56 protein-coding genes and 4 tRNA genes are annotated in these 45,962 nt (G+C 45.7%); 8 read left to right on the forward strand and 52 right to left on the reverse strand.

All coding sequences use genetic code 11. The annotated features are described in order from the left end of the window. Positions 1–202 precede the first annotated feature (202 nt). Genes KO537_RS21995 through KO537_RS22010 form a run of 4 tightly spaced genes read right to left on the reverse strand, consistent with a single transcriptional unit; the run spans position 203 to position 3,808 of the window. On the reverse strand, positions 203–790 hold the full coding sequence (locus KO537_RS21995) for a TlpA disulfide reductase family protein (protein ID WP_173242631.1): 588 nt from the start codon (positions 788–790) through the stop codon (positions 203–205). Continuing rightward, complete coding sequence (nrfF, locus tag KO537_RS22000) at positions 787–1,266, reverse strand: heme lyase NrfEFG subunit NrfF (protein WP_173242627.1); 480 nt, start codon at positions 1,264–1,266, stop codon at positions 787–789. Before nrfF ends, KO537_RS21995 begins: the two co-directional genes overlap by 4 nt. Further along, complete coding sequence (locus tag KO537_RS22005; RefSeq protein ID WP_105251044.1) at positions 1,263–1,817, reverse strand: DsbE family thiol:disulfide interchange protein; 555 nt, start codon at positions 1,815–1,817, stop codon at positions 1,263–1,265. Before KO537_RS22005 ends, nrfF begins: the two co-directional genes overlap by 4 nt. An 11-nt stretch (positions 1,818–1,828) precedes the next feature. Next, positions 1,829–3,808, reverse strand: a complete 1,980-nt coding sequence (locus KO537_RS22010) for a heme lyase CcmF/NrfE family subunit (protein WP_173242625.1) — start codon at positions 3,806–3,808, stop codon at positions 1,829–1,831. Positions 3,809–4,208: 400 nt separating this feature from the next. On the opposite strand from KO537_RS22010, the gene ccmI reads away from it, so the two are divergent. Then, the gene (ccmI, locus tag KO537_RS22015) at positions 4,209–5,459 is read left to right on the forward strand and encodes a c-type cytochrome biogenesis protein CcmI (RefSeq protein WP_219235827.1); all 1,251 of its coding nucleotides are present in this window, start codon (positions 4,209–4,211) and stop codon (positions 5,457–5,459) included. 61 nt (positions 5,460–5,520) lie between these two features. Here ccmI and KO537_RS22020 read toward each other — a convergent pair whose 3' ends face one another. After that, entirely contained in the window at positions 5,521–5,820 is a 300-nt protein-coding gene (locus tag KO537_RS22020; RefSeq protein WP_105251041.1) for a c-type cytochrome, read from the reverse strand. Positions 5,821–6,138: 318 nt separating this feature from the next. Between KO537_RS22020 and ccmA the strand changes: the two genes are divergently transcribed. The 6 genes from ccmA (at position 6,139) to KO537_RS22050 (ending at position 10,067) form a co-directional block, all read left to right on the forward strand. Beyond that, positions 6,139–6,789: a cytochrome c biogenesis heme-transporting ATPase CcmA gene (ccmA, locus tag KO537_RS22025; protein WP_131525727.1), complete on the forward strand. Its 651-nt coding sequence runs from the start codon at positions 6,139–6,141 to the stop codon at positions 6,787–6,789. Positions 6,790–6,800: 11 nt separating this feature from the next. Continuing rightward, complete coding sequence (gene ccmB, locus KO537_RS22030; RefSeq protein ID WP_006079706.1) at positions 6,801–7,487, forward strand: heme exporter protein CcmB; 687 nt, start codon at positions 6,801–6,803, stop codon at positions 7,485–7,487. A gap of 1 nt (position 7,488) precedes the next feature. Continuing rightward, positions 7,489–8,235 carry a heme ABC transporter permease gene (locus KO537_RS22035; protein WP_105251039.1) on the forward strand — a complete coding sequence of 249 codons (747 nt, stop codon included), beginning with the start codon at positions 7,489–7,491 and terminating at the stop codon, positions 8,233–8,235. Next, the gene (gene ccmD, locus KO537_RS22040; protein ID WP_105253042.1) at positions 8,235–8,435 is read left to right on the forward strand and encodes a heme exporter protein CcmD; all 201 of its coding nucleotides are present in this window, start codon (positions 8,235–8,237) and stop codon (positions 8,433–8,435) included. Before KO537_RS22035 ends, ccmD begins: the two co-directional genes overlap by 1 nt. After that, entirely contained in the window at positions 8,432–8,920 is a 489-nt protein-coding gene (gene ccmE, locus KO537_RS22045; RefSeq protein WP_105251038.1) for a cytochrome c maturation protein CcmE, read from the forward strand. Before ccmD ends, ccmE begins: the two co-directional genes overlap by 4 nt. 196 nt (positions 8,921–9,116) lie before the next feature. Beyond that, positions 9,117–10,067, forward strand: a complete 951-nt coding sequence (locus KO537_RS22050; RefSeq protein WP_251071186.1) for an ABC transporter substrate-binding protein — start codon at positions 9,117–9,119, stop codon at positions 10,065–10,067. Positions 10,068–10,124: 57 nt separating this feature from the next. On the opposite strand, the gene rplQ is transcribed toward KO537_RS22050, so the two are convergent. The 45 genes from rplQ to KO537_RS22275 form a co-directional block, all read right to left on the reverse strand. Continuing rightward, the gene (gene rplQ, locus KO537_RS22055) at positions 10,125–10,520 is read right to left on the reverse strand and encodes a 50S ribosomal protein L17 (protein ID WP_006083573.1); all 396 of its coding nucleotides are present in this window, start codon (positions 10,518–10,520) and stop codon (positions 10,125–10,127) included. Between the two features lie 40 nt (positions 10,521–10,560). Further along, a complete protein-coding gene (gene rpoA, locus KO537_RS22060; protein WP_006083574.1) occupies positions 10,561–11,550 on the reverse strand; it encodes a DNA-directed RNA polymerase subunit alpha in 990 nt (329 codons plus the stop codon). A gap of 24 nt (positions 11,551–11,574) precedes the next feature. Continuing rightward, positions 11,575–12,195: a 30S ribosomal protein S4 gene (rpsD, locus tag KO537_RS22065; RefSeq protein ID WP_006083575.1), complete on the reverse strand. Its 621-nt coding sequence runs from the start codon at positions 12,193–12,195 to the stop codon at positions 11,575–11,577. Positions 12,196–12,227: 32 nt separating this feature from the next. Continuing rightward, entirely contained in the window at positions 12,228–12,620 is a 393-nt protein-coding gene (rpsK, locus tag KO537_RS22070; RefSeq protein WP_006083577.1) for a 30S ribosomal protein S11, read from the reverse strand. A 15-nt stretch (positions 12,621–12,635) separates the two neighbouring features. Next, a complete protein-coding gene (gene rpsM, locus KO537_RS22075; RefSeq protein ID WP_011787581.1) occupies positions 12,636–12,992 on the reverse strand; it encodes a 30S ribosomal protein S13 in 357 nt (118 codons plus the stop codon). Between the two features lie 117 nt (positions 12,993–13,109). After that, positions 13,110–13,223, reverse strand: coding sequence for a 50S ribosomal protein L36 (gene rpmJ, locus KO537_RS22080; RefSeq protein WP_006083579.1), 114 nt, complete (start codon positions 13,221–13,223; stop codon positions 13,110–13,112). A gap of 21 nt (positions 13,224–13,244) precedes the next feature. Next, the gene (secY, locus tag KO537_RS22085) at positions 13,245–14,585 is read right to left on the reverse strand and encodes a preprotein translocase subunit SecY (RefSeq protein WP_007644459.1); all 1,341 of its coding nucleotides are present in this window, start codon (positions 14,583–14,585) and stop codon (positions 13,245–13,247) included. 7 nt (positions 14,586–14,592) lie between these two features. Next, positions 14,593–15,027 (reverse strand): 50S ribosomal protein L15, encoded by a 435-nt coding sequence (gene rplO / locus KO537_RS22090; protein ID WP_006083581.1) that lies wholly within the window; start codon positions 15,025–15,027, stop codon positions 14,593–14,595. Between the two features lie 3 nt (positions 15,028–15,030). Continuing rightward, positions 15,031–15,213 carry a 50S ribosomal protein L30 gene (gene rpmD, locus KO537_RS22095; protein WP_006083582.1) on the reverse strand — a complete coding sequence of 61 codons (183 nt, stop codon included), beginning with the start codon at positions 15,211–15,213 and terminating at the stop codon, positions 15,031–15,033. Positions 15,214–15,219: 6 nt separating this feature from the next. After that, on the reverse strand, positions 15,220–15,723 hold the full coding sequence (gene rpsE / locus KO537_RS22100; RefSeq protein ID WP_006083583.1) for a 30S ribosomal protein S5: 504 nt from the start codon (positions 15,721–15,723) through the stop codon (positions 15,220–15,222). An 11-nt stretch (positions 15,724–15,734) separates the two neighbouring features. After that, entirely contained in the window at positions 15,735–16,085 is a 351-nt protein-coding gene (gene rplR, locus KO537_RS22105; RefSeq protein WP_006083584.1) for a 50S ribosomal protein L18, read from the reverse strand. Between the two features lie 10 nt (positions 16,086–16,095). Further along, a complete protein-coding gene (gene rplF / locus KO537_RS22110) occupies positions 16,096–16,629 on the reverse strand; it encodes a 50S ribosomal protein L6 (RefSeq protein ID WP_105251036.1) in 534 nt (177 codons plus the stop codon). 10 nt (positions 16,630–16,639) lie between these two features. Further along, the gene (gene rpsH / locus KO537_RS22115) at positions 16,640–17,032 is read right to left on the reverse strand and encodes a 30S ribosomal protein S8 (protein WP_006083586.1); all 393 of its coding nucleotides are present in this window, start codon (positions 17,030–17,032) and stop codon (positions 16,640–16,642) included. 24 nt (positions 17,033–17,056) lie between these two features. Beyond that, entirely contained in the window at positions 17,057–17,362 is a 306-nt protein-coding gene (gene rpsN / locus KO537_RS22120; protein ID WP_006083587.1) for a 30S ribosomal protein S14, read from the reverse strand. A gap of 10 nt (positions 17,363–17,372) precedes the next feature. Then, positions 17,373–17,912, reverse strand: coding sequence for a 50S ribosomal protein L5 (gene rplE / locus KO537_RS22125; RefSeq protein ID WP_006083588.1), 540 nt, complete (start codon positions 17,910–17,912; stop codon positions 17,373–17,375). 12 nt (positions 17,913–17,924) lie between these two features. Beyond that, positions 17,925–18,239, reverse strand: a complete 315-nt coding sequence (gene rplX / locus KO537_RS22130; RefSeq protein ID WP_006083589.1) for a 50S ribosomal protein L24 — start codon at positions 18,237–18,239, stop codon at positions 17,925–17,927. 11 nt (positions 18,240–18,250) lie between these two features. After that, positions 18,251–18,619, reverse strand: a complete 369-nt coding sequence (rplN, locus tag KO537_RS22135; protein ID WP_006083590.1) for a 50S ribosomal protein L14 — start codon at positions 18,617–18,619, stop codon at positions 18,251–18,253. Between the two features lie 180 nt (positions 18,620–18,799). After that, positions 18,800–19,048 carry a 30S ribosomal protein S17 gene (rpsQ, locus tag KO537_RS22140; RefSeq protein WP_006083591.1) on the reverse strand — a complete coding sequence of 83 codons (249 nt, stop codon included), beginning with the start codon at positions 19,046–19,048 and terminating at the stop codon, positions 18,800–18,802. Further along, positions 19,048–19,239, reverse strand: coding sequence for a 50S ribosomal protein L29 (gene rpmC / locus KO537_RS22145; protein WP_006083592.1), 192 nt, complete (start codon positions 19,237–19,239; stop codon positions 19,048–19,050). The genes rpsQ and rpmC overlap by 1 nt, the downstream gene beginning before the upstream one ends. Beyond that, positions 19,239–19,649: a 50S ribosomal protein L16 gene (gene rplP, locus KO537_RS22150; protein WP_006083593.1), complete on the reverse strand. Its 411-nt coding sequence runs from the start codon at positions 19,647–19,649 to the stop codon at positions 19,239–19,241. The genes rpmC and rplP overlap by 1 nt, the downstream gene beginning before the upstream one ends. 11 nt (positions 19,650–19,660) lie before the next feature. After that, complete coding sequence (gene rpsC, locus KO537_RS22155) at positions 19,661–20,353, reverse strand: 30S ribosomal protein S3 (protein WP_006083594.1); 693 nt, start codon at positions 20,351–20,353, stop codon at positions 19,661–19,663. A 9-nt stretch (positions 20,354–20,362) separates the two neighbouring features. After that, entirely contained in the window at positions 20,363–20,695 is a 333-nt protein-coding gene (gene rplV, locus KO537_RS22160; RefSeq protein ID WP_006083595.1) for a 50S ribosomal protein L22, read from the reverse strand. A 15-nt stretch (positions 20,696–20,710) separates the two neighbouring features. Further along, the gene (rpsS, locus tag KO537_RS22165; RefSeq protein WP_006083596.1) at positions 20,711–20,989 is read right to left on the reverse strand and encodes a 30S ribosomal protein S19; all 279 of its coding nucleotides are present in this window, start codon (positions 20,987–20,989) and stop codon (positions 20,711–20,713) included. A gap of 14 nt (positions 20,990–21,003) precedes the next feature. Beyond that, positions 21,004–21,828 carry a 50S ribosomal protein L2 gene (gene rplB / locus KO537_RS22170; RefSeq protein WP_006083597.1) on the reverse strand — a complete coding sequence of 275 codons (825 nt, stop codon included), beginning with the start codon at positions 21,826–21,828 and terminating at the stop codon, positions 21,004–21,006. A gap of 16 nt (positions 21,829–21,844) precedes the next feature. Continuing rightward, positions 21,845–22,147, reverse strand: coding sequence for a 50S ribosomal protein L23 (gene rplW, locus KO537_RS22175; RefSeq protein WP_025008843.1), 303 nt, complete (start codon positions 22,145–22,147; stop codon positions 21,845–21,847). Further along, a complete protein-coding gene (gene rplD, locus KO537_RS22180) occupies positions 22,147–22,752 on the reverse strand; it encodes a 50S ribosomal protein L4 (protein WP_113941598.1) in 606 nt (201 codons plus the stop codon). The genes rplW and rplD overlap by 1 nt, the downstream gene beginning before the upstream one ends. A gap of 17 nt (positions 22,753–22,769) precedes the next feature. Next, entirely contained in the window at positions 22,770–23,408 is a 639-nt protein-coding gene (rplC, locus tag KO537_RS22185; protein ID WP_006083600.1) for a 50S ribosomal protein L3, read from the reverse strand. Positions 23,409–23,438: 30 nt separating this feature from the next. Further along, entirely contained in the window at positions 23,439–23,750 is a 312-nt protein-coding gene (gene rpsJ, locus KO537_RS22190) for a 30S ribosomal protein S10 (protein WP_006083601.1), read from the reverse strand. Positions 23,751–24,084: 334 nt separating this feature from the next. Next, positions 24,085–25,269 (reverse strand): elongation factor Tu, encoded by a 1,185-nt coding sequence (tuf, locus tag KO537_RS22195; RefSeq protein WP_105251028.1) that lies wholly within the window; start codon positions 25,267–25,269, stop codon positions 24,085–24,087. Positions 25,270–25,341: 72 nt separating this feature from the next. After that, the gene (gene fusA, locus KO537_RS22200; RefSeq protein WP_006083603.1) at positions 25,342–27,438 is read right to left on the reverse strand and encodes an elongation factor G; all 2,097 of its coding nucleotides are present in this window, start codon (positions 27,436–27,438) and stop codon (positions 25,342–25,344) included. 78 nt (positions 27,439–27,516) lie between these two features. After that, positions 27,517–27,987: a 30S ribosomal protein S7 gene (rpsG, locus tag KO537_RS22205; RefSeq protein ID WP_011787570.1), complete on the reverse strand. Its 471-nt coding sequence runs from the start codon at positions 27,985–27,987 to the stop codon at positions 27,517–27,519. Positions 27,988–28,068: 81 nt separating this feature from the next. Next, positions 28,069–28,443 carry a 30S ribosomal protein S12 gene (gene rpsL, locus KO537_RS22210; RefSeq protein ID WP_006083605.1) on the reverse strand — a complete coding sequence of 125 codons (375 nt, stop codon included), beginning with the start codon at positions 28,441–28,443 and terminating at the stop codon, positions 28,069–28,071. Between the two features lie 179 nt (positions 28,444–28,622). Further along, positions 28,623–32,840, reverse strand: coding sequence for a DNA-directed RNA polymerase subunit beta' (gene rpoC, locus KO537_RS22215; protein WP_105251033.1), 4,218 nt, complete (start codon positions 32,838–32,840; stop codon positions 28,623–28,625). A gap of 84 nt (positions 32,841–32,924) precedes the next feature. Then, complete coding sequence (gene rpoB, locus KO537_RS22220) at positions 32,925–36,956, reverse strand: DNA-directed RNA polymerase subunit beta (RefSeq protein ID WP_105251032.1); 4,032 nt, start codon at positions 36,954–36,956, stop codon at positions 32,925–32,927. Positions 36,957–37,199: 243 nt separating this feature from the next. Beyond that, positions 37,200–37,565 carry a 50S ribosomal protein L7/L12 gene (gene rplL, locus KO537_RS22225; protein ID WP_105251031.1) on the reverse strand — a complete coding sequence of 122 codons (366 nt, stop codon included), beginning with the start codon at positions 37,563–37,565 and terminating at the stop codon, positions 37,200–37,202. A 54-nt stretch (positions 37,566–37,619) separates the two neighbouring features. Further along, on the reverse strand, positions 37,620–38,120 hold the full coding sequence (gene rplJ / locus KO537_RS22230) for a 50S ribosomal protein L10 (protein WP_006083609.1): 501 nt from the start codon (positions 38,118–38,120) through the stop codon (positions 37,620–37,622). A gap of 268 nt (positions 38,121–38,388) precedes the next feature. Continuing rightward, positions 38,389–39,090 carry a 50S ribosomal protein L1 gene (gene rplA / locus KO537_RS22235; protein ID WP_105251030.1) on the reverse strand — a complete coding sequence of 234 codons (702 nt, stop codon included), beginning with the start codon at positions 39,088–39,090 and terminating at the stop codon, positions 38,389–38,391. Between the two features lie 4 nt (positions 39,091–39,094). Further along, complete coding sequence (gene rplK / locus KO537_RS22240) at positions 39,095–39,523, reverse strand: 50S ribosomal protein L11 (protein WP_006083611.1); 429 nt, start codon at positions 39,521–39,523, stop codon at positions 39,095–39,097. 127 nt (positions 39,524–39,650) lie between these two features. Next, on the reverse strand, positions 39,651–40,202 hold the full coding sequence (nusG, locus tag KO537_RS22245) for a transcription termination/antitermination protein NusG (protein WP_105251029.1): 552 nt from the start codon (positions 40,200–40,202) through the stop codon (positions 39,651–39,653). Positions 40,203–40,211: 9 nt separating this feature from the next. Then, positions 40,212–40,583 (reverse strand): preprotein translocase subunit SecE, encoded by a 372-nt coding sequence (gene secE, locus KO537_RS22250; protein ID WP_006083613.1) that lies wholly within the window; start codon positions 40,581–40,583, stop codon positions 40,212–40,214. 261 nt (positions 40,584–40,844) lie between these two features. After that, entirely contained in the window at positions 40,845–42,029 is a 1,185-nt protein-coding gene (gene tuf, locus KO537_RS22255) for an elongation factor Tu (protein ID WP_105251028.1), read from the reverse strand. A 117-nt stretch (positions 42,030–42,146) separates the two neighbouring features. After that, a tRNA-Thr gene (locus KO537_RS22260) sits at positions 42,147–42,222 on the reverse strand. Positions 42,223–42,230: 8 nt separating this feature from the next. After that, positions 42,231–42,304 (reverse strand) — tRNA-Gly (locus tag KO537_RS22265). A gap of 38 nt (positions 42,305–42,342) precedes the next feature. Further along, positions 42,343–42,427 (reverse strand) — tRNA-Tyr (locus KO537_RS22270). An 8-nt stretch (positions 42,428–42,435) separates the two neighbouring features. After that, positions 42,436–42,511: transfer RNA gene (locus tag KO537_RS22275), tRNA-Thr, on the reverse strand. 235 nt (positions 42,512–42,746) lie between these two features. Between KO537_RS22275 and coaA the strand changes: the two genes are divergently transcribed. Continuing rightward, entirely contained in the window at positions 42,747–43,697 is a 951-nt protein-coding gene (coaA, locus tag KO537_RS22280; protein ID WP_105251027.1) for a type I pantothenate kinase, read from the forward strand. A gap of 27 nt (positions 43,698–43,724) precedes the next feature. On the opposite strand, the gene birA is transcribed toward coaA, so the two are convergent. Together birA and murB are read right to left on the reverse strand one after the other, a co-directional pair. Further along, entirely contained in the window at positions 43,725–44,684 is a 960-nt protein-coding gene (gene birA, locus KO537_RS22285; protein WP_219235821.1) for a bifunctional biotin--[acetyl-CoA-carboxylase] ligase/biotin operon repressor BirA, read from the reverse strand. Continuing rightward, entirely contained in the window at positions 44,677–45,702 is a 1,026-nt protein-coding gene (murB, locus tag KO537_RS22290) for a UDP-N-acetylmuramate dehydrogenase (RefSeq protein WP_219235825.1), read from the reverse strand. Before murB ends, birA begins: the two co-directional genes overlap by 8 nt. Between the last annotated feature and the right edge of the window lie 260 nt (positions 45,703–45,962).

Here is a 45,962-nt window from a genome sequence, read left to right on the forward strand (position 1 = left end):
GAGTTTTTACAAACTTTCTCAACACTCATCAATCAGTAAACTCATCAATGAACTGTCACACCAGGCTGCTTAACGCTGTCTGCCGTGTCAGTGGATGCGCATTATAGGCAGTGAAACTTTTTGTGCAAGGGCTTTTTAAATGAAAAAAGATCGCATGGCGATCTTTTAAACAGCGGCGATTGTTTTACATGCAAAGTGCCCATTAATTGGGCTTTTTGCTGCCTTTATCGATAAAACCTTGGATTAGCGAGACGGCTTTTACGTCATCCCAATCAACATAGGATCGAACAAAGGCAATTAATTGACCCTGTTGATCAAGAATAAAGGTCGCAGGAATCGTGTCGAGCGGAAAAACGTTCCCAAGACTTTGTGGTTGATCGTAGTAAGAGTTGAAATTCGCCATACCTAATGAACTTAAGAACGGCTGAACCTGCTGCTTACCTTCTGCATCAATAGAGATAGGCAGCACGACAAAATCTTCAGTCTTGAACTTAGTTGCTAACCTTTCGATTGCAGGCAACTCTCTGACACATGGCGGACACCAAGTCGCCCACATGTTAACCATAATGATCTTGCCTTTAAATTGGCTGAAGTCGATAGCTTTACCATCGACATCATTAAAGGCAACAGGCTCAATAGGAAAAGTCTTTGGCAGTACATTGATCAAATCAACCGTTGATTCCATCGGTTTAGCCGTTTGCTGCATACCAGGGTACGAATGCGCGACCCCAGCAACAAATACCGAAAGAATGGATGACAACATGAATGCCGTTATGACTTTATGCTTCATTTTGTATTGCGCTTTAGCAAGGTATCTAACTCGCGCTGATCTTCTGCGCTAATTTCGTTCGGCACATTACCGCCAATACGTTGCTTACGAATGAAGATGAATCCAATCACTAGACCCAGAAGTAATAAACCAATAGGACCTAACCAGAGAATGTAGGTCTTGGTTTCCATCTTAGGTTTATAGAGAACAAACTCACCGTAACGACTAGTCATAAACTCGATGATCTCATCATCCCCTTTTCCTTCGTCAACCATCTTGAATACCTCAAGACGCAGATCTCGAGCAACGGGTGAATTGGAGTCGATCAAATTTTGGTTTTGACACTGTGGACAACGTAGTTCATGGGCCAAAGACAAACCGCGCTTTTGATTTTCAGGTGACTTGAATTCGTAAGTATCAACTGGTGTTGCCATGACAGCGGTCGTCATGCTGAACATCAGCACTAGACTACCTATGATTTTTATCAGTGTTCTCATGCTGCGCCATCCTTCGCTGCTTCAGCTTGTAATTGTTGGATCATAGGGTAAAGGGTTTCACTCCATACGCGTTGGTCTATTGGACCTGCATAACGGAAACGGATAATACCGTTGTGATCAACAATAAAACTCTCTGGTGCACCATAAACGCCAAGATCTAATCCTAAACGGCCATCTTTATCATAAATATTAACGTTGTAGGGATCGCCCTGACGTTTTAACTCTTCTAACGCAGGAACACGCTCATCACGATAGTTGATCCCGTAAATTGGCAAAAGATTTTTACGTTTTAGCATCACTAAGAAAGGATGCTCATATTTACAAGATGGACACCACGTCGCCCATACGTTAAGTAATGATACCTTACCTTTTAATTGCTCATTCGTTATTATCTCAGCCGGTGTTTCTAGGCGTTCCAGTTGGAAAGCCGGAATAGGCTTCCCTTCCAGTGCTGAATCCAATTGCTGCGGATTCAGAAATAACCCTTTATATAGAAACACCCCCATGGCGAGAAATATGACCAATGGGATAAACAGAACCAACTTCTTCATACATTCCCCAATTATTGAGCCGTTGCCAATTTTGCCTTTTCGGACAAAGGCGCGACGGCTGCAGTGACTTTCGCACGGTAACGTTTATCCGATGCAGCGAAGAATCCACCTATCATCATGAAAATTGCCCCAAACCATAACCAACGCACGAACGGCTTATAGTTTAAACGAACCGCAAATTCAGTGCTGGTAATAGGGTCACCCATAGTCACGTACAAGTCACGGAATAGACCCCAGTCAATACCGGCTTCTGTCATATCCATAGTTCGCACATTATATTGACGACGATCTGGTTTTAGTAATGTCAGTAGCTCATCGCCCTTGTAGATCTCTATCTGTCCCTGCTGTGCAGTGTAGTTAGGACCTACTACGTTTTTGGTCTCGAGATACTTAAAAGTATAACCGGCGAGTTCTTGGCTTACACCAGGTCCCATACGAACACTTTTCTCAATCGAGTAATTTGACACCATAGTGGCACCAATCACAGAAACAGCAATACCGAGATGCGCGAAGATCATACCAAGCTGACTACGGCCCATGCGGCTAATGCTGATATCACCTTCTTTCGACTTGACCATGTTATAGGCCGCTCTTGCGGTAGCCAGAATAATCCAAGCCGCGGCTGCAATACCAAAGGTAACCCAAATATTGAATACACCATCGACGATAAAAGGCGTCACAATACCGATAGCAGCAGCAATCATTGCTGGGATCAATAGCTGACGCTTAAGCTCGCCCGCTTTCGACTTTTTCCAACGAATAATTGGACCAATACCCATAAAGCCAAATAGCACTAATACGATAGGCACGAACACCGCATTAAAGTATGGAGGTCCAACAGAGATCTTACCCATGCCAAGTGCATCGATGAGCAATGGATATAATGTACCCAATAGTACCGTACCTGCGGCAACCGTCAGTAGCACGTTACACACTAAGAGCATAGTTTCTTTAGACTTAAGCTCGAAACGGGCTGGACTACTCATTTCACTGGCACGTAAAGCAAACAGTGTTAATGAACCGCCAACAGCTAAACCAAGTAACAACAGGATGAACATACCGCGGCTTGGATCGGCTGCAAATGAATGCACTGAGGTTAATACACCTGAGCGAACAATAAAGGTACCAAGCAAACTTAAAGAGAAAGCAAAAATAGACAGTAATACAGTCCAGTTACGGAAGGCGCCGCGTTTCTCAGTCACAATCAAAGAGTGAACAAGCGCAGTACCCACTAACCAAGGCATAAAAGAGGCGTTCTCAACAGGATCCCAGAACCACCAACCGCCCCAGCCTAATTCATAATAAGCCCACCAAGATCCTAGTGCGATACCGCCCGTAAGGAAGGTCCAAGCAGCCAATGTCCATGGACGAGTCCAACGAGCCCATGCAGAATCGAGACGGCCGCTCATCAGCGCAGCAATCGCAAATGCAAAGCTTACAGAGAAGCCCACATAACCCAAGTACAACATAGGAGGATGGAAGATTAATCCCACGTCCTGCAGCATTGGATTTAAGTCACGACCTTCGGCAGGGATCGGGAATAAACGTTCAAATGGGCTAGATGTGAGTAGCATAAACAAACTAAAGCCAATCACAATAAGAGCCAATACTGCCAGCACACGGGCAGTAAACACTTCTTCTAAACCTTTGCTAAACAAGGCAACCGCAGCCGCCCAAGTTGATAAAGCAAACACCCAAAATAACAGTGACCCTTCATGACCGCCCCATACGGCCGAGATCTTAAAGAAGATAGGTAACTGAGAATTTGAATGATGTGCCACATAGGCGACCGAGAAATCATCGACGGCAAAACTATAAGCCAGCACGACAACAGATAAGGTAATAAAAAAGAACATTCCGTACGTTAATGGCCAAGCGTACCTAACAAGGTATTGGTCTTTTCTGGCAACACCTATTAGGGGGACGCTGATTAATAAGAAGGCAAAAGCCACCCCTATTATCAACGCAAAGTGTCCAAGTTCTGGGATCATGGGTTTTCCTCAGTCTTCAATAATATGTTGATTTAGAAAGACTCTATCTCAACGCACAACATGCTATTCACGCAAATGCACGAAATTTTGCTCATTTTAGTATTTGCTATTGTTCCTGTCTGCCTCTTTCGTACAAAACTGGGTTACTTGTCTCATTCTCAATTTTAGAGGTCGATGAAAGTCACGGAAGAGGCTCAGTTCTGCATGTGACCGACAAATGACACTTAAGTTTCATACAAAATTTACAAGAAGAATTAATTTGTGAACCAGTGCCCAACTATAAGCTTTCAGCACTGGGATTACCTTATATTACTGTTCAATGAACAATCTTTACGTATAATCTTGCTTCCAAGCCTAGCGGTTACTCCGCTTTCTGCAAACTAAAGTGAATATAGAAACAATGACGACATTTTGGATTTTTATTGCGCTTGTTATGTTAGTCGGCCTGATGCTGATTTGGATCCCGCACTTCAGACAGCAAAAATTGCTGAAAACGGAAGAAGCTGGAGTTCGTAAACAAACGAACCTTGAATTGTTCAATGAGCGCTTAGGCGTTCTTGAAAAAGAATTAAGTGAAGAGCTACTCGATCAAGCCGAATTTGATGCATTGAAGAAAGAACTGGAAATCAGTCTACTCCAAGACATCAAACAAGCGAACGACGATTCACTGGTCAACCAAATAAAGCCAAAGACGATTCTGTGGCCGTCGATCATGTCAGTTTGTTTGATTGTTATCTCAGGCTATCTCTATCTACACTTAGGCGCCTTCGAGAATATTGATAGTGCTCAACAACCTGCGAATCCACATGCAGGAATGGATACTGCTCAAATCATGATGCAACGCGTGCAGATGATGGAAGCTCAAGTTAAAGCCGAGCCAGAAAACAGCCAACTGTGGTTTAGCTTAGGTCATGCTTATGTATCAGCAAACCAATACGATAAAGCGATTGCGGCTTTCGATAAAGTAATCGAATTAGTCGGAAAGCATGCAGAATTGCTCGGTCCAAAAGCAACGGCGATGTATTACAAAGCGGGTCAACAAATGACACCGCAAATCCAAGCTCTTATCAATGAGTCCTTAGCTATGGATGCCCAAGATCCTTCAACGCTACTGCTCGTGGGTATGGATGCTTTCTTTACTGCTGACTACAAGAAAGCCATCACCTCTTGGCAAACGATTTTAGATAGCGGTCGTGCCGACGTTGATCGTGCAGCTCTTATGAATGCAATCGAAACCGCTAACTTACGCATGCAGTCGGAAACCGCTGGCATGCCAAATGATGATGCACATAAGCAAGTCAAAGCGAGTGCTAAATCGGTCAATGTCACTATATCTATCTCTGCAGAACTTGCGGCTAAAGCCAGTCCAGAAGACACCATTTTCATCTTTGCCCGTGCAACTGAAGGACCTAAAGTTCCATTAGCTGCAACCAAAGTCAGTGCGAAGTCTTTCCCGATTACAGTGACATTAGATGACAGTAGCGGTATGGGTGGTGATGTGAAGTTAAGCGATGCAGCCAATGTGGAAGTGATTGCAGTGCTGTCTAAACAAGGTAATATCAAACCGCAAACGGGTGATATTCAAGGCAAGATCAGTAAAGTCGCCGTAGGCGATACAGCGAACCTAGTACTTGATACTCAAGTGCAATAAATCGCAGTTAATTGCAGATATAAAAAAACCGGCTTTCGCCGGTTTTTTTATATCTGAAGAATTACTTAGCTGTAGACATAAATTTGATAGCAGCTTTGTAATCATCATCAGTACAATCAGTACACATACCGCCTGGTGGCATAGCATTCAGACCGGTTTTCACACTCTTCACTAGAGCGTCAACACCCTTAGCTAAGCGTGGTTCCCATTCTGCAGCGTTGTGTACTTTTGGAGCACCAGCAACACCCATACTGTGGCATACGGTACATGCCTTATTATAAATAGCCTCAGCATCTTGAGCTGAAGCGTTAACTGACATAGTCAAAGCAGCGACAGCAGTCATTGCTAACAGTTTTTTCATGTTCAATGTTCCTAATGCAAATACGTACAAAGCTCGGCGCCGCCCTTACTTAGGCAGACTCATTATAGCCGACTAAGATTACTACAAACTTCAAGAAATCTCATCTTTTTGTGATTAGAATCTCAACACAAAATGAATCAGGCGACAAGGATGACAAATTCGTTAATATATTAGCAAGTCGTAAAAAAGTTCGATAAATATTGCGGTTATTGGAACCACATCATATTGCTGACATCTAGTGCAAACCAAGAGTAAACCCCCAATAACGTTTGTGTTAGAATGACTTGTGTTTCCTTCCGGCTTGAGATAGAGGGTTCAGTGACAAATATAACTAAAGAAACCACATTAGTGTCAGCCAGCAAGCTGACCTGTATCCGCGAAGAACGCATCCTTTTTGATGAGTTAAGTTTTGATATAAATGCCGGTGACATTGTTCAGATTGAAGGCCCTAACGGCGCAGGCAAGACCAGTTTATTACGCATATTGGCGGGCCTTTCTCGCCCCTATGCCGGACAAACTTTTTACATTAATGAAGACATAAACCGTTGCCGCGATGAATACAATGAAGACCTCTTGTATTTAGGCCATTTAGCTGGCGTGAAATGCGAGCTGACTGCCGAAGAAAACCTTAATTTCAATTTAAGAATCAGTGGTTATGATGACTTTGATACGTCAGAGATTTTAGCCAAAGTCAATTTAACGGGCTTTGAAGAAGCTCTCGCGGGGCATTTATCCGCAGGCCAGCATCGCAGAACAGCACTATCAAGATTGTGGCATAGCAACTGTAAAATTTGGATCCTTGACGAACCTTTTACTGCAATCGATAAAAAAGGTGTCGAAGAACTGGAGCAGTTATTTATTCAGCATGCGGATAATGGTGGCTGTGTGATCCTCACAACTCACCAAGATATGGGCATTATCACAGATGATAGGCTTCGTAAAATTCGTCTCGATTATCGCTTCATATAAGGTCAGGCTCAATGAAAAGAGGCATCAGTTTTACCCAAGCATTTTTCACCTTGCTGCAGCGAGATCTTAAAATTGCCATTCGCCACCGCGGCGACATTTTTAACCCACTACTATTTTTTATTATGGTCGTTACCTTGTTTCCGCTGGGGATTGGACCAGAACCGCAAATGTTAGCACGTGTGGCACCAGGGATAATTTGGGTAGCCGCATTATTAGCATCTATGTTGTCACTTGAAAGGCTTTTCAAAGCCGACTTTAGTGATGGTAGCTTAGAACAAATGCTGTTAAGTCCGCAGCCATTAGCCATTCTCGTATTAGCTAAAGTGTTAGCCCACTGGATTTTAACTGGTGTGCCACTGATTATTATCGCACCTCTGTTAGCGGTATTACTCAATCTAGATGGCAACAGCTACGGTGCGTTAATTTCAACGCTTGCGCTAGGCACGCCAGTATTGTCGCTGTTAGGTGCTATTGGTGTGGCATTAACCGTCGGTCTAAGGAAAGGCGGCGTGTTACTCAGCTTACTTATTTTGCCCCTATATATCCCAGTACTCATTTTTGCAACGAGTGCCATAGACGCGGCAGGAATGAATTTACCCTATGATGGTCAGCTCGCTATAATAGGCGCTATGCTGGTCGGATCGTTAACCTTAGCACCTTTTGCAATTGGTGCATCTCTGCGAGTGAGTACTAACTAAAATGTGGAAATGGTTACACCCTTACGCGGATCCTGAACGCGCATATAAATTATCAGGAACGTTATTTCCATGGTTTGCGATCTTAGCCGGTCTATTGATTGCTGTTGGTACTACATGGGGACTCGTCTTCGCGCCGACGGATTACCAGCAGGGAGATAGCTACCGTATTATCTTTATCCATGTTCCTGCCGCGTCGATGTCAATGGCGGCTTATATGGGTATGGCAACAGCGGCCTTTATCGGTCTAGTTTGGCAGATAAAACTTGCCGACTGGGCTGCAGCATCTATTGCTCCCATTGGAGCAGTGATCACCTTTATCGCACTCTTTACCGGAGCAGCATGGGGTAAACCTATGTGGGGTGCTTGGTGGGTATGGGATGCACGCTTAACTTCTGAGCTGGTATTACTATTCCTATATCTAGGTGTGATCTCGCTCTACGCCTCATTTGAGGATAAAGTGCTCGCAGCTCGTGCAGCAGGGATCTTAGCGATCGTCGGTGTGATCAATATTCCCATCATCAAATACTCAGTTGAATGGTGGAGCTCATTACATCAACCGTCGACAATACGCATTACCGAGAAATCGACAATGTCGACGGAAATGCTCTATCCACTGTTAATTAACATACTGGGCTTCGGTCTTATGATTGGCGCCATCACTATTGTTCGTTTTAGAGCAGAAATTTTAGCAAGAAATGGCATGCGCCCTTGGGTCCGTGAACTAGCTAAAGCGGAGGAGGTCAAATGATGCAATTCGATTCAATCAGTGATTTTTTTAATATGGGCGGCTATGCATTCTATGTATGGCTATCCTACGGAGTGACCTTCTTCTGCCTCTCTACGCTCATCATTACCAGCGCACGCCAAAAGCGTAAGGTGTTAATTGATATCGCGAAAAAGATGGATAGAGAAGAACGCTTAAAAGAAACCAGGAGTACTAAATCGTGAACCCAAGACGCAAAAAAAGACTGACATTAGCTGTAGCATTAATCGGTGGCGTTGCTGCGATTACTTCGCTTTTGCTCTATGCGCTGAACTCCAACTTGAACTTATTCTATACTCCGTCTGAAATTGTCCACGGCAAGACAGACACTGGCGTAAAACCTGAAATTGGCCAACGTATTCGTGTCGGCGGAATGGTGACGGTAGGTTCTATGGTGCGAGATCCCAAAAGCTTGCATGTCGAATTTGCAGTACATGACTCCCTCGGCGGTGAAGTACTGGTCACTTATGACGACCTATTGCCCGATCTTTTCCGTGAAGGACAAGGCATTGTTGCTCAGGGTGTACTGGGTGCTGATGGCAAACTAGAAGCAACTGAAGTACTGGCCAAGCATGATGAAAACTACATGCCACCAGAAGTCGCTGAAGCCATGGGCCAAAAGCACGAAAAGTTAGATTATAGCCAGCAAAAGGCACCAGATACTAAGTAGGTTATTGATGGATCAGCAATAGCGTACAAACTAAGCCTCCTAGCTTAATAACTAGTGAGGCTTTTTTATTATCTCAATATGCACAATTAAAGGTGGACTATACTCTAGGCAGCGCCAGTACCTAAGACTGCATATGATTCAAATAAGACAACTAAACTCTAGTTTGCAACGCATTCTAAGCTTCCTAATTATCTGCTTGGTAGGCCTCTCTCAGGAAGCCAATGCTGCTAAAGTTATTGTTATCGAAAGCTACCATCATAGCTATCAATGGGACCAAGAATACTATCAAGCGATTTATGACACGCTCAGCCCTCACCATGATGTTAGTTATTTCGAGATGGATACCAAACGCTTACCCCAAGAGCAATTTGCTGAACGGGCTGACTTAGCATGGAAATACATTCAACAACAAGCACCTCAATTGGTTATTCTCGCCGATGATAATGCGGTTAATCTCTTACACCAGCGCCTAAATGACAGCCTAATCCCAGTAGTCTATTTAGGGGTGAACATGAATCCTAGAGAATATCATCTCAATGAACACAAACGCTTCACAGGCGTCATTGAGAGACCACTACTACGACGTTCACTACTGCTCATTCAACGTTTACTACCGCAAACTGTGCATAGAAAAATCTTAGTTCTATTCGACCAAGGAGTCACCTCTGACTCAGCGGCTGAATACATCAGTAAACAACACTCAAGCATGTTAGGCGATATCGAAGTTAATTTAGTGCAATTGTCACAGCTAACGGATTGGCAGCGGAATGTATTGACCGCGAAGGAACAGGGTTATAACGCTATAGTCGTGGCGCTATACCACACAGTTAGAGATGCAGATAATCGCTCAGTAGATGCAGATCAGCTCCTAAAATGGATATCTGAACATACTCCGGTACCGAATTTTGGGTTTTGGGGATTTAGTGTCTCTGCTGAAGGCAATATTGGTGGCTATGTTCTCGATGGCTATCATCATGGCAAGATTGCAGCGAATATGGCGACAAAAATACTCGGTGGCGAGAAACCCGAAAATATTTTCCCAGTAACAGATGATCTTGGTAAATACATGTTTAGCCAGAAAGGCTTAGCTAAATGGAATATCGTCATCCCAAAAGAAATCGAGAAAACCACACTTTGGGTAAAATAGTAAAAAAGGCATAAAAAAGCCGGGCTAATGCCCGGCTTTTTAAAAGTGTAACCTTAATTACTCAGCAGCTTCAACATCAACAGCTTGAGCAGCTTCTGGGCGACCAACTAGCTCGATGTAAGCCATAGGGGCTTTATCACCAGCACGTAAACCGCACTTAAGGATACGGGTATAGCCACCAGGACGTTCCTGGTAACGTGGACCCAACTCAGTAAATAACTTACCAACGACTTCAGCGTCGCGAGTACGTGCAAACGCTAAACGACGGTTTGCAACGCTGTCACTCTTAGCAAGTGTTATCAGAGGCTCAACTACGCGACGCAGTTCTTTCGCTTTAGCCACAGTTGTCTTGATAATCTCATGACGAACTAGTGAACCGGCCATGTTGCGAAACATGGCTTGGCGATGACTGCTGTTACGGTTTAGTTGACGACCACTCTTACGATGGCGCATGACCTAATCCTTATAACCTAAATCTGTACAAACCTGAGACTTATAGGTCGTCTGCTAAACTAGCTGGAGGCCAGTTTTCCAAACGCATACCTAACGACAGTCCGCGAGAAGCTAAAACATCCTTAATTTCAGTAAGAGACTTCTTACCTAAGTTCGGGGTTTTCAGCAACTCAACTTCAGTGCGCTGTACCAGATCTCCGATGTAATGAATCGCTTCGGCTTTCAAGCAGTTAGCCGAACGTACAGTTAGCTCTAAATCGTCGACAGGACGCAGCAGAATCGGATCGAATTCCGGTTTCTCTTCTTTCAGCTCTGGCTCAGTCACGTCACGTAACTCTACAAACGCATCTAGCTGTTCAGCCAGAATAGTTGCAGAACGACGGATAGCTTCCTCAGGATCGATAGTACCGTTTGTGGTCATATCGATAACGAGTTTATCTAAGTCAGTACGCTGTTCTACACGTGCTGCTTCTACATTGTAGGCAATACGTGCAACTGGCGAGAAAGAAGCATCAACCAGCAAGCGGCCGATTGGGCGATCATCGTCTTCGGTCTGTGCACGAGCAGATGCTGGTACATAACCACGACCACGCTCAACGCGAATACGCATGCTGATATCATTGTTACCTGTCAGATGACAGATAATATGATCAGGATTCACGATAGTGACATCACCATCATGCGTGATATCTGCTGCGATGACAGGGCCTGCGCCGGACTTGCTCAACGTAAGCATAGCCTCGTCTTTACCCTCGATGGTCACTGCTAACCCTTTCAGGTTTAACAAGATCTCAAGGATATCTTCTTGAACGCCTTCCTTACTGCTGTATTCGTGCAGTACACCGTCAATCTCGACTTCGGTAACCGCGCAGCCGGGCATAGACGACAATAGGATGCGACGCAACGCGTTACCTAAAGTGTGGCCGAAACCACGCTCAAGTGGTTCCAATGTAACCTTGGCACGTGTTGAGTTAACCTGCTCGATATCAACGAGACGCGGTTTAAGAAATTCTGTAACAGAACCCTGCATTGTGTCCTCTCTTGTTTGTTAGCCTTACTTAGAGTAAAGCTCGACGATCAGCTGTTCGTTAATTTCCGCAGACAAATCGCTACGTTCTGGAACGCGCTTGAAAGCACCTTCCATTTTCGCGTTGTCGACTTCAACCCATGTAGGCTTCTCGCGTTGAGCTGCCACTTCTAAAGCCGCTTTAATACGAGCTTGAGTACGTGACTTCTCGCGGATGCTCACAACATCATTCGCAGACACTTTGAATGATGGAATGTTAACAACACGACCGTTAACCATAATAGATTTATGGCTTACTAGCTGACGTGATTCTGCACGAGTTGCACCGAAGCCCATACGATAAACAACGTTATCAAGACGGGTTTCTAAAAGCTGAAGCAGGTTTTCACCTGTGTTGCCTTTAGTACGTGCAGCATCTTTGTAATAGTTACGGAATTGTTTTTCTAACACACCGTAAATACGACGAACTTTTTGTTTTTCGCGTAACTGAGTACCGTACTCTGACAAACGTGGCTTACGAGCGCCATGTTGTCCAGGTGCAGTTTCCAGTTTACACTTTGAATCGATTGCTCTCACACCGCTTTTTAAGAAAAGGTCTGTACCTTCTCGGCGGCTGAGCTTGAGCTTGGGACCCAAGTATCTTGCCATGATCTTTCTCCAACTATCCTAATGAAACGGCGTTATACACGACGCTTTTTAGGAGGACGACAACCATTATGAGGGATCGGCGTCACATCGGTAATGTTGGTAATTTTATAACCAACAGCGTTCAGCGCACGAATGGCTGACTCACGACCTGGACCTGGACCCTTCACAAACACTTCAAGGTTTTTTAAACCGTAGTCTTGAGCAGCAGCACCTGCACGCTCAGCAGCCACCTGTGCAGCAAATGGAGTAGATTTACGTGAACCACGGAAACCTGAACCACCTGAAGTAGCCCATGACAACGCATTACCTTGACGATCTGTAATGGTGACAATAGTGTTGTTGAAAGAAGCATGGATATGAGCCATGCCATCTGCAACCTGTTTACGTACGCGCTTACGCGGAGAACGTGACGGAACTTTAGCCATTGCTTTACCTTCCCGTTACTTTCTAATAGGTTTACGTGGACCTTTACGCGTACGCGCATTGGTCTTAGTACGTTGCCCACGGAGAGGCAGGCTACGGCGATGGCGGAGACCACGATAACAACCAAGATCCATAAGACGCTTGATGTTCATTGAAATCTCACGACGTAAGTCACCTTCTACTAGGTATTTGGCGACTTCTTCGCGTAGTGTGTCAATTTGAGCTTCGCTCAATTCCTTGATCTTAGCAGTTTCAGCGATTGCTGTAGCCGCGCAGATTGCTCTAGCGCGAGTACGGCCGATGCCGAAAATTGCAGTCAATGCGATGACTGTATGCTTTTGATCAGGAATGTTAATGCCAGCGATACGGGCCACTATGCACTCCTTAAAGTTAAAGGCCAACTGCGAAAAGCCCGAAAGGATACTCGACAGTCGACAGATTTGCAAACAAAATTTTGTTCAGCCCAATTCATGGGCTGAACAAATTACTTTTTAGCCTTGACGCTGTTTGTGTTTTGGTTCAACACAGATAACGCGTACAACGCCACTACGCTTGACGATCTTGCAGTTACGGCAGATCTTCTTCACGGAAGCTCGAACTTTCATTTCATCACTCCGTAAAGCTACTTAGCGACCAAAGCGATCTAAATTCGCTTTGTTAACTAGGTTAGCTTTCTTCATCACAGACTCATACTGATGAGACATCATATGCGTCTGAACCTGAGCCATGAAGTCCATGATTACGACTACCATAATTAGTAGTGAAGTACCGCCGAAATAGAACTGTACTTTCCACGCAATTAACATGAACTCCGGAATTAAGCAGATAAAGGTTATGTATAACGCGCCTGCTAATGTCAAACGGGTCATAACTTTATCAATGTAACGCGAAGTCTGTTCTCCAGGACGGATCCCAGGGATGAATGCACCACTCTTCTTCAAGTTATCTGCTGTTTCACGTGGGTTAAACACCAACGCAGTATAGAAGAAACAGAAAAAGATAATCGCTGTTGCATATAATAATGAGTAAAGCGGTTGTCCAGGTGACACAGCCAGTGAAAAATCACTCAACCATGACATGGACTCATTTTGACCGAACCACTGAGCCAGTGTTCCAGGAAACAAAATGATGCTTGACGCAAAAATTGGCGGAATAACACCTGCCATGTTTATTTTCAGCGGTAGATGGGTACTTTGCGCAGCGAACACCTTACGGCCTTGCTGACGCTTAGCATAGTTAACGACTATACGACGCTGACCACGTTCCACAAACACTACAAAATAAGTCACTGCAAACACAATTACCGCGAGCAACAACAATACTAACACATTCAAGTCACCTTGACGCGCCTGCTCAGCCGTTTGGCCGATAGCGGAAGGTAATCCAGCAACAATACCTGCGAAAATCAAAATCGAGATACCATTACCTATACCACGTTCGGTAATTTGCTCACCTAGCCACATAAGGAACATAGTTCCTGTCACTAAGCTTACAACCGCAACAAAGTAGAATCCAAATCCAATGTTGACCACAAGGCCTGGCACTAAGTTTGGTAACCCGGTTGCAATACCGACCGACTGGAATGTACCCAGCACTAAGGTACCCCATCTGGTATATTGACTGATTTTCTTACGTCCTGATTCGCCTTCCTTTTTCAATTCAGCGAGTGCAGGATGTACGACAGTCAACAGTTGCATGATAATCGATGCCGAAATGTACGGCATAATACCTAATGCAAAGATAGAGGCACGCTCAAGGGCACCACCCGAGAACATGTTAAACATGCCAAGGATGGTTCCACTTTGCTGAGCAAACAGCTCTGCTAATACAGCTGCGTCAATACCAGGAATTGGCACAAACGAACCGGCTCTAAAGACGATAATCGCACCAATCACGAACAGGAGGCGAGCTTTCAATTCTGAAAGTCCACCTTTCGCGCTTTTTAAATCAAGTCCTGGTTTTGCCATCGACGTATTATTCCTCGATCTTACCGCCGGCAGCTTCAATAGCTGCACGTGCACCTTTGGTTACCTTCAGACCTTTAACAGTCACAGGGCGCTCAATGGTACCTGAAAGAACAATTTTCGCAAACTGGATGTTGCGAGTTATTACGTTCGCATCTTTCAGAGCGTTTAAGTCGATAACATCACCGTTAACTTTTGCCAGTTCGAGTACACGAACTTCAGCTGTTACCATAGCGCGACGCGAGGTAAAACCAAATTTAGGTAAACGGATTTTAAGTGGCATTTGACCACCTTCGAATCCTGGGCGTACACCGCCACCAGAGCGAGACTTTTGGCCTTTATGACCACGACCCGCTGTTTTACCTAGACCTGAGCCCATACCACGGCCTACACGCTTTGGTGCATGCTTAGAGCCTGCAGCTGGAGATAGAGTATTTAAACGCATCTATTAATCCTCCACCTTAACCATGTAGTAGACCTTGTTGATCATACCGCGAACAGAAGGAGTATCTTCTAATTCAACAGTGTGACCAATGCGACGCAAACCAAGACCCGTTAGGGTTGCACGGTGCTTCGGTAAACGACCGATACCGCTTTTAGTTTGAGTAACTTTTACAGTTTTAGTTGCCATGGTGCATTACCCCCGAATTTCGTCAACATTCAGGCCACGCTTAGCTGCGATTTGCGAAGGTGACTTCATGTGCACCAATGCATCGACAGTCGCGCGAACGATGTTGATCGGGTTAGTAGAACCGTATGCTTTTGACAGAACGTTATGCACGCCTGCTACTTCCAATACGGCACGCATTGCGCCACCGGCAATAATACCAGTACCTTGTGATGCAGGTTGCATGTACACAAGTGAACCAGTATGACGACCTTTAACTGGGTGATGCAGAGTACCTGCATTCAACTCAACGGTCACAATGTTACGACGAGCTTTTTCCATCGCTTTTTGAATCGCGGCTGGAACTTCACGTGCTTTGCCATAGCCATAGCCAATCTTACCGTTACCGTCACCCACTACTGTCAGTGCTGTGAAGCTAAAGATACGACCGCCCTTAACTACTTTAGAAACACGATTAACTGCAATTAATTTCTCTTGCAGATCGTCTTTTTGCTGAGCTTCTAATTTAGCCATTTTATAACCCCTTAGAACTTCAGGCCAGCTTCACGAGCTGCATCTGCTAAAGCAGCTACACGACCGTGATACTTGAAACCAGAACGATCGAACGCAACTGAAGTTACGCCTTTTTCGATCGCGCGCTCAGCAACAAATTTACCTACTGCTTTCGCTGCGTCTACGTTACCGGTACTCTTCAGTAGCTCTTTAACCGCTTTTTCTACGGTTGAAGCAGCTGCCAACACCTGAGCTTCAGGATTGATCACCTGAGCATAAATGTGACGCGGTGTACGATGTACAACCAGACGGTTCACGCCCAGCTCTTGGATCTTCTTACGAGCGCGAGTAGCGCGACGTAAGCGAGATGTTTTCTTATCCATATCGCGTTACCTACTTCTTCTTAGCCTCTTTACGGCGTACTACTTCGTCGTCATAGCGAACACCTTTGCCTTTGTATGGCTCTGGTGGACGGTATCCGCGAATCTCAGCAGCGACTTGGCCAATTAACTGTTTATCAACGCCACGTAGGACGATGTCAGTTTGGCTAGGGCACTCTGCAGTAACGCCTGCGGGCAGTTTGTGTACTAACGGATGAGAGAAACCTAAAGTAAGGTCAATATCAGCACCGACGAGTTTCGCACGGTAACCAACGCCAACTAACTTTAACTTACGCTCAAAACCTTGAGATACACCAACAACCATGTTGTTTACTAATGCACGAGTTGTACCAGCCTGTGCCCAAGCGTTAACAACGCCTTCAACAGGGAGGAACTTAACTACGCCGGCTTCAATAACAACATTGACCGCATTGTTGATCACTCGAGTCAGACTACCTTTTCCGCCTTTGACGGTAAGGGTCTGTTCGTTCAAGGTCACCTCTACGCCAGCTGGAATAGATACTGGTGCTTTTGCTACACGAGACATTCCTAGCTCCTTAAGCTACGTAGCAGATAACCTCGCCACCCATGCCTGCAAGGCGGGCGGCACGATCAGTCATCAAGCCTTTAGAAGTGGACACAATTGCGACACCCAGACCGCCCATCACCTTTGGAAGTTCGTTTTTACCTTTGTAAATACGAAGACCAGGGCGACTTACACGCTGGATAGTCTCAACGACTGGTTGGCCTTGGAAATACTTTAAAGTAACTTCCAGTTCAGGCTTGGCTTCATCTGCTACGGCGTAATCAGCAATATAACCTTCATCTTTAAGTAGTTTCGCAATTGCGACTTTCAACTTAGCTGAAGGCATCTTCACTGATACGTGGTTAGCAGCTTGGCCGTTACGAATACGGGTTAACATATCCGCAATAGGATCTTGCATGCTCATATTAGCTTACTCCGTGACAAGTGCTTACCAGCTGGCCTTACGCAGGCCAGGAACTTCACCACGCATGGTTGCTTCACGTAATTTGATACGGCTTAAGCCGAATTTACGTAAGAAGCCATGAGGGCGACCAGTTTGATTACAACGATTGCGTTGACGCGCAGCGCTGGAATCACGTGGTAGAGCTTGCAGCTTAAGAACCGCATCCCAACGATCTTCGTCAGAAGAAGCTGGACTTGCAATGATAGTCTTAAGAGCCGCACGCTTTTCAGCGTACTTGGCCACGAGCTGTGCACGTTTAGCTTCACGTGCTTTCATTGATGTTTTTGCCATTACGCTACCCTTATTTCTTGAATGGGAAGTTAAAAGCGTCTAACAAAGCACGACCTTCTTCATCATTCTTCGCAGTAGTAGTGATAACAATATCCATACCACGAATCTTATCGATTTTATCGTAATCGATTTCTGGGAAGATGATCTGCTCACGCACGCCCATTGCGTAGTTACCACGGCCGTCAAACGCTTTAGCGCTTAAGCCACGGAAGTCACGAATACGTGGGATTGCGATATCGACTAAACGCTCTAAGAATTCCCACATACGCTCACCGCGTAGGGTCACTTTACAGCCAATAGGGTAGCCTTCACGGATTTTAAAACCAGCAACTGACTTACGAGCTACAGTCACAACTGGCTTTTGACCAGCGATTGCAGTCATATCACGGACAGCATGGTCCATGATTTTCTTGTCTGCAACAGCTTCGCCAACACCCATGTTCAGGGTGATTTTCTCAATCCGAGGGACTTGCATGACACTGGTATAACCGAACTTTTTAGCAAGTTCAGCGACAACAGTCTCTTGGTATTTATCATGCAGTTTCGCCATCGTTTACTCCAATTACTTAACGAGTTCACTGTTCGATTTGAAGAAACGAACTTTTTTGCCGTCTTCAAAGCGGAAACCAACGCGATCAGCTTTGCCAGTGGCAGAGTTGAAAATCGCTACATTTGATGCTTGTATCGGTGCTTCTTTCTCAACAATACCGCCAGCTACGCCCAATTGTGGGTTTGGCTTTTGGTGTTTTTTGACAAGATTGATGCCTTCAACAATCAATTTACCAGTAGGAAGGACTTGAGAAACTTTTGCACGTTTACCCTTGTCTTTACCTGCTAATACAATCACTTCGTCTTCACGACGTATTTTAGCTGCCATTTTGAAGCTCCTTACAGTACTTCTGGTGCCAGCGAGACAATTTTCATAAATTGCTCATTACGCAATTCACGTGTCACTGGTCCAAAGATACGAGTACCAATCGGCTGCAGGTTGTTGTTCAAAAGAACAGCTGCATTCCGATCGAAGCGAATGACAGAACCGTCTGGACGACGTACGCCTTTCTTAGTACGGACTACCACCGCGTTATACACATCGCCTTTCTTCGCTTTAGCGCGAGGAATCGCTTCTTTAACAGAAACTTTGATGATGTCGCCGATACCGGCATAACGACGATGAGAGCCACCCAAGACCTTAATACACTGAACTCTGCGTGCGCCGCTGTTACAAGCAACGTCAAGAGTCGATTGCATTTGGATCATTTTAAGTGCTCCGCTATCGTTACTACACAATTCCCACTATGGGACAATAAAAACACTCATTTTTGCTATTAATTTAGTCAAAAATGGCGCGCAAATATAACACCATAAAAGTGGAATGTATAGTATTAAAAAACAAACGGCCCCACATTCTGGAGCCGTTTACCTAAATACCTAATTAACTTAGGCCTTTGATACTACTTCAACCAGGGTCCAAGACTTAGTCTTAGACAAAGGACGACATTCGCGAATCGCTACTAAATCGCCTTCATTGCACTGATTCGTTTCGTCATGTGCATGGATCTTTGTCGTACGCTTAATGTATTTCCCATAAATTGGGTGTTTCACTTGGCGTTCGATAGCAACAGTAATGGACTTGTCCATTTTGTTGCTAGTTACACGACCCTGCAAAGTACGGATTTTATCAGACATTATGCACCCGCCTTAGAAGTAATAATGGTCTTAACGCGCGCAATGTTACGGCGCACCAATTTCAGTTGATTAGTCTGAGTCAACTGACCAGTGGCGTGTTGCATACGCAGGTTGAACTGCTCACGCAGCAGACCAAGTAGTTCAGCGTTCAGTTCTTCAACGCTCTTTTCTCTCAGTTCGCTCGCTTTCATTACATCACCGTCTTAGTTACGAAGGTAGTCTTAATTGGAAGCTTGGCAGCAGCCAAAGCAAACGCTTCACGAGCGATCACTTCAGAAACACCATTCATCTCATAAAGAACCTTACCAGGTTGAATCTGACATACCCAGTATTCAACGTTACCTTTACCTTTACCCATACGCACTTCAAGAGGCTTAGAGGTAATCGGCTTGTCCGGGAAAACTCGAATCCAAATTTGTCCCTGACGCTTAATGTGACGTGTCATGGCACGACGTGCAGATTCGATCTGACGTGCAGTTAAACGGCCACGGCCGACTGCTTTCAGACCAAAAGTACCAAAGCTAACTTCGGTACCGTTCGCTAGACCGCGGTTGCGGCCTTTGAACATCTTGCGAAACTTCATACGTTTAGGTTGCAGCATTGCCGGCTCTCCTATTTACCACGAGGCTTGCGCTTAGGTTGCTGCTGCTTCGGCTCTTCAATCTGTGGCAGCATTCCGTCTAGAACTTCACCTTTGAAGATCCAAACTTTAACGCCAATCACACCGTATTGGGTGTGACTTTCAGATGTAGAATAGTCGATATCAGCACGCAAAGTATGTAAAGGTACACGACCTTCACGATACCACTCATCGCGCGCAATCTCAGCTCCGCCTAAACGGCCACTAACTTGTACTTTGATACCTTGAGCACCAATACGCATTGCGTTTTGAACTGCGCGCTTCATAGCACGACGGAACATTACGCGACGCTCTAATTGCTGTGCAATTGAGTCAGCAACTAACTTGGCATCTAGCTCAGGTTTACGGATCTCAGCGATGTTAATTTGAGCAGGAGTGCCAGCAAGTTTTGACACTGCAGCACGCAATACTTCAACGTCTTCACCTTTCTTACCGATCACAACACCTGGACGGGCAGTGTGAATGGTAACGCGGATGCTTTTCGCTGGACGCTCGATAACAATCTTAGATACTGAAGCAGCTTGTAATTTCTCTACAAGAAACTTACGCACTTCCCAGTCGCTGTTCAGGTTACTTGCGTAATCTGATTTATCTGCGTACCAGGTAGAGATCCAAGGCTTGGTGATACCCAGACGGATACCATTAGGATGTACTTTCTGTCCCATTGCTCTCTCCTAGCGATCTGATACAACCACAGTAATGTGGCTGGTACGCTTCATGATACGATCAGCGCGGCCTTTAGCACGTGGCATGATACGCTTCATAGTTGGGCCTTCATCTACGAAGACGGCTCCGACTTTAAGCTCATCAATATCCGCGCCTTCGTTGTGTTCGGCGTTTGCGATAGCTGAGTCAAGTACTTTTTTAACCAGTACGGCGGCTTTCTTGGGGCTGAAAGTCAAAATTTCGAGGGCCTTAGCAACAGGCAATCCACGAATTTGATCAGCAACCAGACGGGCCTTCTGCGCAGACGTACGGGCAAAACGATGTTTAGCTAAAACTTCCATCTTATTCCTCCCGTATTAACGCTTCTTCGCTTTCTTATCTGCAGCATGGCCGCGATAAGTGCGAGTTGGTGAAAATTCACCAAGTTTGTGGCCGATCATTTCGTCAGTTACGAACACAGGAACGTGCTGACGACCATTATGGACAGCGATGGTCAAACCAATCATATTTGGAATGATCATAGAGCGACGTGACCAAGTCTTAATAGGCTTTTTGTCACCGGCTTCCATCGCTTTCTCTACCTTCTTCAGCAAGTGCAGGTCAATGAAGGGACCTTTCTTGAGAGAACGTGGCATGGCGAATCCTCTTACTATTTATTACGACGACGTACGATGTACTTGTCAGTGCGCTTGTTACTACGAGTTTTATAACCCTTAGTTGGCACACCCCATGGAGTCACTGGGTGACGACCACCAGAAGTACGGCCTTCACCACCACCGTGTGGATGGTCTACTGGGTTCATTGCAACACCACGCACTGTAGGACGTATGCCTCTCCAGCGCTTAGCACCTGCTTTACCTAACTGGCGTAGCATGTGTTCGGCATTACCAACTTCACCAAATGTCGCGCGGCAATCAACTGGCACTTTACGCATTTCGCCAGAGCGAAGACGTAGAGTGGCATATGCGCCATCACGAGCAACAACTTGTACATAAGCACCTGCAGAACGAGCGATCTGAGCACCTTTACCAGGCTTCATTTCAACTGCGTGAACTACAGAACCTACTGGGATGTTGCGCAGTGGCATAGCGTTACCGGTTTTGATCTCGGCAGCAACACCAGACTGGATCTTATCGCCAGCTTGCATGCCTTTGGCAGCAAGAATATAACGACGCTCACCATCCGCATACAATACTAACGCGATGTTAGCAGTACGGTTTGGATCGTATTCCAGACGCTCAATCTTTGCAGGGATACCATCTTTATCGCGTTTGAAGTCGATTAGACGATAATGCTGCTTATGACCACCACCTACGTGACGGACAGTGATACGGCCAGTATTGTTACGGCCACCACTTTTAGATTTTTTCGCCAACAAGCCAGCAAAAGGTTTACCCTTGTGCAGGTCAGTGTTCACCACTTTAACTACGTGGCGACGACCTGGAGAGGTTGGCTTACACTTAATAACTGCCATGATAATTCTCCTTTGCTTACTCAGCGCCGCCGACGAAATCGATGTCAGCACCAGCAGCTAGAGTCACATAGGCTTTTTTCCAATCGCTACGACGACCAGTACGGCCACCAGTGCGTTTAGTTTTGCCTTTGCTCACTAAAGTGCGAACTGAATCAACTTCAACTTCAAATAGCTTAGCAACAGCAGCTTTAATTTCAGCTTTAGTTGCATCGATAGCTACGCGGAAAACAACAGTGTTGTGCTTCTCAGCGTTCACAGTGCTCTTTTCAGAGATATGTGGTGCGAGAATAACTTTTAGCAAACGTTCTTCGCGGATCATCATGCTAGCATCTCCTCGATTTGCTTCACTGCGTCAGCAGTCACAAGCACAGTGTTGAAAGCGATCAGACTCACTGGGTCTAGACCCGCTACATCACGAACGTCAACCTTGTACAGGTTACGAGCTGCTAAGAATAAGTTCTCATCAACTTCTGCAGTCACAATCAGAACGTCTTCAAGGTTCATTGCTTTCAATTTAGCTTTCAGCTCTTTAGTTTTAGGAGCTTCAACACCGAAAGATTCAACAATAACCAAACGCTCTTGACGTACCAATTCAGACAGAATGCTTCTCAGCGCACCGCGGTACATCTTTTTGTTAACTTTTTGGCTGTGATCTTGGGTTTTAGCAGCGAATGTTACGCCACCGCCACGCCAGATTGGGCCTTTAACAGAACCAGCACGAGCACGGCCAGTTCCTTTTTGGCGCCAAGGCTTTTTGCCTGAGCCAGTTACTTCCGCACGAGTCTTTTGAGCACGAGTGCCCTGACGCGCGTTTGCAGCGTATGCTACAACTACCTGATGAACCAGTGCCTCGTTAAAGTCACGGCCGAAGGTAGTTTCGGAAACTTCAAGAGCGCTTTGCGCGTCTTTCAATACCAATTCCATTACTATCTCCTCAGACCTTAAGCTTTAACGGCAGGCTTGATAATCAAGTCGCCATTGGTAGCGCCAGGAACAGCGCCACGGACTAGTAGCAGGTTACGCTCAACATCTACACGAACAACAACTAGATTTTGAGTAGTAACACGCTCGGCACCCATATGGCCTGACATTTTTTTGCCTTTGAATACGCGACCAGGCGTTTGGTTCTGACCGATAGAACCATTCGAGCGGTGCGACAAAGAGTTACCGTGAGTCATATCTTGAGTACGGAAGTTCCAACGCTTAACGCCGCCTTGGAAGCCTTTACCTTTTGATTGACCAGTAACATCAACTTTCGCTACGTCTGCGAAAATATCAACATTTAGCTCAGCACCAACTTCAATGCCCTCGCCTTCACCGTCTACCAAACGCATTTCCCACAAACCACGACCGGCTTCAACGCCGCTCTTGGCAAAGTGACCTGCTTCTGGTTTAGTGATGCGATTGGCTTTTTTGGTGCCAGTTGTAACTTGAAGTGCACGGTAGCCGTCAGTTTCTAAAGTTTTCACTTGAGTAACACGGTTGCCTGCAACTTCAATTACAGTAACTGGTATTGAAACACCATCTTCAGTGAAGATGCGAGTCATACCAACTTTACGACCAATAAGACCGATAGCCATCTCTCAAACCTCTTCTTACTAGGATCTCAATTAACCCAAGCTAATCTGTACGTCGACACCAGCCGCAAGATCTAAACGCATTAACGCGTCAACAGTCTTTTCAGTTGGCTCTACGATGTCAACCAGGCGCTTGTGTGTACGTAATTCGTACTGGTCACGAGCATCTTTATTAACGTGCGGAGAGATCAAAATGGTATAACGCTCTTTGCGAGTAGGTAGTGGAATTGGACCACGAACCTGCGCGCCTGTACGCTTAGCAGTTTCAACGATTTCCGCTGTAGACTGATCAATTAAGCGATGATCAAATCCCTTTAAGCGGATACGGATTCTTTGGTTCTGCATTGACCAGAGCTCCTAAAATGGACATATAAAAAATCACCCTCTAGCTTCTTCAATATAGAAAAGCAGAGCGAGATGATTTAACCGTTCGACTCCCAATCGGAGCCGCTATGATAATGATTAACTTCAGCGACTAATCATTTAATTCGTCAACCTAAGTCGACGAGGGGGCCATTATACCTATCTAAATCCGGATATCAAGCCCGCTGTGTAAATAGTCATCAAATAACTATTTAACTTCAGAGTGGCGAGCATTTTACACAAATTTGTGAATAAAACCAGCCCTCAAACAAAAAAGGAAGCCGAAGCTTCCTTTTCAAACTAATCTCTATCGCAATTAAGCGATGATTTTAGCTACTACACCAGCACCAACTGTACGACCACCTTCACGGATTGCGAAGCGTAAACCTTCGTCCATCGCGATTGGGCAAATCAGAGTCACTACCATTTTGATGTTATCGCCAGGCATTACCATCTCTACGCCTTCTGGCAGTTCGATAGTACCGGTTACGTCAGTTGTACGGAAGTAGAACTGTGGACGGTAGCCTTTGAAGAATGGAGTGTGACGTCCGCCTTCTTCTTTTGACAGAACGTAAACTTCTGATTCAAAAGTCGTGTGTGGGTTGATTGAACCTGGTTTAGCCAATACTTGACCACGTTCTACGTCATCACGCTTAGTACCACGTAATAACACACCACAGTTCTCGCCTGCACGACCTTCGTCAAGCAGTTTACGGAACATTTCTACACCAGTACACGTTGTTTTAGTCGTTGTGCGAACACCAACGATTTCAACTTCGTCACCCACTTTAACAATACCACGCTCAACACGACCAGTAACTACTGTACCACGGCCTGAAATTGAGAATACGTCTTCGATTGGCAGTAGGAACGGCTTATCGATGTCACGTTGTGGTTCTGGAATGTAAGAATCCAGTGCTGCGGCTAATTCAAGGATCTTAGCTTCCCACTCTGGTTGACCTTCTAGGGCCTTCAGAGCTGAACCTTGGATTACTGGTAAATCATCACCTGGGAAATCGTATTCTGACAGAAGTTCACGCACTTCCATTTCAACCAATTCCAGTAACTCTTCGTCATCTACCATGTCACATTTGTTCATGAACACGATGATGAAAGGTACGCCAACCTGACGAGAAAGCAGGATGTGCTCACGAGTCTGTGGCATTGGACCGTCTGTAGAGGCAACTACTAGAATCGCGCCGTCCATCTGTGCAGCACCAGTGATCATGTTTTTAACATAGTCAGCGTGGCCTGGGCAGTCTACGTGTGCGTAGTGACGTGAAGGCGTGTCATATTCGATGTGAGAGGTATTGATCGTAATACCGCGCTCACGCTCTTCTGGAGCGTTATCGATTTGAGAGAAGTCTTTAGCTTCGCCACCGTAGGTCTTAGCCAGTACGTGAGAGATAGCTGCAGTCAGTGTGGTTTTACCATGGTCAACGTGACCAATGGTGCCCACGTTTACGTGAGGCTTAATACGTTCAAATTTAGCTTTTGCCACGATATATTCCTTTCTTTTCAGAATAGTCCAGTCAGTGCTGGACCATAATAACATTTATGTCGTAACTGGATATTAGCTACGAGATTCAATAATCGCTTTTGCAATGTTTTGCGGTGCATCAGAGTACTTCAAGAACTCCATAGAGTATGAAGCGCGACCCTGTGTAGCAGAGCGCAAATCAGTTGCATAACCAAACATTTCAGAAAGAGGCACTACAGCATGGACTATTTTGATGCCACCAAAGCCATCATCCATCCCTTCAATCAAGCCACGACGACGGTTTAAATCACCAACGACGTCACCCATATAATTTTCAGGGGTAGTTACTTCTACTTTCATGCAAGGTTCGAGCAACGCCGGATTCGCTTCAAGCGCACCCTTTTTGAAGCCCATAGAACCTGCAATTTTGAACGCCATCTCATTCGAGTCCACATCATGATATGAACCGTCGAACAGAGTGACCTTCACGTCCAACACAGGGAAGCCAGCGAGAACGCCATTCTTCATCTGTTCTTGGATACCTTTATCAACCGCAGGAATGAATTCACGAGGAATCACACCTCCCACAACTGCATTGACAAATTCGTAACCAGCGCCTTCTTCATTAGGCTCTAGTTTTAACCAAACGTGACCGAATTGTCCACGACCACCTGATTGGCGTACAAATTTACCTTCAGCTTCTACTGATGCTCGGATAGTTTCGCGGTAGGCCACTTGTGGCTTACCTACGTTACATTCAACACCGAATTCGCGACGCATACGGTCTACGATGATGTCTAAGTGTAACTCACCCATACCCGAAATCAGAGTTTGTGATGATTCTTCGTCAGTTTCAACTCGGAATGATGGATCTTCCGCTGCAAGTTTTTGCAACGCGATACCCATTTTGTCCTGATCGGCTTTTGACTTAGGCTCAACGGCAATGGTAATTACTGGCTCTGGGAACTCCATACGTTCCAAGATCACTCTATGATCGTTATCACAAAGCGTATCACCCGTAGTCACTTCTTTTAGACCAATCGCCGCTGCGATATCACCAGCACGGACTTCTTTCAGTTCAGTGCGATCGTTTGCGTGCATTTGCACCATGCGACCTACGCGTTCACGCTTCTGTTTGACAGAGTTGTAAACGCCCGAACCTGATTCGAGTACGCCTGAGTACACGCGAATAAAGGTCAAAGTTCCTACGAATGGATCTGTAGCAATCTTAAATGCCAATGCAGCAAAAGGCGCATTGTCATCTGATGGGCGTTCTACTTCTTGGTCGTTCTCATCGATGCCCTTAATTGGAGGCACATCAATTGGCGCTGGCAAGAATTCAATAACCGCATCAAGTACCGCTTGAACGCCTTTGTTCTTAAATGCAGAACCACAAGTCGCTAAAACGATTTCATTATTTATAGTACGCTGACGTAGCGCCTTTTTAATTTCGTCTTCTGATAGCGTGCCTTCTTCAAGGTACTTATCCATCAGTTCATCCGAAGATTCGGCTGCTACTTCAACCAGATACTCATGCATTTCAGCCGCTTTAGCTGCTAACTCTGCAGGGATCTCCTCATAAGTGAAAGTCATACCCTGGTCTGATTCATTCCAGTTAATTGCTTTCATCTTGATTAAGTCGATCACGCCTTTGAAGTTTTCTTCTGCACCAATATTCAATTGAATAGGCACACAAGTGGCTCCAAGACGAGTTCTAATTTGCTTCACTACACGTTCAAAGTCTGCACCTGCACGGTCCATCTTGTTGATAAATACCAAACGTGGAACGCGGTATTTATCAGCTTGACGCCACACTGTTTCTGACTGAGGTTCAACACCAGATGAACCACAGAAAACGACAACAGCACCGTCGAGGACGCGCAGAGACCGTTCAACTTCAATAGTAAAGTCAACGTGACCAGGGGTATCGATGATATTGATGCGGTGTTCAGTGAATTGAGCATCCATACCACGCCAGAATGTGGTTACCGCAGCCGAGGTGATAGTGATACCACGCTCTTGCTCTTGAACCATCCAGTCTGTGGTAGCGGCGCCGTCATGCACCTCACCGATTTTATGAGACAAACCGGTATAGAACAGAACACGTTCTGTTGTGGTGGTTTTACCTGCGTCAACATGAGCACAAATACCGATATTACGATAACGCTCAATTGGGGTTGTACGAGCCACGATTATACCCTCTCCACCAAGACCTAAGTCTTGGCAATATCAACAACTATGGTGTGGGCCTAAGCCCACACCATCATATTACCAACGGTAATGAGCAAAGGCTTTGTTAGCTTCAGCCATGCGATGCACGTCTTCACGCTTCTTAACAGCAGTACCTTTGTTTTCAGACGCATCCAGCATTTCACCTGCCAGACGTAAAGCCATAGATTTTTCACCACGCTTACGAGCAGCTTCAACTAACCAGCGCATCGCCAGTGCGTTACGACGCACAGGACGAACTTCACATGGTACCTGGTACGTAGAACCACCAACGCGACGAGATTTAACTTCGACTGATGGGCGAACGTTGTCCAGGGCTGCTTCAAGGATAACTAAATGGTTTTCGCTTTTCTTTTCAGCGACAACATCTAGTGCCTTGTAAATAATTTTTTCTGCAGTCGACTTTTTGCCGTCTTGCATAATGACGTTGATGAACTTAGCCAGCAACTCACTGTGAAACTTTGGATCTGGTAGGATTTTACGTTGTCCTACAACGCGACGTCTTGGCATAACAATTCTCCGTATGCTTCAGGGATTTCCAAAACTGGAATTCTCAAAATAAAACTAGCTTGGCCTTACTTAACGGATAAGTTAAGACTTAGGACGCTTAGCACCGTATTTAGAACGGCTTTGGCGACGTGAAGTCACGCCTGCACAGTCTAATGCGCCACGAATAGTGTGATAACGCACACCTGGTAAGTCTTTAACACGACCACCACGGATTAAGATCACGCTATGTTCCTGCAGGTTGTGGCCTTCACCGCCGATGTACGAAGTAACTTCGAAACCGTTAGTTAGACGCACACGAGCTACTTTACGTAGTGCAGAGTTAGGTTTTTTAGGGGTAGTAGTGTACACACGTGTACAAACACCACGTTTTTGCGGGCACGCATTCAACGCAGGCACGTTAGTCTTGTCGACTTTTGGCGCGCGTGGCTTACGTACCAACTGGTTTACAGTTGCCATGTATAGCTCCGAGTCAGTTGAATCAAACTCAACGATAAGGTGTGAAAAATCTATATCCCACAATGGTGGGACGCGGAATTTTAGAAAGGTAATGCCTGACTGTCAAGAAATAGCCAACTTTTGCGGCATATTACAAGAAAAAAGGCGCCATAGGCGCCTTTTTATAACAAACTTATTACTTAATCTTGGCTACCAGCCAAGTTTAAGAGATCGGCCAAGTTCTGTTCGGCTTCACTTGCAGTGATCTTGTTCACTACTACAGGTTCGTTTTTCTTCGCACGCGCTTCATTACGAGTCTTGTGATAAGCGTAACCAGTACCGGCTGGGATCAGTCGGCCAACGATAACGTTTTCTTTCAGACCACGTAATTGATCGCTCTTACCACCGACGGCGGCTTCGGTCAGTACGCGCGTAGTTTCTTGGAACGATGCTGCTGAGATAAAGGATTCTGTTGCCAGAGATGCTTTAGTAATACCCAGTAGTTCACGTTCAAAGGTCGCAGGCACTTTACCTTGGGCGATCAGTTCGCGGTTAGCGATCTTCACGCGTGACACTTCAGCTTGTTCCCCTTCGAGGAAGTCAGTGTCACCGGCAGAAGTGATAAGACACTTACGCAGCATCTGACGGATGATCACTTCGATATGCTTATCGTTGATCTTCACGCCTTGCAGACGGTAAACGTCCTGTACTTCGTTCACAATGTAGTTTGCTACGTTGTGGATACCACGAAGACGCAGAATGTCGTGTGCCGCTTCTGGACCGTCAGCGATAACTTCACCACGTTCGACTTTTTCACCTTCGAACACGTTTAAGTTACGCCACTTAGGGATCATCTCTTCATAATGATCGCCGCCATCAGCAGGTGTAATCACCAAACGACGCTTACCTTTGGTCTCTTTACCAAACGAGATGGTACCAGAGATTTCCGCCAGAATAGCAGGCTCTTTTGGCTTACGCGCTTCGAACAAGTCAGCAACGCGTGGCAGACCACCGGTGATGTCGCGAGTTTTAGACGATTCCTGAGGAATACGAGCTAATGCATCACCCACGTTGATTTGCGCGTTATCTTCTAAGTTAACGATCGCACTACCTGGTAAGAAGTATTGTGCTGGCACTTCAGTACCTGGGATCATCAAGTCAGCACCATTAGCGCCAAGCAGACGGATCATTGGGCGCATTTCTTTACCCGCAGTACCACGCTGACCAACGTCAAGGATCACGATTGATGACAGACCCGTTAGTTCGTCTGTTTGACGTGTCATAGTGACACCGTCAATCATGTCTACGAACTTGATACTACCCGCCACTTCAGAAATGATTGGGTGAGTATGTGGATCCCAGTTAGCGATAACATCGCCCGCTTCAACAGCCGCTTCTTCTAGTTTCTCGAGCACAGTACCGTATGGCACTTTATAACGCTCTTTCTCACGACCCAGCTCGTCAATAACGGCCAGTTCAGAAGAACGAGAAACGATAACCAGTTTGCCGTCACTGTTAGTAACATGCTTAGCATTATGCAGTTTCAATGAACCCGAGTTTTTCACTTGGACATTGTTTTCTGCAGACGCTCTAGATGCCGCACCACCGATGTGGAACGTACGCATCGTTAACTGTGTACCTGGTTCACCGATAGATTGTGCTGCCACAACACCGATGGCTTCACCGTGGTTAATAATATGACCACGAGCCAAGTCACGACCGTAACAGGCTGCACACACACCGAAATCGGTATCACAAGAAATAACAGAACGTACAATCACTTCGTCGATTGAATGCTCTTCTAACTTGTCACACCATGCTTCGTCGAGTAGCGTGTTACGTGGTGCTAATACGTCTTCAGTGCCTGGATAGAACACATCAATCGCAACCACACGACCCAGTACGCGTTCACGTAACGGCTCAACCACATCACCACCTTCAATCAGCGGTTTCATGGTTAGACCTTCGTGAGTACCACAATCGTCTTCGATAACCACTAAATCTTGTGCAACGTCTACAAGACGACGAGTCAGGTAACCCGAGTTCGCTGTCTTCAATGCCGTATCGGCTAGACCTTTACGCGCACCGTGAGTAGAAATAAAGTACTGGAGTACGTTTAGACCTTCACGGAAGTTAGCGGTAATTGGCGTTTCGATGATTGAGCCGTCTGGCTTAGCCATCAGACCACGCATACCCGCCAACTGACGGATCTGTGCGGCACTACCACGAGCGCCTGAGTCAGCCATCATATAGATGCTGTTAAACGAGGCTTGTTTCTCTTCAACGCCATCACGGTTAATCACTGTCTCAGTTGACAGGTTTTCCATCATAGCTTTAGAAACTTTTTCGTTGGCACTTGCCCAGATATCGATAACTTTGTTGTAACGCTCACCGGCTGTGACTAGACCAGATTGGAACTGCTCTTGAATTTCAAGAACTTCCGCTTCTGCATCAGCAACTAAGGTGTATTTCTCGTCTGGAATAACCATGTCATCGATACCGACAGAGGCACCAGAGATGGTTGCAAAACGGAAACCGGTATACATCAATTGGTCAGCGAAGATAACAGTATCTTTCAGACCCAGTTGACGATAACAGGTGTTCAACAGTTTAGAGATCTGCTTTTTGCCCATGTTCTGGTTAACCAGATCAAATGACAAACCTGCTGGCAGAATAAGTGACAGCAAAGCACGACCCACAGTCGTATCAACGATACGGCGTTGTTCAGTGCGCTCACCATCGTCACCAATAATGGTTTCAGTGATACGAACTTTAACGCGGGCATGCAGTTCAGCAGCGCCAGTTGCGTAAGCTTTTTCAACTTCAGCAACAGACATAAATGCCATACCTTCACCACGGCCGTTAATACGCTCACGGCTGGTATAGTACAGGCCCAATACCACGTCTTGAGACGGGGTGATAACAGGCTCGCCGTTGGCTGGTGACAGGATGTTGTTGGTAGACATCATCAGGGCACGGGCTTCAAGCTGCGCTTCCAGTGTTAACGGTACGTGTACCGCCATTTGGTCACCGTCGAAGTCGGCGTTGTATGCCGCACAAACGAGTGGGTGTAACTGGATCGCTTTACCTTCAATCAGTACAGGTTCGAACGCTTGGATACCCAGTCTGTGCAGTGTTGGTGCACGGTTGAGCATCACTGGATGTTCGCGGATCACTTCATCCAGAACGTCCCAAACTTCCGCTACTTCACGCTCAACCATCTTCTTAGCCGCTTTGATAGTAGTAGCTAAGCCACGACCTTCTAGCTTGCCATAGATGAATGGCTTGAACAGTTCCAGTGCCATCTTCTTAGGAAGACCACATTGGTGCAGACGTAGAGTAGGACCTACGGTAATTACCGAACGACCAGAATAGTCAACGCGCTTACCCAACAAGTTCTGACGGAAACGACCTTGCTTACCTTTGATCATATCAGCCAAAGATTTCAGAGGACGCTTGTTAGAACCGGTAATAGCACGGCCACGACGACCGTTATCTAATAGCGCATCAACAGACTCTTGTAACATACGCTTTTCGTTGCGTACGATAATGTCTGGCGCAGCTAAATCTAACAGACGCTTCAAACGGTTGTTACGGTTGATCACGCGGCGATACAGGTCGTTAAGATCTGAAGTCGCGAAGCGGCCGCCATCGAGCGGTACCAACGGACGTAAGTCAGGTGGTAACACAGGCAGTACTTTTAAGATCATCCACTCAGGCTTGTTGCCTGAAGTGTAGAATGCTTCCATCAACTTAAGACGTTTAGTCACTTTCTTGCGACGAGTCTCAGAATTGATTGAAGGCAATTCTTCACGCATTTGTTCGATTTCTTTCGCTAAATCGATAGCACGTAACAGTTCAAGTACTGCTTCGGCACCCATTTTAGCTTCGAACTCATCACCGTATTCTTCTAATGCATCCAGATAAGTTTCTTCTGTCAGCATTTGGCCACGTTCAAGGCTGGTCATGCCAGGCTCGATCACGACAAATGATTCAAAATACAGTACGCGTTCGATATCACGCAGCGTCATATCCAGCATTAAGCCAATACGTGACGGCAGTGATTTTAAGAACCAAATGTGCGCAACTGGGCTAGCCAGTTCGATGTGACCCATACGCTCACGACGTACTTTAGTTTGGGTTACTTCAACGCCACACTTTTCACAAATAACACCACGGTGCTTCAAACGTTTGTACTTACCGCACAAACATTCGTAATCTTTGACTGGGCCAAAGATACGCGCACAGAACAGACCTTCACGCTCAGGCTTGAAGGTACGGTAGTTGATGGTTTCTGGCTTCTTAACTTCACCAAAAGACCAAGAACGGATCAGATCAGGCGATGCCAGACCAATTTTGATGCCGTTAAATTCTTCAGTCTTGCTTTGCTGTTTCAGAAACTTTAATAAGTCTTTCACGTTTCTCTCCTGAAGGAGTTAAACCGGGTGCTCCGCTTGCACGGAGCACCATTCTGTTTGCCAAACGCGGCTAAAGGCCTGCGCTTATGCCTGATCCAACTCGATATTAATACCGAGTGAACGGATCTCCTTCAGTAACACGTTGAAGGACTCTGGCATGCCAGGTTGCATCTGATGGTTACCGTCGACGATGTTCTTATACATCTGAGTACGACCGTTAACGTCATCCGATTTAACAGTGAGCATTTCTTGAAGCGTATAAGCGGCACCGTATGCTTCTAGTGCCCACACTTCCATCTCACCGAAACGCTGACCACCGAACTGAGCTTTACCGCCCAGTGGTTGTTGAGTCACTAAGCTGTACGAACCGGTAGAACGGGCGTGCATCTTGTCATCAACTAAGTGGTTCAGTTTGAGCATGTACATGTAACCTACCGTTACTTGACGCTCAAATTCGTTACCGGTACGACCATCAAACAACTTCAACTGACCAGAGGTTGGCAAACCTGCAAGTTCAAGCATCTGCTTGATCTCTTTCTCTTTAGCACCGTCGAATGCAGGAGTTGCAATCGGGATACCGCCTTTCAGGTTAGTCGCAAGACGTAATACTTCATCATCAGTGAATGAATCGATATCGACGCGCTGCTGCACTTCGTCACCTAATTCATAAACTTGCTTGATGTAACCACGAACTTCAGCCAGCTCACGCTGTTCTTCAAGCATCGCAGTGATCTTGTTACCAATGCCTTTGGCAGCGGCGCCCATATGGACTTCAAGTACCTGACCAATGTTCATACGTGATGGAACACCTAGCGGGTTCAATACGATGTCTACTGGGTTACCTTGTTCGTCATATGGCATGTCTTCGATTGGGCAAATCTTAGAGATAACACCCTTGTTACCGTGACGACCCGCCATCTTGTCACCAGGTTGGATAGTACGCTTAACCGCTAAGTAAACCTTAACGATTTTGAGTACGCCTGGCGCCAAGTCATCACCTTGGGTGATCTTGCGACGTTTGATTTCAAACTTCTTATCGAAGTCAGCTTTCAGCTCTTCATGCTGTTCAGCTAATTGCTCAAGTTCAGTTTGTTTTGCTTCATCGTCAATGACTTGAACCAATACATCTTTACGTGGCAACGCAGCAATTTGCGCTTCAGTGAAACCAGCACCGATTAACAAGTTACGCGCACGGCTCAATACACCTTCTTCAAGGATCTTGAACTCTTCGCCTAAGTCTTTACGAGCTTGGGCAATGTGCATCTCTTCGATTTCAACTGCACGCTTGTCTTTTTCAACGCCGTCACGGGTAAATACCTGAACGTCGATGATAGTGCCCTTAACAGAGTTAGGAACACGCAGTGAACTGTCTTTAACATCAGACGCTTTCTCACCGAAGATAGCACGGAGTAACTTCTCTTCTGGCGTTAGCTGTGTTTCGCCTTTTGGCGTCACTTTACCAACCAGAATATCGCCACCCTTCACTTCTGCACCAATGTAAACGATACCTGACTCGTCGAGTTTCGACAGAGCAGATTCACCTACGTTTGGAATATCAGCCGTAATTTCTTCGCTACCCAGTTTGGTATCACGAGCAATACAAGACAGCTCCTGAATGTGGATAGTGGTGAAACGGTCTTCTTGCGCTACACGCTCAGAAATTAAGATCGAGTCTTCGAAGTTGTAACCGTTCCAAGGCATGAATGCGATACGCATGTTCTGGCCAAGGGCTAAGTCACCTAAGTCAGTAGACGGACCGTCTGCTAACACGTCACCACGAACGACTGGCTCACCAACAGCACAACAAGGGCGTTGGTTGATACAAGTGTTTTGGTTAGAACGGGTGTATTTAGTCAGGTTATAAATGTCGATACCGGCTTCGCCTGGGCGCAGCTCATCTTCATTTACTTTAACAACGATGCGGCTCGCATCAACGTAGTCTACAAAACCACCACGTTTAGCAACAACCACAACACCAGAGTCAACAGCCAAAGTACGTTCAATACCAGTACCTACTAGCGGCTTTTCAGAGCGCAGTGTGGGTACGGCTTGACGTTGCATGTTCGCACCCATCAAGGCACGGTTAGCATCGTCGTGTTCTAAGAACGGGATCAGTGACGCAGCAACAGAAATAATCTGTTGTGGCGAAACGTCCATATACTGGATGTCAGCAGCGCGCATAAAGGTTGATTCACCTTTATGACGACAAGCAATTTGCTCTTCTGCCATACGACCGCTAGCGTCAACTTCGATGTTCGCCTGTGCAATCACATAACGACCTTCTTCAATTGCTGACAAGTATTCCACTTCGTCAGTAATCACGCCGTCGATAACCTTGCGGTATGGCGTTTCTAGGAAGCCGTAGGAGTTAGTACGGGCAAAACTTGCTAATGAGTTGATTAGGCCAATGTTTGGACCTTCAGGGGTCTCAATTGGACATAAACGACCATAATGCGTTGGATGTACGTCGCGGACTTCGAAGCCTGCACGTTCACGAGTCAAACCACCAGGGCCAAGAGCAGAAATACGACGCTTATGCGTTACTTCTGACAGCGGGTTGTTTTGGTCCATGAATTGTGACAGCTGAGAAGAACCGAAGAACTCTTTCACTGCAGCAGAAATTGGCTTAGCGTTGATCAAGTCTTGTGGCATCAGCTCATTCAGATCACCTAAAGACAGACGTTCACGCACGGCGCGCTCAACACGGACTAAACCAACACGGAATTGGTTTTCAGCCATTTCACCGACGCTACGAATACGACGGTTACCTAAGTGATCGATGTCATCGACTTCGTCGAAACCGTTACGGATATGAATGATGTTCTTCATTACCGCGACGATGTCTTCTTTAGACAATACACCGCTACCTTCGTCATCAGGAATGCTGAGACGACGGTTGAACTTCATACGACCTACTTTAGACAGGTCATAACGCTCTTCACTGAAGAACAAGTTCTGGAATAGTGCTTCGGCAGCATCTTTGGTTGGTGGCTCGCCAGGACGCATCATACGATAGATCTCAACCAGCGCTTCTAAGCGGTTAGTGGTTGAATCGATACGCAGCGTATCTGAAATATAAGCACCATGATCTAGCTCGTTGATATACAACGTACTGATATCTTTAATACCGGCCAATGATAGTTTAGCCAGATCTTCTAAGCTAATTTCACTGTTGGCAGAGACTAAAACTTCACCTGTGTCCGGATCGATATAATCTTGAGCAGCATATTTGCCCACGATATATTCAACTGGCACTTCAAGCTCAGTGGTATTGGTCTTTTCTAACTGACGAATGTGACGCGCAGTAATACGACGTCCCGCTTCAACCAGTACAGAACCTTCAGCATCCTTGATGTCATAGCTGGCAGTTTCGCCACGCAGACGTTCAGGCACCAAAGACATGACCAGAGTATCTTTCTTGATCTTGAACTCAACGCGTTCGAAGAACAGATCGAGGATCTCTTGAGTAGAATATTCTAATGCACGTAACATGATGGTCGCAGGCAGTTTGCGGCGACGGTCAATACGCACAAATAGTGCATCTTTAGGATCGAATTCAAAGTCAAGCCATGAACCACGGTAAGGAATAATACGTGCGTTATACAGCACCTTACCTGATGAGTGGGTTTTACCACGGTCATGATCAAAGAACACGCCTGGAGAACGGTGTAATTGAGATACGATTACACGCTCAGTACCGTTGATAACAAAAGTACCGTTATCCGTCATCAATGGGATATCACCCATGTAGACTTCTTGTTCTTTAATATCTTTTACTGTGCCCGCCGCTGCTTCACGGTCATACAACACCATGCGTAATTTAACGCGTAGTGGAGCTGAATACGTAACACCACGGATCTGACACTCTTTCACATCAAAAACAGGCTCGCCAAGCTTATAGCTGACGTATTGCAGTTCTGAGTTACCAGAAAAGCTCTTGATGGGAAAAACGCTACGGAAGGCGGCTTCTAAACCGCGCTCACCGGTAGGATCTTGATCGGTGAACTTCTTAAAAGAGTCTAGCTGGATAGACAATAAATAAGGGATATCCAAAACTTTTGGACGCTTACCAAAGTCTTTGCGAATACGCTTCTTTTCAGAATAGGAGTAAACCATGGGTTTCCTCTGCTTACGAGATGTGACCAAGACTGAATAAATAACTTAAGTTATTAAAATTCAGCACGTTTGCCCATCACCGTTGATGGCAAGAACCTAACCAGTAATCTCTGCTAGGGACTGCAAAATTTGGCGACAAACGGTGAAAAAAAATCGCCAGCGCATATAGCGCAAAAAAGGCCGACGGTTAAAAAACCGCCAGCCTCCACCCAAGTGGCTTGGGTGAGCAAGCTAAATAATAGCTTACTTAATTTCTACAGAAGCACCAGCTTCAGTAAGTTCTTTCTTCAGAGCTTCAGCTTCTTCTTTAGAAACGCCTTCTTTAACTGCTACTGGAGCAGCTTCAGACATAGCTTTAGCTTCTTTCAGGCCTAAACCAGTTGCGCCACGGATGGCTTTAATAACTGCAACTTTGTTGTCGCCGTGAGCAGTCAGAACTACGTTGAATTCTGTTTGTTCTTCAACAACAACTGCTTCTGCACCGCCAGAAACAACAGCAGCAGCGGCAGAAACGCCGAACTTCTCTTCCATAGCTTCGATCAGTTCAACAACTTCCATTACAGACATAGCTGCAAAGGCTTCTAAGATTTGGTCTTTAGTGATAGACATAACAAATGTTTCCTATTGTTCTGAATTCAATTTTATTAAGCAGCCAGCTTGAAATTAAGCGGCTTCTTGTTTTTGATCGCGCAGGGCGGCCAGTGTACGAACGAACTTGCCAGCAGATGCTTCTTTCATAGTCATCATTAACTGAGCTAGTGCTTCTTCGTATGTTGGCAGTTTCGCCAAACGATCAATTTCAGCTGCAGGGATGAAATTCCCTTCAAAGGCTGCGCCTTTAACTTCGAAGTTAGCTTGTTCTTTAGCAAAGTCTTTTAACAGACGTGCTGCAGCACCTGGGTGCTCTAAAGAAAACGCAATCAAAGTTGGGCCAGTGAACGTTTCTGCTAGGCACTCAAAAGCAGTACCTTCAACAGCACGACGAGCTAGCGTGTTACGTACTACACGTACATATACACCAGCTTCGCGAGCTTTTTTACGCAGACCGGTCATAGCACCTACAGTCACACCGCGAGAATCAGCGGCAACTGCAGATAGCGCACCTTTGGCAGCTTCGTTGACTTCAGCAACAATCGCTTTTTTGTCTTCGAGTCTTAATGCCATTGGCTTTACTCCTGGATTCTACCTAGGGTATTCCCTAGTATTTACCATACTAAATACTTATGTATTTAGTGACTTACGGTGCAGATTATCCAGTAAAAAATTTTAGCTGGGGCCTGACACCGTCTACGCAGGAAATTAAGTTATTTTTACAAAAAACACCTGCGGTCTTGGACGGAAACCTGAGTTAAACTCCGCCTAAACGGAAGATAAAACAGGCTTCAACCCACAAAGTGCGCGCATTATAGACTAATGCACCCGCTTTGTAAAATTATAGAGTTGTTTCAAGCGTAGCTTGATCAACTGCAACACCTGCACCCATAGTGGTAGAGATGCTGATCTTTTTCACGAAAATGCCTTTAGCAACTGCAGGCTTAGCCTTTTTCAGTGCTGACACTAACGCTTCCAAGTTTTCTTTCAATTGAACTGGTGTGAAATCCACTTTACCGATAGTAGTGTGGATAATACCGTTCTTGTCGTTACGGTAACGAACTTGACCCGCTTTGGCGTTCTTAACAGCTTCAGCAACGTTTGGCGTTACTGTACCTGTTTTAGGGTTAGGCATTAAACCACGTGGGCCTAAGATTTGACCTAACATACCAACAACGCGCATTGCATCTGGAGATGCGATAACTACGTCAAAATTCATTTCACCGGCTTTGATTTTCTCAGCCAGATCATCCATACCAACTAGCTCAGCGCCAGCAGCTTTAGCAGCTTCAGCATTTGCACCTTGTGTAAATACTGCAACGCGAACGTCACGACCAGTACCATGTGGCAACACTGTTGCACCACGAACGTTTTGGTCAGATTTACGTGGGTCAATACCCAGGTTAACTGCTACGTCTACACTTTCAACGAATTTTGCAGTTGCTAATTCTTTTAACAGAGCAACAGCTTCGTTGATATCGTAGCTTTTAGTACCGTCAACTTTCTCGCGAATTACGCGCATGCGTTTAGTTAGCTTTGCCATTATATTAATCCTCTACAACCAAACCCATTGAACGCGCAGTACCTTCGATTGAGCGAGTCATCGCTTCAATGTCAGCACCAGTCATATCGGCAGCTTTAAGTTCAGCAATTTCTTGAACTTTAGCGCGAGCGATAGTACCCACTTTCTGAGTGTTTGGACGTGGAGAACCTGATTTCAGGCCTGCAGCAGTCTTCAGTAAGTAAGACGCTGGAGAAGTCTTGGTTTCAAAAGTGAATGAACGGTCACTGTATACAGTGATCACGACTGGAATAGGCATGCCTTTTTCCATTTTTTCTGTACGGGCGTTAAACGCTTTACAGAATTCCATGATGTTCACACCTTTTTGACCCAAAGCTGGACCAACTGGTGGTGACGGGTTCGCAGAACCGGATTTTACTTGTAGCTTAATATAAGCATCAATCTTCTTTGCCATCTGACATTTCCTCAGTTTGGGTTCAAACGCGCATCAGCGACATGCTGACATGCTCCCCCGAAAACAACGGGTGCGAATTATATAGAAATTCGCACCCGTTGCCAAACGGATTTTGTAGTTTATTTAATCAGCCTTTTTCAACTTGACTAAAATCAAGTTCAACAGGCGTAGAACGACCAAAGATCATCACTGATACTTTCACGCGGCTCTTGTCATAATCCACTTCTTCAACGGTGCCGTTAAAGTCAGCAAATGGACCATCACACACACGTACCACTTCACCAGGCTCAAATATGGTTCTATGAGTCGGTGACGCTGTCGTTTCTTGTAAGCGACGCAGAATTGCATCAGCTTCTTTATCTGAAATTGGGGCAGGACGATCAGACGTTCCGCCAATAAAGCCTAAAACACGCGGGATGCTTTTGACTAAATGCCAGCTGTCATCGTTCATTTCCATCTGGACTAACACATAGCCAGGGAAAAACTTACGTTCGCTCTTGCGACGCTGACCTGCACGCATTTCGATGACTTCTTCAGTCGGAACCAATACTTCACCGAAGTATGCTTCCATGCCATGCATTTTAATATATTCAATCAGTGACTTACAAACTCGGCCTTCATAGCCTGAGAATGCCTGCACTACATACCATCTTTTTTTAGCTTCTTTAGCTTCAGTCATTCGAGGTGCCTATACGCCAGTGATAAAATTGACAATTCGCATTAACACAGCATCCATACCCCAAAGGATAAGAGCTAAGATACCTGTTGCTGCAAGGACAATAAAAGTGGTGTTTAGCGCTTCTTGACGCGTCGGCCATACAACCTTGCGCACTTCGATATGCGCTTCACGGGCAAAAGCTAACGCTTTTTTACCTTTTACAGTCTGAAGCGCAATAAAACCAGCAATAGCGAATGCAACGATAACACTAAGCGCACGTATGACGGCACTGGCTTCGCTATACATTTGATTGCCAATAACAGCAGCGGCTAGCAATACAATCACTAAACCCCACTTCACGATATCCAGAGAATTGTTCTGGTTTTCAGTATTTGTTGTCATCGGTTTTTCCGTTACTCAATACGGCCTGAGCTTAGAGCACATTAATTGACGGGCATAATCCCACATCACTCTGCATTTCCGAACACCCTTAGAAACGCAAAATAGCATAAGCTCAGGGTCAAAAATCGGCCATAGATTGTATTCTTATTCGACTTTGTAAGCAAGGATGCGAATCCCATGCAAACCACAAAACCTATGAAATAATCCACTTAAACAAAAAAGGAAGCCGAAGCTTCCTTTTCAAACTAATCTCTATCGCAATTAAGCGATGATTTTAGCTACTACACCAGCACCAACTGTACGACCACCTTCACGGATTGCGAAGCGTAAACCTTCGTCCATCGCGATTGGGCAAATCAGAGTCACTACCATTTTGATGTTATCGCCAGGCATTACCATCTCTACGCCTTCTGGCAGTTCGATAGTACCGGTTACGTCAGTTGTACGGAAGTAGAACTGTGGACGGTAGCCTTTGAAGAATGGAGTGTGACGTCCGCCTTCTTCTTTTGACAGAACGTAAACTTCTGATTCAAAAGTCGTGTGTGGGTTGATTGAACCTGGTTTAGCCAATACTTGACCACGTTCTACGTCATCACGCTTAGTACCACGTAATAACACACCACAGTTCTCGCCTGCACGACCTTCGTCAAGCAGTTTACGGAACATTTCTACACCAGTACACGTTGTTTTAGTCGTTGTGCGAACACCAACGATTTCAACTTCGTCACCCACTTTAACAATACCACGCTCAACACGACCAGTAACTACTGTACCACGGCCTGAAATTGAGAATACGTCTTCGATTGGCAGTAGGAACGGCTTATCGATGTCACGTTGTGGTTCTGGAATGTAAGAATCCAGTGCTGCGGCTAATTCAAGGATCTTAGCTTCCCACTCTGGTTGACCTTCTAGGGCCTTCAGAGCTGAACCTTGGATTACTGGTAAATCATCACCTGGGAAATCGTATTCTGACAGAAGTTCACGCACTTCCATTTCAACCAATTCCAGTAACTCTTCGTCATCTACCATGTCACATTTGTTCATGAACACGATGATGAAAGGTACGCCAACCTGACGAGAAAGCAGGATGTGCTCACGAGTCTGTGGCATTGGACCGTCTGTAGAGGCAACTACTAGAATCGCGCCGTCCATCTGTGCAGCACCAGTGATCATGTTTTTAACATAGTCAGCGTGGCCTGGGCAGTCTACGTGTGCGTAGTGACGTGAAGGCGTGTCATATTCGATGTGAGAGGTATTGATCGTAATACCGCGCTCACGCTCTTCTGGAGCGTTATCGATTTGAGAGAAGTCTTTAGCTTCGCCACCGTAGGTCTTAGCCAGTACGTGAGAGATAGCTGCAGTCAGTGTGGTTTTACCATGGTCAACGTGACCAATGGTGCCCACGTTTACATGGGGCTTAATACGTTCAAATTTAGCTTTAGCCATGGTAATGCCTCAGTCCAAGATTCTTGGTGATGAAAACTAACATATAGAAAAAATCCGATGCATTAAAATGACATCGAACCGATTATGTTTAGGCGTAGGAGCTAAATTTAGAGAGGCTGGTGCTGATAGGCAGATTCGAACTGCCGACCTCACCCTTACCAAGGGTGTGCTCTACCAACTGAGCCATATCAGCAACTAATTTGGAGCGGACAGCGGGAATCGAACCCGCGTTATCAGCTTGGAAGGCTGGAGTAATACCATTATACGATGTCCGCGCAACCTAACTAAGGCTACCTAACTACCTAGAAAAAAGTGGTGGAGGGAGAAGGATTCGAACCTTCGAAGGCTGAGCCGTCAGATTTACAGTCTGATCCCTTTGGCCACTCGGGAACCCCTCCACAGAAAATGGTGCCGGCACCAAGAGTCGAACTCGGGACCTACTGATTACAAGTCAGTTGCTCTACCAACTGAGCTATGCCGGCATTATCATTTCGGAACGGGATATTAGGTAAATGCGCTCCCAAGTGCAAGTAAAAAACGCCTATTTACGTAAAAAAAGCGCTTGAACGGTGTTTTTTTACACGTTATGCAACTTTGACGGCCAATTAAACAGCGAATACATCAAACGGTAACGGAAACACGACTGCAATCACCCATTTAGTATTGTTCCAAATAATCTCATAGTGTACTGTGCCTTTCCTAAGCTGAGGAAAGCCAATGACTTCTAAAAATTCAATTCAAAAAGCACTCTATCTCGCCTTCGAGCGCCTGCAATGGTCTGAGTTACGAGATTCAGTGCCGTTGACACTGAGTGAGCAAGACTTGGAGAACCTTAGAGGCATAAATGAAAAGATTTCCTTATCGGAAGTGACCGATATTTATCTTCCCCTTAGCCGGCTACTGAATTTGATCGTTAAAGCTAAGCAACAACGAGGTTTAGTGGTTGATGAATTCCTCGGTCAAAAACCATCAAAAAGTCCTTATATCATTAGTATTGCTGGTAGTGTCGCCGTCGGAAAGAGCACCACAGCACGTATTTTGCAAGCTTTACTACGGCACTGGCCTGAACACCCAAAAGTTGATTTGGTGACAACAGATGGTTTTTTGTATCCTCTGGCAGACTTAAAACGTAAAGGACTATTACAACGTAAAGGATTTCCAGAAAGTTACGATATGAAAATGTTGGTTGAGTTTATCTCCGCCGTGAAATCCGGTCAGCCACATGTCAAAGCACCTATCTACTCACACGTCACCTATGACCGCGTTAAGAATCAGCACCAAACCGTTTCTCAGCCAGACATCTTAATTTTAGAAGGCTTGAATGTATTACAGACTGGACTCGACTCCCCAGTTGATACCCGTCGTCCTTTCGTCTCCGATTTTGTCGACTTTTCTATTTATGTCGATGCAGAAGAACCTTTGCTAAAACAATGGTATAAAGAACGATTTCTGCAGTTCCGCTCTGGTGCATTCAGTGACAAAAAATCTTATTTTCATCACTATTCGACGCTAACCGATGATGAGGCCAATACGATTGCCGCTAATATTTGGGACACAATCAATGGTCCAAACCTACAACTTAACATTCAACCGACCCGTGAGAGGGCCCATTTGATCCTGCAGAAAGGTCAGGATCATTTGATGTCCCACGTGCTGATGCGCAAATAGCCTTATGTAAAATTGACTCTTGGGTACTTAGCGTGCCCTTAAGCTAATTTCACCGCCGATAAATGCTTGAACACCGTCGGCGGTTTCGAGCAATACTGCACCTTGCTCATCAACGCCTCGACAAATTCCTTCGACAGACTTTTCCCCCATAAGCAAACGTATTTCACGACCATAAAATAAGTCTGCGGCTTGCCAACGAGTCTTGAATGCAGCAAATCCTTCACGCTCAAATAACTGAATATCACGCTTAAGCTGCTTCTGTAATGCAATAACAAGCGCCGTCTTGTCAGGCATGTCGACCAACTCTGACAAATCACTCCAAGGCTGATCGATACCTTTACCTTGTTCCTCTGACATAGCCATATTGACACCAACACCTATGATAAGCTGGCACTGGCTATCAGCCTGACCCGACATCTCAATCAAGATCCCGGCAAGCTTCTTGTTATCCAAATAGATGTCATTGGGCCACTTAACACCAATATTCTCGACGCCAAAAGATTTAAGCACTTCAACCAATGTACAGGCCACCACTAAACTTAATCCCATTGCCTGCGCCATTCCCTGCGGGAAAGTCCAAAACAGCGAGAAATATAAGTGATGTCCATAGGGCGACACCCAAGTTCGGCCTCGACGACCACGACCTGCGGATTGATACTCTGCCACACACACATCACCATTCTTCAATTCAGTAGTATGGTCCAGCAAAAAACCGTTGGTGCTTGCTATCTCATCAAAGTAAAAGCAACGGTTATCAATTGATTGCACTAAAAGTGAAGCATCAATCAAAGAAATAGGATTAGCTAACTTATAACCGCGACCTTTGACGCTATAAATTGCCACACCATAGGTTTCTAGCGCATCGATATGCTTATTCACTGCGGCGCGCGAAATCCCAAGTTCAGTGGCTAACTGCTCGCCAGAAACAAATTGCCCGCTAGATAATAAAGCTAATATCTGGCGTTTTCTTCCCCAATGTTCAGACATGCAAATCTCCTTCACCGTTAGCCCCGATGATTCTAGGCTCGGCTTCTAGCACAACACCAAATTTATCCTGTACTTGCGCAATAACATACAGCGCTAGGCGGCAAATATCATGCCCCGTTGCTCCGCCTCGATTCACTAACACTAAGGCTTGCTTGTCATGCACTGCCACATTGCCGAGCACAAAACCTTTCAGTCCCGCTTGTTCAATCAACCAGCCTGCAGCCAATTTCACTGTTGCATCCGCTTGTGCGTAGCCCACTATCGTCGGAAAACGCTGTGCTAAATCGAGATAACAGGCTGCGCTAACAATGGGGTTTTTAAAGAAACTGCCTGCATTGCCGAGCACTGCGGGATCAGGAAGCTTTTCACTTCGTACTTGGCATACGCGCTCAAAAATCTCATGCGCTGTAACAGCTGCAGGATCAAATGATTGTAATGGACCATAGGCCAAACGCGGTTGCCAACGTTTAGCTAAGCGCAGTCCAACAGCGGTGACTACAGCGAGATTGCGCAATTTGTCTTTGAAAATAGACTCACGGTAAGCAAATTGACACTCAGCTGTGCTGATGCGCACAAACTCACCTGAGGGTAAATCAAGATACTCAACCCAATCACACACATCACATAGTTCAACACCATAAGCGCCAATATTCTGAATAGGTGCTGCACCAACCGTCCCAGGAATTAATGCCATATTCTCCAGCCCAAACATGCCATGCTCGAGCGTAAACTGAATTAACTCGTGCCAATTCTCACCCGCCTCAACATCGAGATAAAACGCTTCTGTGTCTTCAGATACTTTTATCCCTTTCGATAAAATCCTGACAACTGTGCCGTTAAAGTCCTCCGTAAAGACCAGATTGCTACCACCACCAAGCACCAACATAGGCAATTGCTGTTGCCATAGTGGCAGACAGATCGCCTTAACAGCTTCTTTTGAGTGCGCCTCAACAAGTTCCGCGCAAGACTGGGCTAAACCAAAGGAATTAAATGATTGAAGGCTATGAGATAGAGACATGTGTTTGTTCAATGACGACAAAAACGTATTGTAACTGCTAAAAGCGAGGATTGCAGCTCATGCTAGAGAAGATGGCTGGATGAAGAACTGAGAGAAAAGCAGGAAAATCACTCCAATTAACAAATTGCGAATGCAAAAAAGCCAGCTTGTTCAGCTGGCTTCGTTACATCTCAATGAGATAATTAGGCGCTTGGCGATGACCTACTCTCACATGGGGAGACCCCACACTACCATCGGCGCGTTTGCGTTTCACTTCTGAG

Source organism: Shewanella sp. NKUCC01_JLK (assembly GCF_019345615.1).
GTDB classification, from domain to species: Bacteria; Pseudomonadota; Gammaproteobacteria; order Enterobacterales; family Shewanellaceae; genus Shewanella; species Shewanella oncorhynchi.

Coding starts and splice junctions, on each gene's coding strand:
- KO537_RS22020 (WP_105251041.1), bottom strand. CDS start 5,820: ATGAAAAAACTGTTAGCAATGACTGCTGTCGCTGCTTTGACTATGTCA.
- rpsK (WP_006083577.1), bottom strand. CDS start 12,620: ATGGCTAAAGTTCCGTCACGTTCTCCGCGTAAGCGCGTACGTAAACAG.
- rplL (WP_105251031.1), bottom strand. CDS start 37,565: ATGTCTATCACTAAAGACCAAATCTTAGAAGCCTTTGCAGCTATGTCT.
- nusG (WP_105251029.1), bottom strand. CDS start 40,202: ATGACTGAAGCTAAAGAAGCTAAAAAAAGATGGTATGTAGTGCAGGCA.
- rplO (WP_006083581.1), bottom strand. CDS start 15,027: ATGCGTTTAAATACTCTATCTCCAGCTGCAGGCTCTAAGCATGCACCA.
- rplW (WP_025008843.1), bottom strand. CDS start 22,147: ATGATCCGCGAAGAACGTTTGCTAAAAGTTATTCTCGCACCACATATC.
- secY (WP_007644459.1), bottom strand. CDS start 14,585: ATGGCAAAACCAGGACTTGATTTAAAAAGCGCGAAAGGTGGACTTTCA.
- KO537_RS22005 (WP_105251044.1), bottom strand. CDS start 1,817: ATGAAGAAGTTGGTTCTGTTTATCCCATTGGTCATATTTCTCGCCATG.
- rpsQ (WP_006083591.1), bottom strand. CDS start 19,048: ATGTCTGATAAAATCCGTACTTTGCAGGGTCGTGTAACTAGCAACAAA.
- rpsL (WP_006083605.1), bottom strand. CDS start 28,443: ATGGCAACTGTAAACCAGTTGGTACGTAAGCCACGCGCGCCAAAAGTC.
- rplF (WP_105251036.1), bottom strand. CDS start 16,629: ATGTCTCGTGTAGCAAAAGCACCAGTATCTATTCCAGCTGGCGTAGAG.
- rpmJ (WP_006083579.1), bottom strand. CDS start 13,223: ATGAAAGTTCGAGCTTCCGTGAAGAAGATCTGCCGTAACTGCAAGATC.
- rplN (WP_006083590.1), bottom strand. CDS start 18,619: ATGATCCAAATGCAATCGACTCTTGACGTTGCTTGTAACAGCGGCGCA.
- rplB (WP_006083597.1), bottom strand. CDS start 21,828: ATGGCAGTTATTAAGTGTAAGCCAACCTCTCCAGGTCGTCGCCACGTA.
- birA (WP_219235821.1), bottom strand. CDS start 44,684: ATGTCTGAACATTGGGGAAGAAAACGCCAGATATTAGCTTTATTATCT.
- rplD (WP_113941598.1), bottom strand. CDS start 22,752: ATGGAATTGGTATTGAAAGACGCGCAAAGCGCTCTTGAAGTTTCCGAA.
- tuf (WP_105251028.1), bottom strand. CDS start 42,029: ATGGCTAAAGCTAAATTTGAACGTATTAAGCCCCATGTAAACGTGGGC.
- rplX (WP_006083589.1), bottom strand. CDS start 18,239: ATGGCAGCTAAAATACGTCGTGAAGACGAAGTGATTGTATTAGCAGGT.
- rplA (WP_105251030.1), bottom strand. CDS start 39,090: ATGGCAAAGCTAACTAAACGCATGCGCGTAATTCGCGAGAAAGTTGAC.
- rplC (WP_006083600.1), bottom strand. CDS start 23,408: ATGGCTATCGGTCTTATTGGTCGTAAAGTTGGTATGACTCGCATCTTC.
- rpsG (WP_011787570.1), bottom strand. CDS start 27,987: ATGCCAAGACGTCGCGTTGTAGGACAACGTAAAATCCTACCAGATCCA.
- murB (WP_219235825.1), bottom strand. CDS start 45,702: ATGTCTCTATCTCATAGCCTTCAATCATTTAATTCCTTTGGTTTAGCC.
- ccmI (WP_219235827.1), top strand. CDS start 4,209: ATGACGACATTTTGGATTTTTATTGCGCTTGTTATGTTAGTCGGCCTG.
- rpmD (WP_006083582.1), bottom strand. CDS start 15,213: ATGGCAACTAAAACTGTAAAAGTTACTCAAACTAAAAGCGGTATCGGT.
- rpsN (WP_006083587.1), bottom strand. CDS start 17,362: ATGGCAAAAACATCAATGAAAGCACGTGAAGCTAAACGTGCACAGCTC.
- rplP (WP_006083593.1), bottom strand. CDS start 19,649: ATGCTGCAACCTAAACGTATGAAGTTTCGCAAGATGTTCAAAGGCCGC.
- rplE (WP_006083588.1), bottom strand. CDS start 17,912: ATGGCGAAACTGCATGATAAATACCAAGAGACTGTTGTCGCTGAACTT.
- KO537_RS22035 (WP_105251039.1), top strand. CDS start 7,489: ATGTGGAAATGGTTACACCCTTACGCGGATCCTGAACGCGCATATAAA.
- rpoA (WP_006083574.1), bottom strand. CDS start 11,550: ATGCAGGGTTCTGTTACAGAATTTCTTAAACCGCGTCTCGTTGATATC.
- rpsD (WP_006083575.1), bottom strand. CDS start 12,195: ATGGCAAGATACTTGGGTCCCAAGCTCAAGCTCAGCCGCCGAGAAGGT.
- rpsC (WP_006083594.1), bottom strand. CDS start 20,353: ATGGGACAGAAAGTACATCCTAATGGTATCCGTCTGGGTATCACCAAG.
- KO537_RS22010 (WP_173242625.1), bottom strand. CDS start 3,808: ATGATCCCAGAACTTGGACACTTTGCGTTGATAATAGGGGTGGCTTTT.
- rpmC (WP_006083592.1), bottom strand. CDS start 19,239: ATGAAAGCGAGCGAACTGAGAGAAAAGAGCGTTGAAGAACTGAACGCT.
- ccmD (WP_105253042.1), top strand. CDS start 8,235: ATGCAATTCGATTCAATCAGTGATTTTTTTAATATGGGCGGCTATGCA.
- rpsJ (WP_006083601.1), bottom strand. CDS start 23,750: ATGCAGAACCAAAGAATCCGTATCCGCTTAAAGGGATTTGATCATCGC.
- secE (WP_006083613.1), bottom strand. CDS start 40,583: ATGACAACAAATACTGAAAACCAGAACAATTCTCTGGATATCGTGAAG.
- nrfF (WP_173242627.1), bottom strand. CDS start 1,266: ATGAGAACACTGATAAAAATCATAGGTAGTCTAGTGCTGATGTTCAGC.
- rplR (WP_006083584.1), bottom strand. CDS start 16,085: ATGGATAAGAAAACATCTCGCTTACGTCGCGCTACTCGCGCTCGTAAG.
- ccmB (WP_006079706.1), top strand. CDS start 6,801: ATGAAAAGAGGCATCAGTTTTACCCAAGCATTTTTCACCTTGCTGCAG.
- KO537_RS21995 (WP_173242631.1), bottom strand. CDS start 790: ATGAAGCATAAAGTCATAACGGCATTCATGTTGTCATCCATTCTTTCG.
- rplV (WP_006083595.1), bottom strand. CDS start 20,695: ATGGAAGTTTTAGCTAAACATCGTTTTGCCCGTACGTCTGCGCAGAAG.
- rplJ (WP_006083609.1), bottom strand. CDS start 38,120: ATGGCATTAAGACTCGAAGACAAAAAAGCGATTGTTGCTGAAGTCAAC.
- rpsE (WP_006083583.1), bottom strand. CDS start 15,723: ATGGCTAAATTAGAAGCTCAGCAAAAAGACGATCTGCAAGAGAAATTA.
- rpsS (WP_006083596.1), bottom strand. CDS start 20,989: ATGCCACGTTCTCTCAAGAAAGGTCCCTTCATTGACCTGCACTTGCTG.
- rplK (WP_006083611.1), bottom strand. CDS start 39,523: ATGGCAAAGAAGATTGATGCTTATATTAAGCTACAAGTAAAATCCGGT.
- rpoB (WP_105251032.1), bottom strand. CDS start 36,956: ATGGTTTACTCCTATTCTGAAAAGAAGCGTATTCGCAAAGACTTTGGT.
- rplQ (WP_006083573.1), bottom strand. CDS start 10,520: ATGCGCCATCGTAAGAGTGGTCGTCAACTAAACCGTAACAGCAGTCAT.
- coaA (WP_105251027.1), top strand. CDS start 42,747: ATGACTTCTAAAAATTCAATTCAAAAAGCACTCTATCTCGCCTTCGAG.
- rpsH (WP_006083586.1), bottom strand. CDS start 17,032: ATGAGCATGCAAGATCCTATTGCGGATATGTTAACCCGTATTCGTAAC.